The 54,935-nt window shown below is 65.3% G+C and carries 56 protein-coding genes and 4 tRNA genes (2 of these 60 cut by a window edge); 36 read left to right on the forward strand and 24 right to left on the reverse strand.

From position 1 onward, the window contains the following. The 7 genes from oxc to oxlT form a co-directional block, all read left to right on the forward strand. Positions 1–1,390, forward strand: the 3' portion of a protein-coding gene (gene oxc, locus A3CW_RS0118190) for an oxalyl-CoA decarboxylase (RefSeq protein WP_028204842.1). It extends 359 nt beyond the left edge of the window; the window shows 1,390 of its 1,749 coding nt (coding positions 360–1,749); its start codon lies beyond the left edge, outside the window; its stop codon occupies positions 1,388–1,390. A gap of 36 nt (positions 1,391–1,426) precedes the next feature. Then, the gene (gene frc, locus A3CW_RS0118195; RefSeq protein WP_028204843.1) at positions 1,427–2,677 is read left to right on the forward strand and encodes a formyl-CoA transferase; all 1,251 of its coding nucleotides are present in this window, start codon (positions 1,427–1,429) and stop codon (positions 2,675–2,677) included. Positions 2,678–2,848: 171 nt separating this feature from the next. After that, positions 2,849–3,283, forward strand: a complete 435-nt coding sequence (locus A3CW_RS0118200) for a PAS domain-containing protein (protein WP_028204844.1) — start codon at positions 2,849–2,851, stop codon at positions 3,281–3,283. An 18-nt stretch (positions 3,284–3,301) separates the two neighbouring features. Further along, positions 3,302–3,559: a hypothetical protein gene (locus A3CW_RS0118205; protein WP_028204845.1), complete on the forward strand. Its 258-nt coding sequence runs from the start codon at positions 3,302–3,304 to the stop codon at positions 3,557–3,559. Positions 3,560–3,760: 201 nt separating this feature from the next. Next, positions 3,761–5,329, forward strand: coding sequence for a Re/Si-specific NAD(P)(+) transhydrogenase subunit alpha (locus tag A3CW_RS0118210; RefSeq protein ID WP_028204846.1), 1,569 nt, complete (start codon positions 3,761–3,763; stop codon positions 5,327–5,329). Between the two features lie 9 nt (positions 5,330–5,338). Continuing rightward, a complete protein-coding gene (locus A3CW_RS0118215; protein ID WP_028204847.1) occupies positions 5,339–6,733 on the forward strand; it encodes an NAD(P)(+) transhydrogenase (Re/Si-specific) subunit beta in 1,395 nt (464 codons plus the stop codon). A 115-nt stretch (positions 6,734–6,848) separates the two neighbouring features. Next, complete coding sequence (gene oxlT / locus A3CW_RS0118220; RefSeq protein ID WP_154677974.1) at positions 6,849–8,189, forward strand: oxalate/formate MFS antiporter; 1,341 nt, start codon at positions 6,849–6,851, stop codon at positions 8,187–8,189. 28 nt (positions 8,190–8,217) lie between these two features. Here the strand turns inward: oxlT and A3CW_RS0118225 are convergent, their stop codons facing one another. From A3CW_RS0118225 to A3CW_RS0118235, 3 genes are all read right to left on the reverse strand, one after another. Next, positions 8,218–8,523 carry a hypothetical protein gene (locus A3CW_RS0118225; RefSeq protein WP_028204849.1) on the reverse strand — a complete coding sequence of 102 codons (306 nt, stop codon included), beginning with the start codon at positions 8,521–8,523 and terminating at the stop codon, positions 8,218–8,220. 254 nt (positions 8,524–8,777) lie between these two features. After that, positions 8,778–8,864, reverse strand: a tRNA-Leu gene (locus A3CW_RS0118230). A 176-nt stretch (positions 8,865–9,040) separates the two neighbouring features. Next, positions 9,041–9,127, reverse strand: a tRNA-Leu gene (locus tag A3CW_RS0118235). A gap of 394 nt (positions 9,128–9,521) precedes the next feature. On the opposite strand from A3CW_RS0118235, the gene rnr reads away from it, so the two are divergent. From rnr to A3CW_RS0118260, 5 genes are all read left to right on the forward strand, one after another. Then, entirely contained in the window at positions 9,522–11,984 is a 2,463-nt protein-coding gene (rnr, locus tag A3CW_RS0118240; protein ID WP_028204850.1) for a ribonuclease R, read from the forward strand. 217 nt (positions 11,985–12,201) lie between these two features. Next, complete coding sequence (gene rlmB, locus A3CW_RS0118245) at positions 12,202–12,945, forward strand: 23S rRNA (guanosine(2251)-2'-O)-methyltransferase RlmB (RefSeq protein WP_028204851.1); 744 nt, start codon at positions 12,202–12,204, stop codon at positions 12,943–12,945. Positions 12,946–13,068: 123 nt separating this feature from the next. Further along, positions 13,069–13,764, forward strand: coding sequence for a ribose-5-phosphate isomerase RpiA (rpiA, locus tag A3CW_RS0118250; RefSeq protein WP_028204852.1), 696 nt, complete (start codon positions 13,069–13,071; stop codon positions 13,762–13,764). A gap of 811 nt (positions 13,765–14,575) precedes the next feature. Then, complete coding sequence (locus tag A3CW_RS0118255; RefSeq protein WP_028204853.1) at positions 14,576–15,169, forward strand: hypothetical protein; 594 nt, start codon at positions 14,576–14,578, stop codon at positions 15,167–15,169. Positions 15,170–15,241: 72 nt separating this feature from the next. Continuing rightward, complete coding sequence (locus A3CW_RS0118260; protein ID WP_028204854.1) at positions 15,242–15,853, forward strand: hypothetical protein; 612 nt, start codon at positions 15,242–15,244, stop codon at positions 15,851–15,853. Between the two features lie 238 nt (positions 15,854–16,091). Here A3CW_RS0118260 and A3CW_RS0118265 read toward each other — a convergent pair whose 3' ends face one another. After that, the gene (locus tag A3CW_RS0118265; RefSeq protein WP_028204855.1) at positions 16,092–16,826 is read right to left on the reverse strand and encodes a Crp/Fnr family transcriptional regulator; all 735 of its coding nucleotides are present in this window, start codon (positions 16,824–16,826) and stop codon (positions 16,092–16,094) included. Between the two features lie 784 nt (positions 16,827–17,610). On the opposite strand from A3CW_RS0118265, the gene A3CW_RS0118270 reads away from it, so the two are divergent. The 3 genes from A3CW_RS0118270 to A3CW_RS0118280 all read left to right on the forward strand — a co-directional run bounded on the left by A3CW_RS0118270 (position 17,611) and on the right by A3CW_RS0118280 (position 21,418). After that, positions 17,611–19,170 carry a mannose-1-phosphate guanylyltransferase/mannose-6-phosphate isomerase gene (locus A3CW_RS0118270; RefSeq protein ID WP_028204856.1) on the forward strand — a complete coding sequence of 520 codons (1,560 nt, stop codon included), beginning with the start codon at positions 17,611–17,613 and terminating at the stop codon, positions 19,168–19,170. A 372-nt stretch (positions 19,171–19,542) separates the two neighbouring features. Continuing rightward, entirely contained in the window at positions 19,543–20,262 is a 720-nt protein-coding gene (locus A3CW_RS0118275) for a FadR/GntR family transcriptional regulator (RefSeq protein ID WP_028204857.1), read from the forward strand. 178 nt (positions 20,263–20,440) lie between these two features. Continuing rightward, the gene (locus A3CW_RS0118280; RefSeq protein WP_028204858.1) at positions 20,441–21,418 is read left to right on the forward strand and encodes a Gfo/Idh/MocA family protein; all 978 of its coding nucleotides are present in this window, start codon (positions 20,441–20,443) and stop codon (positions 21,416–21,418) included. A gap of 83 nt (positions 21,419–21,501) precedes the next feature. Here A3CW_RS0118280 and A3CW_RS0118285 read toward each other — a convergent pair whose 3' ends face one another. The 7 genes from A3CW_RS0118285 to A3CW_RS0118315 form a co-directional block, all read right to left on the reverse strand. Next, positions 21,502–22,161, reverse strand: coding sequence for an amino acid ABC transporter permease (locus A3CW_RS0118285; RefSeq protein ID WP_028204859.1), 660 nt, complete (start codon positions 22,159–22,161; stop codon positions 21,502–21,504). 122 nt (positions 22,162–22,283) lie between these two features. Further along, positions 22,284–23,081 (reverse strand): cystine ABC transporter substrate-binding protein, encoded by a 798-nt coding sequence (locus A3CW_RS0118290; protein WP_028204860.1) that lies wholly within the window; start codon positions 23,079–23,081, stop codon positions 22,284–22,286. An 82-nt stretch (positions 23,082–23,163) separates the two neighbouring features. Continuing rightward, positions 23,164–24,198 carry a quinone-dependent dihydroorotate dehydrogenase gene (locus tag A3CW_RS0118295; RefSeq protein WP_028204861.1) on the reverse strand — a complete coding sequence of 345 codons (1,035 nt, stop codon included), beginning with the start codon at positions 24,196–24,198 and terminating at the stop codon, positions 23,164–23,166. Positions 24,199–24,277: 79 nt separating this feature from the next. Beyond that, on the reverse strand, positions 24,278–25,042 hold the full coding sequence (locus A3CW_RS46745) for an arginyltransferase (protein ID WP_035513255.1): 765 nt from the start codon (positions 25,040–25,042) through the stop codon (positions 24,278–24,280). 254 nt (positions 25,043–25,296) lie between these two features. Next, positions 25,297–26,061, reverse strand: coding sequence for a leucyl/phenylalanyl-tRNA--protein transferase (aat, locus tag A3CW_RS0118305; protein WP_028204862.1), 765 nt, complete (start codon positions 26,059–26,061; stop codon positions 25,297–25,299). 26 nt (positions 26,062–26,087) lie between these two features. Next, the gene (locus tag A3CW_RS0118310; RefSeq protein ID WP_028204863.1) at positions 26,088–26,633 is read right to left on the reverse strand and encodes an NUDIX hydrolase; all 546 of its coding nucleotides are present in this window, start codon (positions 26,631–26,633) and stop codon (positions 26,088–26,090) included. Between the two features lie 175 nt (positions 26,634–26,808). Next, positions 26,809–26,885: transfer RNA gene (locus A3CW_RS0118315), tRNA-Met, on the reverse strand. Between the two features lie 219 nt (positions 26,886–27,104). Between A3CW_RS0118315 and A3CW_RS0118320 the strand changes: the two genes are divergently transcribed. From A3CW_RS0118320 to A3CW_RS0118340, 5 genes are all read left to right on the forward strand, one after another. Further along, positions 27,105–27,602 (forward strand): heme-degrading domain-containing protein, encoded by a 498-nt coding sequence (locus tag A3CW_RS0118320; protein WP_028204864.1) that lies wholly within the window; start codon positions 27,105–27,107, stop codon positions 27,600–27,602. A gap of 4 nt (positions 27,603–27,606) precedes the next feature. Next, positions 27,607–27,954, forward strand: a complete 348-nt coding sequence (locus tag A3CW_RS0118325; RefSeq protein WP_028204865.1) for a DMT family transporter — start codon at positions 27,607–27,609, stop codon at positions 27,952–27,954. Positions 27,955–28,120: 166 nt separating this feature from the next. Then, positions 28,121–28,405, forward strand: coding sequence for a DUF1488 family protein (locus A3CW_RS0118330; protein WP_028204866.1), 285 nt, complete (start codon positions 28,121–28,123; stop codon positions 28,403–28,405). Between the two features lie 75 nt (positions 28,406–28,480). After that, positions 28,481–29,200, forward strand: a complete 720-nt coding sequence (locus tag A3CW_RS46750; RefSeq protein ID WP_051481557.1) for a TetR/AcrR family transcriptional regulator — start codon at positions 28,481–28,483, stop codon at positions 29,198–29,200. 72 nt (positions 29,201–29,272) lie between these two features. Then, entirely contained in the window at positions 29,273–30,430 is a 1,158-nt protein-coding gene (locus tag A3CW_RS0118340; protein ID WP_028204867.1) for an enoyl-CoA hydratase/isomerase family protein, read from the forward strand. Positions 30,431–30,534: 104 nt separating this feature from the next. Here the strand turns inward: A3CW_RS0118340 and A3CW_RS0118345 are convergent, their stop codons facing one another. After that, a complete protein-coding gene (locus A3CW_RS0118345; protein ID WP_028204868.1) occupies positions 30,535–30,960 on the reverse strand; it encodes a hypothetical protein in 426 nt (141 codons plus the stop codon). Positions 30,961–31,373: 413 nt separating this feature from the next. Between A3CW_RS0118345 and ssuD the strand changes: the two genes are divergently transcribed. From ssuD to A3CW_RS0118375, 5 genes are all read left to right on the forward strand, one after another. After that, on the forward strand, positions 31,374–32,531 hold the full coding sequence (gene ssuD, locus A3CW_RS0118355; RefSeq protein WP_028204869.1) for an FMNH2-dependent alkanesulfonate monooxygenase: 1,158 nt from the start codon (positions 31,374–31,376) through the stop codon (positions 32,529–32,531). A gap of 38 nt (positions 32,532–32,569) precedes the next feature. After that, positions 32,570–33,427, forward strand: coding sequence for an aliphatic sulfonate ABC transporter permease SsuC (gene ssuC / locus A3CW_RS0118360; protein ID WP_028204870.1), 858 nt, complete (start codon positions 32,570–32,572; stop codon positions 33,425–33,427). Beyond that, positions 33,424–34,305 carry an ATP-binding cassette domain-containing protein gene (locus A3CW_RS46755; RefSeq protein ID WP_051481558.1) on the forward strand — a complete coding sequence of 294 codons (882 nt, stop codon included), beginning with the start codon at positions 33,424–33,426 and terminating at the stop codon, positions 34,303–34,305. Before ssuC ends, A3CW_RS46755 begins: the two co-directional genes overlap by 4 nt. Before the next feature lie 52 nt (positions 34,306–34,357). After that, positions 34,358–34,573 (forward strand): TOBE domain-containing protein, encoded by a 216-nt coding sequence (locus tag A3CW_RS0118370; protein ID WP_028204871.1) that lies wholly within the window; start codon positions 34,358–34,360, stop codon positions 34,571–34,573. Between the two features lie 100 nt (positions 34,574–34,673). Beyond that, positions 34,674–34,922 carry a DUF6566 family protein gene (locus A3CW_RS0118375; RefSeq protein WP_028204872.1) on the forward strand — a complete coding sequence of 83 codons (249 nt, stop codon included), beginning with the start codon at positions 34,674–34,676 and terminating at the stop codon, positions 34,920–34,922. Here A3CW_RS0118375 and A3CW_RS0118380 read toward each other — a convergent pair. From A3CW_RS0118380 to dusA, 3 genes are all read right to left on the reverse strand, one after another. After that, a complete protein-coding gene (locus tag A3CW_RS0118380) occupies positions 34,919–35,845 on the reverse strand; it encodes a DnaJ C-terminal domain-containing protein (protein WP_028204873.1) in 927 nt (308 codons plus the stop codon). The genes A3CW_RS0118375 and A3CW_RS0118380 overlap by 4 nt on opposite strands. A gap of 82 nt (positions 35,846–35,927) precedes the next feature. Continuing rightward, positions 35,928–36,003 (reverse strand) — tRNA-His (locus A3CW_RS0118385). Positions 36,004–36,092: 89 nt separating this feature from the next. Then, positions 36,093–37,094 (reverse strand): tRNA dihydrouridine(20/20a) synthase DusA, encoded by a 1,002-nt coding sequence (dusA, locus tag A3CW_RS0118390; protein ID WP_028204874.1) that lies wholly within the window; start codon positions 37,092–37,094, stop codon positions 36,093–36,095. Positions 37,095–37,510: 416 nt separating this feature from the next. Here dusA and A3CW_RS0118395 point away from each other — a divergent pair, with 416 nt between their 5' ends. Continuing rightward, positions 37,511–37,783, forward strand: coding sequence for a hypothetical protein (locus A3CW_RS0118395; protein ID WP_028204875.1), 273 nt, complete (start codon positions 37,511–37,513; stop codon positions 37,781–37,783). A gap of 126 nt (positions 37,784–37,909) precedes the next feature. Here A3CW_RS0118395 and A3CW_RS0118400 read toward each other — a convergent pair whose 3' ends face one another. Beyond that, entirely contained in the window at positions 37,910–38,152 is a 243-nt protein-coding gene (locus A3CW_RS0118400) for a hypothetical protein (RefSeq protein ID WP_028204876.1), read from the reverse strand. A gap of 184 nt (positions 38,153–38,336) precedes the next feature. On the opposite strand from A3CW_RS0118400, the gene A3CW_RS0118405 reads away from it, so the two are divergent. The 3 genes from A3CW_RS0118405 to A3CW_RS0118415 all read left to right on the forward strand — a co-directional run bounded on the left by A3CW_RS0118405 (position 38,337) and on the right by A3CW_RS0118415 (position 41,168). Then, positions 38,337–39,389, forward strand: a complete 1,053-nt coding sequence (locus A3CW_RS0118405) for an NADP(H)-dependent aldo-keto reductase (protein WP_028204877.1) — start codon at positions 38,337–38,339, stop codon at positions 39,387–39,389. A 190-nt stretch (positions 39,390–39,579) separates the two neighbouring features. Further along, entirely contained in the window at positions 39,580–40,641 is a 1,062-nt protein-coding gene (locus A3CW_RS0118410; RefSeq protein ID WP_028204878.1) for a permease, read from the forward strand. A 104-nt stretch (positions 40,642–40,745) separates the two neighbouring features. Then, positions 40,746–41,168, forward strand: a complete 423-nt coding sequence (locus A3CW_RS0118415; RefSeq protein ID WP_028204879.1) for a hypothetical protein — start codon at positions 40,746–40,748, stop codon at positions 41,166–41,168. A gap of 18 nt (positions 41,169–41,186) precedes the next feature. Here A3CW_RS0118415 and A3CW_RS0118420 read toward each other — a convergent pair whose 3' ends face one another. Then, entirely contained in the window at positions 41,187–42,023 is an 837-nt protein-coding gene (locus A3CW_RS0118420) for an ABC transporter permease (protein WP_028204880.1), read from the reverse strand. Between the two features lie 73 nt (positions 42,024–42,096). After that, positions 42,097–43,011: a nodulation factor ABC transporter ATP-binding protein NodI gene (nodI, locus tag A3CW_RS0118425; RefSeq protein WP_028204881.1), complete on the reverse strand. Its 915-nt coding sequence runs from the start codon at positions 43,009–43,011 to the stop codon at positions 42,097–42,099. Positions 43,012–43,331: 320 nt separating this feature from the next. On the opposite strand from nodI, the gene A3CW_RS0118430 reads away from it, so the two are divergent. Then, positions 43,332–43,802: a universal stress protein gene (locus A3CW_RS0118430; RefSeq protein WP_028204882.1), complete on the forward strand. Its 471-nt coding sequence runs from the start codon at positions 43,332–43,334 to the stop codon at positions 43,800–43,802. 61 nt (positions 43,803–43,863) lie between these two features. Here the strand turns inward: A3CW_RS0118430 and A3CW_RS0118435 are convergent, their stop codons facing one another. The 3 genes from A3CW_RS0118435 to lexA form a co-directional block, all read right to left on the reverse strand. Further along, positions 43,864–44,544 (reverse strand): DUF2939 domain-containing protein, encoded by a 681-nt coding sequence (locus tag A3CW_RS0118435; protein ID WP_245623681.1) that lies wholly within the window; start codon positions 44,542–44,544, stop codon positions 43,864–43,866. 90 nt (positions 44,545–44,634) lie between these two features. Beyond that, a complete protein-coding gene (locus A3CW_RS0118440) occupies positions 44,635–45,012 on the reverse strand; it encodes a hypothetical protein (RefSeq protein WP_028204884.1) in 378 nt (125 codons plus the stop codon). Positions 45,013–45,077: 65 nt separating this feature from the next. Further along, positions 45,078–45,728, reverse strand: a complete 651-nt coding sequence (lexA, locus tag A3CW_RS0118445; protein ID WP_028204885.1) for a transcriptional repressor LexA — start codon at positions 45,726–45,728, stop codon at positions 45,078–45,080. A 292-nt stretch (positions 45,729–46,020) separates the two neighbouring features. Here lexA and A3CW_RS0118450 point away from each other — a divergent pair, with 292 nt between their 5' ends. From A3CW_RS0118450 to A3CW_RS0118475, 6 genes are all read left to right on the forward strand, one after another. Then, the gene (locus A3CW_RS0118450; protein ID WP_028204886.1) at positions 46,021–47,079 is read left to right on the forward strand and encodes a sulfate ABC transporter substrate-binding protein; all 1,059 of its coding nucleotides are present in this window, start codon (positions 46,021–46,023) and stop codon (positions 47,077–47,079) included. Between the two features lie 125 nt (positions 47,080–47,204). Next, entirely contained in the window at positions 47,205–48,104 is a 900-nt protein-coding gene (gene cysT, locus A3CW_RS0118455) for a sulfate ABC transporter permease subunit CysT (RefSeq protein WP_028204887.1), read from the forward strand. Then, on the forward strand, positions 48,101–49,069 hold the full coding sequence (gene cysW / locus A3CW_RS46760) for a sulfate ABC transporter permease subunit CysW (protein ID WP_051481559.1): 969 nt from the start codon (positions 48,101–48,103) through the stop codon (positions 49,067–49,069). The genes cysT and cysW overlap by 4 nt, the downstream gene beginning before the upstream one ends. A gap of 2 nt (positions 49,070–49,071) precedes the next feature. Continuing rightward, on the forward strand, positions 49,072–50,130 hold the full coding sequence (locus A3CW_RS0118465; RefSeq protein WP_028204888.1) for a sulfate/molybdate ABC transporter ATP-binding protein: 1,059 nt from the start codon (positions 49,072–49,074) through the stop codon (positions 50,128–50,130). Positions 50,131–50,191: 61 nt separating this feature from the next. Beyond that, positions 50,192–51,118: a CysB family HTH-type transcriptional regulator gene (locus A3CW_RS0118470; RefSeq protein ID WP_028204889.1), complete on the forward strand. Its 927-nt coding sequence runs from the start codon at positions 50,192–50,194 to the stop codon at positions 51,116–51,118. A 50-nt stretch (positions 51,119–51,168) separates the two neighbouring features. After that, positions 51,169–52,197: an asparaginase gene (locus A3CW_RS0118475; RefSeq protein ID WP_028204890.1), complete on the forward strand. Its 1,029-nt coding sequence runs from the start codon at positions 51,169–51,171 to the stop codon at positions 52,195–52,197. Positions 52,198–52,284: 87 nt separating this feature from the next. On the opposite strand, the gene lysM is transcribed toward A3CW_RS0118475, so the two are convergent. From lysM to hyi, 3 genes are all read right to left on the reverse strand, one after another. Beyond that, entirely contained in the window at positions 52,285–52,794 is a 510-nt protein-coding gene (gene lysM / locus A3CW_RS0118480; RefSeq protein ID WP_028204891.1) for a peptidoglycan-binding protein LysM, read from the reverse strand. A gap of 441 nt (positions 52,795–53,235) precedes the next feature. Continuing rightward, positions 53,236–54,141, reverse strand: a complete 906-nt coding sequence (locus tag A3CW_RS0118485; RefSeq protein ID WP_028204892.1) for a 2-hydroxy-3-oxopropionate reductase — start codon at positions 54,139–54,141, stop codon at positions 53,236–53,238. 43 nt (positions 54,142–54,184) lie between these two features. Further along, a protein-coding gene (hyi, locus tag A3CW_RS0118490; RefSeq protein WP_028204893.1) for a hydroxypyruvate isomerase crosses the window boundary here: on the reverse strand, positions 54,185–54,935 show its 3' portion. It continues 47 nt past the right edge of the window; 751 of the gene's 798 nt are visible here — the last part of the coding sequence; the start codon falls outside the window, past its right edge; it ends in the stop codon at positions 54,185–54,187.

The following is a 54,935-nucleotide window of genomic DNA, read 5'->3' on the forward strand; positions in this document are numbered from 1 at the left end:
ACGCGAGATCGTCGACCTGCAGCAGGGCGACTATGAAGAGATGGACCAGCTCAACGCGGCGAAGCCTTATGCCAAGGCGGCGTATCGCGTGCTGCACGCCGAGGACATCGGCGTCGGCGTGGCGCGCGCGATTCGCGCGGCCGTTTCGGGCCGTCCCGGCGGCGTGTATCTCGACCTGCCGGCCAAGCTGCTTGCCCAGACCATCGACGCGGTGAAGGGCCAGCAGTCGCTCATCAAGGTCGTCGACGCGGCGCCGCGCCAGATTCCCGCACCGGATGCGGTGCAGCGCGCTATCGACGTGCTCAGGAATGCGAAGCGTCCGCTGATCCTGCTCGGCAAGGGCGCCGCCTACGCCCAGGCCGACGCGCAGATCCGCGAACTGGTCGAGAAGAGCGGCATTCCGTATCTGCCGATGTCGATGGCCAAGGGTCTCTTGCCCGACACGCACGAGCAGTCGGCATCGGCCGCGCGCTCGTTCGTGCTGGCCGAGTCGGACGCTGTGGTGCTGATCGGCGCGCGTCTGAACTGGCTGCTCTCGCATGGCAAGGGCAAGACCTGGGGCGCGGGCGCCGGACCGAAGCAGTTCGTGCAGATCGACATTGCGCCGACCGAAATCGACAGCAACGTCGCCATCGAAGCGCCGGTGATCGGCGACGTCGGTTCCTGCGTGGAAGCGCTCGTTGCCGGCCTCGGCAATGACTTCCCGAAGCCGCCGGCAGAGTGGCTCGATGCCGTGGCCGAACGCAAGAACAAGAACCTGGAAAAGATGGCCGCGACGCTCGCGAAGAACCCGTCGCCGATGAACTTCCACAGCGCGCTGCGCGCCATCCGCGACGTGCTCAAGACGCGTCCCGACATCAACGTGGTCAACGAAGGCGCGAACACGCTCGACTACGCGCGCAGCATCATCGACATGTACCAGCCGCGCAAGCGCTTCGACTCGGGCACGTGGGGGATCATGGGCATCGGCATGGGCTTCGCGGTCGGCGCAGCCGTGACGAGCGGCACCCAGGTCGTGGCGATCGAGGGTGACAGCGCGTTCGGCTTCTCGGGCATGGAGCTGGAGACGATCTGCCGCTACAACCTGCCGGTCTGCACCATCGTGTTCAACAACAACGGCGTGTATCGCGGCACGGACGTCAACCCGAGCGGCGGCTGCGACGTCGCGCCGACGGTGTTCGTGAAGAACGCGCGCTACGACAAGATGATCGAGGCCTTCGGCGGCATCGGCCATCAGGCGACCACGCCCGAAGAACTCACGAGCGCACTGCTCGAAGCGATCGCGTCGGGCAAGCCCACGTTGATCAACGCAGTCATCGACGAATCGGCCGGGACCGAAAGCGGCCGCCTCACGAATCTGAATCCGCAAAGCGCGGCCATGAAGAAATAAGACCCCATAGATCAGGTAGATCAGGAGATACGAGAAATGAGCAAACCCCTCGACGGTATCAAGATCATCGACTTCACGCACGTACAGGCCGGTCCCGCCTGCACGCAGATGCTCGCGTGGTTCGGTGCGGACGTGATCAAGGTGGAGCGCCCGGGCGCCGGCGACGTGACGCGCTCGCAGTTGCGCGACATTCCCGAAGTCGATGCGCTGTACTTCACCATGCTCAACAGCAACAAGCGCTCGCTCACGCTCGACACGAAGAAGCCCGAAGGCAAGGAAGTGCTGGAAAAGCTGATTCGCGAATCGGACGTGATGGTCGAAAACTTCGGCCCCGGCGCGCTGGATCGCATGGGCTTCACGTGGGAGCGCATCAAGGAACTCAACCCGAAGATGATCGTCGCTTCGGTGAAGGGGTTCAGCGAAGGCCACCACTACGACGACCTCAAGGTCTATGAGAACGTCGCACAGTGCGCGGGCGGCGCGGCCTCGACCACGGGCTTCTGGGACGGTCCGCCCACGGTGAGCGCTGCTGCGCTCGGCGACAGCAACACGGGCATGCACCTCGCCATCGGTATTCTCACGGCGCTGATCGGCCGCGACAAGACCGGCAAGGGGCAGAAGGTGGCCGTGTCGATGCAGGACAGCGTGGTCAACCTGTGCCGCGTGAAGCTGCGCGACCAGCAGCGCCTGGACCGCCAGGGTTTCCTCGAGGAATACCCGCAATATCCGCACGGCACGTTCAGCGACGTCGTGCCGCGCGGCGGCAACGCGGGCGGCGGCGGGCAGCCGGGCTGGGTGCTCAAATGCAAGGGCTGGGAGACGGACCCGAACGCGTACATCTACTTCACGGTGCAGGGCCACGCGTGGGAGCCGATCTGCCACGCTCTGGGCAAACCCGAATGGATCAACGACCCGAACTACGCTACGGCGCAGGCGCGTCAGCCGCATATCTTCGACATCTTCGCGACGATCGAAGCGTGGCTCGCCGACAAGACCAAGTTCGAAGCGGTCGACATCCTGCGCAAGTTCGACATTCCGTGCGCACCGGTGCTCAGCATGAAGGAAATTGCTAATGACCCGTCGCTGCGCGCTAGCGGTACTATCGTCGAAGTGCCGCACAAGGAGCGCGGCTCGTACCTCACGGTGGGCAGCCCGATCAAGTTCTCGGAGCTGAAGCCGGAGATCACGGGCTCGCCGCTGCTCGGCGAGCACACCGACCAGGTGCTGGCCGACCTCGGCTACACGGCGCAGCAGATCGCGGCGCTGCACGAGGTGCGCGCGGTTTGAGTTCCGCATCGAGTTCCATCAGCTGAACGCAGCACGCAGAAAGCGGGCGCGGCCAACGCTGCGCCCGCGCAGCACCGCAATACCAGACTGGCAGGCAGGACGCCGCGCGGCATGTGCAATGCGTGCCGCGCGACGACGATAAACGATCACTCACCCCACATAGTCATCGCCATGCAATCCGCCATCGATTTCGAGCAGCTCGCAAACGCCATCGGGGACGCCATCGTCATCTCGGACGCAGCCGGCGACATCACGTTCTGGAATCCGGCGGCCACGCGCATGTTCGGCTATACGCCGGAAGAAGCGCTCGGCAAGACGCTCGACCTGATCATTCCCGAGCGGCTGCGCGGCCGTCACTGGGAGGGCTATCACAAGACGATGGCGACCGGCCAGACGCGCTATGGCAACGACGTGCTGCGCGTGCCGGCCGTGGACAAGGCGGGCAAGGCGCTTTCCATTGCCTTCACCGTGGCGCTTCTGCACTCGCCGCAGGGCGAACTCGACGGCATCGTCGCCGTGATCCGCGACGAAACGGTGCGCTTCCAGGAGGAGCGCGCGCTCAAGAAACGCATCACCGAACTCGAAGCACAGGCCCAGCAATCCTGAAACCTCGGGAGCTCTTCGATGCATACCGAAAGACTCGGACATTTCGAGGTCGAACTCTCGGCCCGGCAAATGATTCACAACGGCGGCTGGGCCGCGTTCGCCGCAATCCACGCGGTCGAGCCTGCTGCCGACACACTGGCGGCCCCCGTATTGCCCCGTCAATGGGTGGTCGACGAAACCGTATTCGAAAGCGAGGCGGCCGCCATTGCCGGTGCGCGCGAGGCGGCGCTCGCTTTTCTCAAGAGCGGCAATTCGCCGAGCCTGAGCGTGTCATAGGGCAAAGCCCTCATCGAGCTGCGGCATATAAAGCATTCCAACATGGGGCCGGAGTAAGGCGCTGAAGCGCCAACTCCGCCGACACAGGAGACGTTTCATGAAGTCGTGGCTACGCTTTCGGCGCGCCAGATGCACTGGCGCGCCGCCGATTCCGTTTGTTCCCGCCGCAGCGCGCTCTGATGCGAAGCTCGGAGGCGCATCATGGCGTTGACGATCGCGGTCCCCCGAGAGACATACGAAGGCGAACGGCGCGTCGCGGCGACGCCGGAAAGCGTGGCACAACTAATTAAACTCGGTTACGCCGTCGAAGTGGAAGCGACGGCGGGCGCGAGGGCTTCCTACCCGGACGACGCCTTCCGCGCGGCAGGCGCGCGCGTCGTGAACGACGCGCATGCGCTCCTGAGCGGCGCGGATATCGTCGTCAAGGTGCGTCCGCCTTCGAGCCAGGAAGTGCAGCGCCTGAAACCCGGCGCGACGCTGATCGGCTTCATCTGGCCTGCGCAAAACGCTGCGCTGCTCGAACAACTCGCGGCGCGCGAGGTAACGGTGCTCGCGATGGACTGCGTGCCGCGCATCTCGCGCGCGCAGAAGCTCGACGCGCTGAGTTCGATGGCGAACATGGCCGGCTATCGCGCGGTCGTCGAGGCGGCCCAGCATTTCGGGCGCGTTTTCACGGGGCAGATCACGGCGGCCGGCAAGATGCCGCCCGCCAAGGTGCTCGTGATCGGCGCGGGCGTGGCGGGGCTCGCGGCGATCGGCGCCGCGCGCGGTCTTGGCGCCATCGTGCGCGCGTTCGATACGCGCCCTGAAGTCGGCCAGCAGGTCGAAAGCATGGGCGCGGAGTTCCTGAGCATCGACATCGAGGAGGAGGGCGGCGGCGCGGGCGGGTACGCCAAACAGATGAGCGCGAAGTTCATCGAAGCGGAGATGGCGCTTTTCGAGGCCCAGGCGCGCGAGGTCGACATCATCATCACGACGGCGCTGATTCCCGGCAAACCGGCGCCGCGCCTCATCGACGCGAAGACGGCGGCGTGCATGCGCGCGGGCAGCGTGATCGTCGACATGGCGGCCGAGCAGGGCGGCAACTGCGAACTCACTCGCCCGGGTGAAGTCGTGAATGCGAACAGCGTGACCGTGATCGGTTACACGGATCTGCCAAGCCGCATGGCGAACCAGTCGAGCCAGCTCTACGCGACCAACATCCGCCATCTGCTGACCGATCTCACGCCTGCGAAAGACGGCGCGTTGAAGCTCGACATGGACGACGTCGTGCAGCGCGGCACCACCGTCATGCAGCACGGCCGGGTGTGCTGGCCGGCGCCGCCGGTGCAGGTCTCGGCAGCGCCGCAAACGGCTGCGCAGGCGAAGCCCGTTGCCGTCGCTAATGGCGACGCGAAAGAAGCCACCGCGCAGTCCGTGCGCCGCAACGGCGTCTGGTCGCTGGCGGCGCTCGTCATTGCCGCGTTGCTGCTGCTTGCGCTCGGCGCCGTCGCGCCGCCCGCATTCGTCGCGCACTTTACGGTGTTCGTGCTGGCCGTGTTCGTCGGCTATCAGGTGGTCTGGAACGTCACGCCCTCGTTGCATACGCCGCTCATGAGCGTGACGAATGCGATCAGCGGGATCATCGTGATCGGCGCGTTGCTGCATCCGGGCAACGCCAGCACGATCGTGACCGTGCTGGCGGGCATTGCGCTCGTCGTCGCGACCATCAACATCGCGGGCGGCTTTCTCGTCACCCAGCGCATGCTGAAGATGTTCCAACGGACCTGAGGAGACGTCATGCTCAACGGAATCGGCAACATGGCGTGGCTCGGCGCGGCGACGCTCTTCATCCTCAGCCTGCGCGGGCTGAGTCATCCCGCAAGTGCGCGGCGCGGCAACCTGTATGGCGTGACCGGCATGGTGATCGCCGTGCTCGCCACGCTGCTCGTCACCGGCGGTGCGGGCCTGCAAATCGCGCTCATCGCCGCGCTGGTGGGGGGCGGGCTCGGCGCGATGCTCGCGCGCCGCGTGGAGATGACGCAGATGCCGCAGCTCGTCGCGGTGCTGCACAGCTTCGTCGGTCTGGCGGCCACGCTCATCGCCTTTGCGAACTTTCTCTCGCCGCAGACCTCGATGAGCGGCGTCGAGCGAGCGATTCACGACACCGAGATCTATGTCGGTGCTTTCATCGGCACGGTCACGTTCAGCGGTTCGATCGTCGCGTTCCTGAAGCTGCAGGGCACGGTGAGCGGCAAGCCGCTCGTGCTGCCCGCGCGACATCTGCTCAACGCGGTCGTGCTGGGTGCGTGCATCGCGCTCGGCTATCGCTTCGTCAGTTCTCCTGATGGTGGCGACGTACTCTACGCGCTCATCGTGATGTGCGTGCTGGCGGCGGCGCTCGGCGTGCACCTCGTGATGGCGATCGGCGGCGCGGACATGCCCGTGGTGGTCTCGATGCTCAACAGCTACTCGGGCTGGGCCGCAGCGGCAACGGGCTTCATGCTCGACAACGATCTGCTCGTCACGACGGGGGCGCTGGTTGGGTCGAGCGGCGCGATTCTCAGCTACATCATGTGCCGCGCGATGAACCGCAGCTTCGTTTCGGTGATCCTGGGCGGCTTCGGTACGGTGAGTTCCACGGCAAGCGAGGCACCGCAAGGGGAAGTCGTGGCGACCAGCGTTGACGAAGTGGGCTCGCTGCTGCGCGACGCGCAGGAGGTCGTGATCGTGCCGGGCTATGGCATGGCCGTCGCGCAGGCACAAGGCACCGTCAGCGAGATCACGCGGCGGCTGCGCGCGTTGGGCATTCGCGTGCGTTTCGGCATCCACCCCGTTGCGGGGCGCTTGCCTGGCCACATGAACGTGCTGCTCGCGGAAGCGAAGGTGCCCTACGACATCGTGCTCGAGATGGACGAAATCAACGAGGACTTCACGAGCACCGACGTCGTGCTCGTGATCGGCGCGAACGATATCGTCAATCCGGGTGCGCAGGAGGATGCGGGCAGCCCGATCGCCGGCATGCCGGTGCTCGAAGTGTGGAAGGCGCGCACCGTGGTGGTCTCCAAGCGCAGCATGGCGACGGGCTATGCGGGCGTGGACAATCCGCTCTTCTATAAGGACAACACACGAATGCTGTTTGGCGACGCGAAGGGAAGCGTCGACGCGCTGCTGCGGCAACTCGAAGCGGCTTGACGTTCGAAGCAAGGCGCGGCAGAACTCACCTCTGCCGCGCTGGCGGTAACGCGGAAATTGGCGCACGTACCGGCGTCGAGGCGATGCGAAACAAGCCCGCGCGCAATCACAACGGATGGAGACAGACAACGTGGCATATACCGATCGTATCGATGGCGGCTACACGGCCCGGCGGCACAACCGCTGGGTGCAGCTCGTCGCCGGCATTCTCTGCATGGGGCTCGTGGCGAACCTGCAGTACGCATGGACACTCTTCGTCGTGCCGATGGACGCACGGCATCACTGGGGGCAGGCTGCGATCCAGCTCGCCTTCACCATTTTTATCGTGACGGAAACCTGGCTCGTGCCCGTGGAGGGCTGGCTGGTCGACCGCTTCGGCCCGCGCCCCGTGGTCATGGGCGGAGCGTGCTGCGTGGCGCTCGGCTGGGTGCTCGACGCGTGGGCGCCCGCGCTGCCGGTGCTCTACGTCGCGGCAGTGATTTCGGGCATCGGCGCGGGGTGCGTGTACGGCACGTGCGTCGGCACCGCGCTCAAATGGTTTCCCGACCGGCGCGGTCTCGCCGCCGGCATGACGGCGGCCGGCTTCGGAGCGGGCGCGGCGCTCACGGTCATCCCGATCTCGAACATGATCCAGCAATCGGGCTACGAGCGCGCGTTTGTGTTCTTCGGACTCCTGCAGGGTGCCTGCATCATGGCGCTCGCGCTGGTGATGGTGCGGCCGAAGCCTCCCGCACACGTGGCGGGCATGAAGCGCATCGTGGCGACTAAGACCGACTATACGACGAAGCAGATGGTTCGCGCGCCCGTCTTCTGGGTGATGTACGCGATGTTCGTCTGCGTGGCGGCGGGCGGCATCATCGCGACGGCGCAGATCGGCCCGATCGCGAAGAGCTACGGTTTCGCCTCGATGCCGGTCACGCTCGTAGCGGCGACGCTGCCGCTGCTCACCATGACGCTCTCGATCAACAATCTCTGCAACGGCTTCACGCGGCCGTTGTGCGGGCTCATTTCAGATCGCATCGGCCGCGAGAATACGATGTTCATCACGTTTCTCGGCGAGGGACTCGCGCTGCTGGGCTTGCGCGCGTTCGGCCACGACCCGTATCTCTTCATGCTGTTCTCGGGGCTCGTGTTCCTGTTCTACGGCGATATCTTTTCGAACTTTCCGGCAACCTGCGCCGATACGTTCGGCGCGAAATACGCGGCCGGCAACGCGGGCACGCTCTATACCGCGAAGGGCACCGCGGCGATGCTCGTGCCTGTCGCTACGCTGCTGGCGCTCAACGGTGGCTGGAACATGGTGTTCGACATGGTCGCCTGCGTGGCGATGATGGCTGGCGTGAGCGCAAAGGTGATCTTGCAGCCCATGCGCCGGCGCTGGATCTTTCAGTCGGGTGAGGAGGCGAGAATTGCCGATTCGGCGTTCGTACCGTCGCCGCTGGGGTCGCATGAGTGAGCGCGTTTTTGATGGGCGCCCCCAAGCGCTACGGGCGGGCAGTGCGGTCGTGATCGCGGCTAGCGGATGCGGGGCGGAATGCCCGCATCATCCGCGCGGCGCCTTGTATTCTTGCGCGCACGCGTGAGCGCCGTACGCGCCGCGTATCGATGCGGGCCTGCTCGCGACGCAGGTCCGCTTCGGCGGCGCGCTCGTTTTCCAGCCCGAGATGAGCATAACGGCCCTCGCCGGCGCTTTTCTCGAGCCAGCGCTCGGGCAGCCGGGTTGCGAGCAGCCAGGTCGCGGCAGCGCCAAAGCTGACGGCGACGATCGCTGCGACGACAACGAATTCCATTCGGCCTTCCTCAATCGACTTGTCATGGGTTCGCACGCATGCGCCGTGCCGTGCGGCAATGTATACCATGAAACATAACGGGTGCGTGGCCGCATCGTTCGCTGCGATAGCCGTGCGATTCCAGCATTGGCGTGTGTGCAAGGAGAGTGGAGGCGGGGAGCGACAAGCGGATACCGGCCGCAAAACGAAAAAGCCCGCAGATTGCGGGCTTTTTCGATGAATCCTGTGTGCTGCTAGTTCTGCTTGATGAGACGTGGTGCCCAAGAGAGGACTCGAACCTCCACAGTGTTGCCACCGCCAGGACCTGAACCTGGTGCGTCTACCAATTTCGCCACCTGGGCACGTCTTCAAGCTAGACGAAAATTATCACGCGATTTCGCGCGCCTGTCAATAGTTTCTTTCAAAAAATCTTCATCCCGGGAACGCGGTTGCTGCGTTTTGCGCGATAGCAGGGCAGTTGTACTCGTTGCCACTGCCGGAAATGAAAAAGGCCGGCATGAAGCCGGCCTTTCGAATCTGGTGCCCAAGAGAGGACTCGAACCTCCACAGTGTTGCCACCGCCAGGACCTGAACCTGGTGCGTCTACCAATTCCGCCACCTGGGCAAGGTGTCGTTTGCTGTTCAACGTGTTGTGCAGCAAAGACCGAGATTATAGCGGGCACAGAATGACTGTCAAGCGTTTTGTGGAGGGCGATAAAGCGCGGCTGCCGAAGCGTTGCAGACCGCGTCGAGCGGCCGTCTCGTCGCGCTGCGAGGCCGCTCCCGCGGCTCGTAGGGTGCGATGCGGGTGTTAGAATGCCTCGCAGAAGTTCCGCCGGCAAGAGTCCGTGATTCAGGTGCTGCGTGCAGCGTGGCGCACGCAGCGCGAGCGGTCAGGCAATCCACGGTACGGGCCGGCAGATTGCAGCACTCGAAGACCGGGCGCCGCCCGCATGTATCGCACATCAGGCCGCGCGAAATCCGACGTCCACGCAACGAGAACAACCATCGATAAGCCCTTGAGCAAATATCCGTATCCGATTCCCAGCCGCGAAGAGATTCTCGGCGTGCTGCGGACCAGCGACTCGCCGTGCACCGCGAACGATATCGCCGAGGCGCTCGCTATCAAGCGCCAGGAGCGTGAAGGGTTCTTCCGGCGGCTCGCCGCCATGGAGCGCGACGGGCAGATCCGGCTCGACCCGCGCGGCCACTACCAGCTCGCCCATCCTTCGAATTTCGTCGCGGGGCGCGTGCAGGGGCATCGCGACGGCTACGGCTTCCTCGTGCGCGACGACGGGCAGGACGATCTGTTCCTGCCGCAAGGCGAAATGCAGAAGGTCATGCACAACGACCGCGTGCTCGCGCGCATCGTCGGCTATGACCGGCGCGGGCGGCCGGAAGGGCATATCGTCGAAGTCACCGACCGTGCGAACCGCAGTGTCATCGGGCGCCTCCTCAACGAGAACGGCGCGCTGATCGTCGCGCCGGAAGACAAGCGCATCGGCCACGATATCCTCGTCACGCAGAATCCCAAGAAGGCCAAGGTCGGCCAGGTCGTGGTCGTCGAACTCACCGATTTCCCCAGCCGCCATTCGCAGCCGCTCGGCCGCGTGATGGAAGTGCTCGGCGACATCGACGATCCGGGCATGGAGATCGAGATCGCCGTGCGCAAGTACGGCGTGCCGCACGAGTTCAGCAAGCCCGCGCTCGATGAAGCCGCGAAGCTGCCCGACGGCGTGCGTCCCACGGACATTCGTTATCGCGTGGACTTGCGCGACGTGCCGCTCGTCACCATCGACGGCGAAGATGCGCGTGACTTCGACGACGCCGTGTATTGCGAGCCGATGCAGGTCGGCCGCGGCGAGGGCTTCCGTCTGATCGTCGCCATCGCCGACGTCTCGCATTACGTGCTGCCCGGCAGCGGGCTCGATGTGGACGCGATCGAGCGCAGCACCTCGGTGTACTTCCCCCGCCGCGTAATTCCGATGTTGCCCGAGAAGCTCTCGAACGGGCTCTGTTCGCTCAATCCGCACGTCGACCGCTGTGTGCTCGTGTGCGACATGGTGATCACTGCGCGCGGCGAGATCAAGGGGTACCAGTTCTATCCGGGCGTCATGCACTCGGCGGCGCGGCTCACGTATACCGAAGTCGCGGCGGTCCTCACCAACACCAAGGGCCCCGAGGCGACGCGCCGCGCGGCACTGTTGCCGCAACTGCAGAATCTCTATGGCGTGTACAAGTCGCTCTTCGCCGCGCGCCAGAAGCGCGGCGCGATCGATTTCGACACGACCGAGACGTATATCGTCTGCAATGCGCAAGGCAAGATCGAGCAGATCGTGCCGCGCCAGCGCAACGACGCGCACAAGCTGATCGAAGAGTGCATGCTCGCGGCCAACGTGTGCGCGGCGGACTTCATGAAGCGCCACAAGCACCCGGGCCTGTACCGCGTGCACGCGGGGCCGACCGCCGAAAAGCTCGAAAACCTGCGCACCTTCCTGCGCGGCATGGGCCTTTCGCTCGGCGGCGGCGACACGCCGCACGCGAGCGACTACGCCGCGCTGATGGCGCACATCCGCGACCGGCCCGACGCGCAGATGCTGCAGACCATGCTGCTGCGCTCGATGCAGCAGGCCGTGTACAGCCCGGACAATATCGGCCACTTCGGGCTTGCCTACGAGGCATACGCGCACTTCACGAGCCCGATTCGCCGCTATCCCGACCTGCTTACGCACCGCGCGATCTACGCGATCCTGCAGGGCAAGAAGTACCAGCCGCAGGCGCCCGAGGGCGTCGAGCTCAATACCGCGCTCTCGCCGCGCGCCCGCGCCATGCAGGCCGAGGACGAGGAAAAGCGCGGCAAGCGCGCCCGGGGCGCCAACACGGCGATCTGGGAAGAGCTGGGCCTGCACTGCTCGGCGAACGAGCGTCGCGCCGACGAAGCCTCGCGCGACGTCGAGGCCTGGCTCAAGTGCTACTTCATGCGCGACAAGCTCGGCGAAGAGTACGGCGGAATGGTGAGCGGCGTGACGTCGTTCGGTATTTTCGTGCAGCTCGACGCGCTCTTCATCGAAGGTCTCGTGCACGTGACGGAACTGGGCTCGGATTACTTCCAGTACGACGAGATCAAGAACGAACTGCGTGGCGAGCGCACTGGCATTCGCTATCGCCTCTCGGACCGCGTGCGCGTGCAGGTGAGCCGCGTGGATCTCGACGCGCGCAAGATCGACTTCCGCCTCGTGCGCGATACGCCCGTGAAGCCGGGCGGTAACCGGCCGATGCCGGTCGACAAGAGTGGCATGGACGGTGGCCCGCGTGTGCGCGCGCTGCCGGGCGGCGACATGGCGCGCCAGAAGAAGGCCGCGCCGGCGCCGAGCGTCGCGGTGAAGGAGGCGCGCGCGGCGCGCGGCGCCGCCAAGACCGCGAAGAAGCGCTCCGCCGTGAAGCCGACGCCCAAGAAGCAGGCGCCGCGCAAGAAACGCTGAGCGCCATGCATGCGGAGCGCCAAACGCGCTCCGCAGCCGTTTCCTATCCGGGCCGCGCCACTGTGCGCGTGCCCGGTTTTTTCACTTGCGTGCCGCGTCGGGTTTTGCCACATGGGCGCGGCTTGCATACGCCGGACCGCACGACGCGGCCGGCGACCATCGTTGTTGGCGGCGCTGTGTCTGCGCCGCAAAACGTTCATCAGGGGTTGTCTCAGTCATGTCACGTCTCAAGGTTCTTTACGGGTTTCATGCGGTGATCGCACGCTTGCGGCACGACGCGTCCACGGTCGAGGATGTCTACTACGATCCGACGCGCCGCGACCGCCGCATGCAGGACTTCCTGCACACCGCGAAGGAAGCCGGCGCGCGCGTGATCGCAGCCGACGAAACGCGCCTCTGGGGTCTCGCGCACACGGAGCGCCACCAGGGCGTGGTGGCCCGCGTGCACGATCTGGCGCTCGCGCAGAATCTCGCGGAGCTGCTCGACGGCATCCAGGGCTCGCCGCTCCTGCTCGTGCTCGACGGCGTGACCGATCCGCACAATCTCGGCGCGTGCCTGCGCGTGGCCGACGCGGCCGGCGCGCACGCGGTGATCGCCCCGCGCGACCGCGCCGTGGGTCTGAACGCCACGGCCGCAAAGGTGGCGAGCGGCGCGGCGGACACCGTGCCCTACATCACCGTGACGAATCTCGCGCGTGCGCTGCGCGAGCTCAAGGACGCGGGCGTGTGGGTGGTCGGCACCGCCGGCGACGCGAGCGCGAGTCTCTACCAGACGAAGCTCGACGGCCCCGTGGCGCTCGTGCTGGGCGCCGAGGGCGAGGGCATGCGCCGCCTCACGCGCGAAACCTGCGACGAAGTCATGCAGATTCCGATGGCGGGCACGGTCGAGAGCCTGAACGTTTCCGTGGCTTCGGGCGTGTGCCTGTTCGAAGCGGTGCGCCAGCGCTCGGCCGCGCGCTGATCGCCCGGCGATCGCCCGCCGGATAGCCTGTCGCGCGATCTTGCGAGATGCGGGCAGCCCGTGCCCGCATCTCCGGTAAACTATGCGGATTCCGCGTTTTTCTCCTCCTCGGGCTGTACTCCCATGACTCAAGACGAACTCAAGCAACTGGTCGGCCAGGCCGCCGCCGACTATGTCAACGCGAACGTGCCGGAAGGCGCCGTGATCGGCGTCGGCACGGGCTCCACCGCGAACTGCTTCATCGACGCGCTGGCGGCGAGCAAGGGCCGCTACCGCGGCGCCGTGTCGAGCTCGGTCGCGACCACCGGGCGCCTCGAAGCGCACGGTTTCAAGATTTTCGACCTCAACGAGATCGAATCGCTGCCCGTGTACGTGGACGGCGCCGATGAAATCGACGGTGCCGGCGCCATGATCAAGGGCGGCGGCGGCGCGCTCACGCGCGAGAAGATCGTCGCTTCGGTGTCGGACGTGTTCGTCTGCATCGCCGATGCGAGCAAGCGCGTCGACGTGCTCGGCCAGTTCCCGCTGCCCATCGAAGTCGTGCCGATGGCGCGCACGGCCATTGGCCGCCGTGTGACTGCGCTCGGCGGCGTGCCGGTGCTGCGCGTGCAAAAGGACGGCTCGCCCTTTATCACCGACAACGGCAACGAGATCCTCGACGTCAAGGGTCTGCGCATCAGCGACCCGCACACGCTCGAGGCGCATGTCAATGCATGGCCGGGCGTGGTGACGGTGGGTCTGTTCGCCGCCCGCGGCGCGGACTTCTGCCTGCTCGGCGGCGAAACCGGCGTCGAACGCATCGAATACCGCAAGGCCTGAGCGGCCTCGCGCGAGCGGCACGTGCAACAGGCTTCTGCCTGATTTTGCCTGTGCGCTGCCGCTCTTTATTCCGGCAGGCCTGCGTGGCCTGCCGAACCGAACGTCGCGATTAATTATTAAAAGAACGCGATTTCCGATATCTGGTTGTCTGCGCATCTATCCGAAACTTCAATTCGCCTTTCGATTATTTTTGAAAGGAAATCTCCGAATTCAAGGTCTTCGCAATTCGCTACGTTGAGAACCGCACACAAAAATGCGAATGACGTAGCAATAGTCTGACTGTCTGAGATATAAATTCACCGTCCGGCGACGTTATGCAAACGGTTCGCTAAAAGAGACGTCGAAACGACCGGTCAGGGGAAGGGCGGCGCGCAAAAATGCGCAGCGGCTCGAGGGTTTCTGTCAGGCAGTGCGTGAGAGTTCGTGGCGTACGCCGTGCGGTACACGGGGAAATAATGACAACAGCGGGTGTTGGACGATTTGTATCGGACTACTATTCAACGGGGTCCGCCAAACGTACAGGGTTTCACGGGGCATTCCTTTCTGTTCTCCGGATTTTCAATTCTGCATGATCGCCTGATTTACGCAAATGCGTAAAGATTAAGGGTGCTCTGCGCGCGAGTTTTAATCTGGTCACTCCGTTAAACGGTCTTCCCGATATCGGGATGGTCCGCGGGGATATTCGCGCGTTTTAAATGCAGTGATTTTATCGGCATTGCAATTGAAGTCGTGTTAAATGCGCCCGCGCTATCAGGGGGAGTGCGCGCGCATTCATCCAACGTTCCCCTGTTTTATCAGGAAGACCACAATCATGAAGAAGATTCAGGCCATTTCGCTCGCCGTCATGCTCTCTTTCGGTTCGGCTGCCGCATTCGCAGGCGGCGCCGGTGGCATGGGCGCGCCGTCGTCTTCCACCACGTCGGCGGTGGGCGCAGCGGGCGTCGGCTTTGGCGCTACGGCACTCACGTCGAACTCGACCTCGTCGGTCAACGGCAGCTTCACGTCGGCGCTGACGGTGCCGGGCCATATCGACGCCACCGTGTCGCAAGGCAACCAGTCGTTCTCGAACGCGAGCCTCACGTTCGGTTCGAGCTACACGGCGCAAAACGGCAACTCGCAGACCTACGGCCAGACGGCTAACGGCTACGTCGGCCAGACCGGCACGACGACCACGAACCAGAATTCGTCGACGCTCGGCTTCACGAGCGCCACGCAGTCGGGTTCGCAGAACTTCAACTCGTCGGTGATCAACACGTCGTTCGACGGTTCGAGCGGCAGCTACGGCGGCTCGGGCTTCACGTCGAACGCAACCGCGAACGGCACCGGCACGGCCAATGCGGACGGCGGCGTCGGTATCGTCGCAGCGGGCGGTTCGGGTTCGCTCACGGGCGGCATGCACTGGTAATCCGAACGGGTCAGCCGTTCACTAGCGCGTCGGAAAGGGGGCGCTGCCCCCTTTCCGTTCACGGAGAGAAGAATGAGCAAGCTGAAACAAAAGATTGCCGTTGCCGGGGTGTTGCTGTTTGCAGGCGCCGCGTGGGCGCAAACCACGCCGACGATGACATCGGGGACCACGTCCGCGTCGAGCCAGACGAGCACCGTCTCCAATACCGTCGTATTGCCGAGCGGCGGTACGTCGGACGTCACGTATCACGGCGGCTACGATGTGCGCACGACGCCCACGGTCTACGCGCCGGCCTTGACGGCTTCGGTGACCGAGACCTGCTGGGGCAGCATTTCCGCCGCGGTGTCGGTGGTGGGCGTGGGCGCGACGGCCGCGGGCACCATCAAGGATATGGACTGCAACAAGCGCCTGAATGCGGCCGTGGCCTGGCGCATGGACCGCAAGGACATTGCGTTCAACATCATGTGTCAGGAAGACGACTTCCGCGAGGCTGCCGCGCTGACCGATCATCCATGCGGCGACAAGCGCAAGGTCGCGAACAACGATGGCGCGCCCGTGCAATTGCGCAATGCCGAGACGACCCCGGATCCGAAGCTTCAGGAGCCGACCGACCCGTTCGTGCGCGAACGCGAGCACTTGCCCGAGTTGCCGCTTGCACAGGCGCTCGTGCCTTCGGCCCATTGAGTCCCGCAAGGCTGAAGAGAAGAGGGCGCGCTCCTGTTCTCTCCAGCTGGCGCGGCAAGATACGATCGATTCGGTGTCCTGTATGTTCCGGTTGCCTTCGACCTTGCCTGACTGGGCGCGCGATCGCGCAGGCAAGGTGAGCAGGCGCGCAAAAGCGTGCCGCTGCGGGCACGCCTTGTCAGGGGACGACACGCGAATGAACTCGCGGCGCGCAACACACGCGCGCGCGATTACGCGCTCACGCGACCGTTTCCGCCTGGTGCAGGCGCGGCAGCAGCCGGTCGAATTCGCGGCGCACGAGCCCGTAGCACTCGCAGGCGCGGGCTTCGAGGCCTTCGCGATCGAGCACGCGGATATGGCCGCGGCTGTGATGGATCAGGCCTTCGTCGTGCAGCTTGCCGGCGGCTTCGGTAATGCCTTCGCGGCGCACGCCGAGCATGTCGGCGATCAGCTGCTGCGTGACGCTGAGATCGTTGGAAGCCACGCGGTCCACTTCGATCAGAAGCCAGCGGCACAGCTGCTTGCTGAGCGAGTGGTGACGATTGCACGCAGCGGTCTGTGCGACCTGCGTGAGCAGCGCGTGCATATAGAGCAGCATGAGGCGGCGCAGGAAGTCCGAGCGCGCGAATTGCTGCTTGAGGGCTTGCGCGCTCATGCGATAGGCGAAGCCCGCGCATTGCACCTGCACGCGGTTCGGCATCGTTTCGCCGCCCGTGAGAACGGGCACGCCTGTCATGCCTTCGCGGCCGACCGCCGCGATTTCGACCGAGCTGCCGTCTTCCATCGTCGAGAGCAGCGAGACGATCGCGGTAGTCGGAAAGTAGACGTGATGAATGCGCTGGCCGGAATCGCAGATCAACTGTTCGGTGCGCAGATGAACGAGTTCGAGGTGCGGGGCGAGAGCCTGCCATTCATGCGACGGGAGGGCGCCCAGCAAATGGTTGCCGTGAAGATCGGATTGAAGGGTTAACATGACTGGTCCTCGTGCGAGGCGGCGCGTGCCGCCTACTGTTTTTTGATTCCGTTCGCCGAACTCGTTGTTGTCTGCCGTTTCCCGTGCGGCTTTTGTGTTCGTCGTGCCGGCCCCATAGTCCCGCTTGTTCGTGCTCATTCCTGCTTGTTCTTGCCTGGTCCCACTCTTGCGCTTGCGTGCGCGGCATCGTTCGTCCGCGTCTGCGTTCGTGTGGCGATCTCTCTTTAGCAGGGTGTGTGCCAGTCGGTGCGAAACCACGCATTGAAGCGGCTGAGCGCGAACCGGCGATGCGGCAGCGCGGCGAAACGCCGCGTTTTTGTTTCAGTTTTGTACGGCGACTTTGCGGGCCGCTGCGCTGCGCATTACCCTTTTGAAAGTCGCAAGCCAATGATTTGATTGGATTATTTCCACTGGTGGCAGGGGGAATCAGAAATGGCTCCTCGTTGAAACATGGATCCGGGGCGATTCGGGCGGCGACCAGAAAAACAAGCGGTTTTGATTCAGTTCTGTTGCAACGCAGACGTAGCCGGCGAAAAAACGTTCGGCGCTGAAACATCGCGCGTGAGCGGCTTGGCGGGGCGCCCGCCGGTGCGCACGCGGTCAGTGTGGGTATGCGTACAGATTGGCATGCCGAGGTTTGCTCCAATGAGGTCCGTAAAAAGCCTCAAGGCTTTGTGAGGCTTGAGAGGTCCGGGAGGCGCGTGACGCTTCGCGCGAGCCCGCCGGCAGGCAGGCGCGGCGTTCGTCGACGCGACCCGACGTATTTCAACGGGGAGCTCACTGCATGAATCAGCTCGTGACGCCTGCCGGCTTGATCGCGGCAGCCAATGAACCCGAAGTCGCGCTCATCGTTCAGCCCGTGGTGCTGGCCGGGGGCTCGGGCACGCGGCTGTGGCCGCTCTCGCGCGAGCATTGCCCGAAACAGCTGATCGATCTGCTCAACGGCGAGTCGCTGCTCGAAGCCACGGTGCGGCGGCTCGACGGGGTGTATGCCCAGCCGGGCGTGGCGATCCGCAAGGCCGCGCCTGTCGTCGTGAGCAGCGAGGAACTGCGGCTCATGACCGTCGACCGGCTCGGCCGCAGCGGCACGCCCGCTCGCGTCGTGCTCGAACCGGTTGCGCGCAACACCGCACCGGCACTCACTGTCGCGGCGCTGGCGGCGCGCGCCGGCCACGAGGCGGCGCTCGCCCGCGACGGCGCGGGTGCGGTATGCGACAGCGATCCCGTGCTCATCGCCATGCCGGCGGACCATCTGATCGCGGATCGCGCAGCGTTTGCCGCCGCACTCGAAGAGGCGGTGGGGTACGCGGCGCGTGGCGCGATCGTCACGCTCGGCGTGCCGCCGCAGCGCGCGGAGACCGGCTACGGGTACATCGGCGCGGGGGCGGCGCTCGGCGCCAGTGGCGCGCGCGTGATCGAGCGTTTCGTGGAAAAGCCCGGCCCCGAACTCGCGGCAAGTTACGTGGCCTCGGGAGATTACCTCTGGAATAGCGGCATTTTCGTGGTGCGCGCATCGGTCTGGCTCGCCGCGATCGCGCATTGCCGGCCGGCTATCGCGGCGCAATGCACGGCGGCGTTCGAGGCGGCCGCAATCGACGCCGACGGCACCGTGCATCTCGATGCCGCGGCGCTCGCCGCGTGCCCGTCCGATTCGATCGACTACGCGGTGATGGAGTCGCTCGGCGCCAACGCGCGGCTCGCGGGCGTGGTCGTGCCGCTCGTGGCGGGCTGGTCCGACGTGGGCGCGTGGGATGCGGTGTGGCAGGTGTCGAACAAGGACGCAAGCGGCAACGTGGCCCGCGGGCGCGTGATGTTCGAAGACGTGACCGACACGTTCGCGCATTCGGACGGTCGGCTCGTGGCTTGCGTGGGCGTGCACGGCGTGGTGGTGGTCGAAACGGCCGACGCCGTCCTCGTCGCGGCGAGGGATCGCGTGCAGGACGTCAAGGCGATCGTGGGCAAGCTCAGGCAGGAGCGCAGCGCGGTCGCGCAGCATCACCGGCGCGTGGAGCGGCCGTGGGGCTGCTACGACTCGCTCGATCAGGGAGAACGCTTCCAGGTCAAGCGTATCGTCGTGAAGCCGGGCGGGCGGCTGTCGCTGCAGATGCATCATCACCGCGCGGAGCACTGGACCGTGGTGCGTGGCACGGCGTGCGTCACGCGCGGCGAGGAAGTTTTCCTGCTTTCGGAAAACGAGTCGACCTACATCCCGCTGGGCGTCAAGCACCGGCTGGAGAATCCGGGCAAGACGCCGCTCGAGATCATCGAGGTGCAGTCGGGCGGTTATCTGGGCGAAGACGACATCGTGCGCTTCGACGATGAGTACGGCCGGATACAACGTTGAATAAACGCAACGTCGAAAAACACAACGTTGGGCCGCGCGCGAAAAGCGTGCGCAGAAGAAACATGCACGCCGACGTCCCTGCATATGCACAGCCAGGGACTGCCGATTGATTTGAAGCCGATTGAAAGCGTGTCGATTGAAGTAAGTGGGCGATTCATACGATCGCCTTACAAAAAACAGCAGCGCAAGGGCCGACGTAACACGCGCAAATACGAACAAGATGCATGCCGCAAGCATCATGTCAGGAGATATCCTGGCTGGCGAATTATGCGAAGCGCATGCAACGTAATACCTAAGTTCGACGACGCACGAGGGCCCGCGCAGTATCCGGCAAACATGGGCGATAACGCCCACATCGGGGGGGGTAGGGTCATGGAACTGGGGAACAAGGAACGCTCGCTCGTCAGCAAGGTGATGGACGGGCTGATTGCAGGCATCGTCGAGGAGCGGTATGGCGCCGTGCTGCCACCGCAGGACATCCTCTCGAAGGAGTTCGACGTGAGCCGCACGGTGATGCGCGAGGCGCTCTCCATGCTGCTCGCACGTCACATGCTCGACGTGCGGCCGAAAATAGGCACGCGCATCCGGCCCATGCGCGACTGGCGCATGATCGACGAGGACGTCGTGAACTGGCGTTTCCGTTCGAAACCGGACAAGACGTTTTTGCGCGACGTGATCGAATTTCGCGGCCTGATCGAACCGGCGGCGTGCGCGCTCGCGGCCACGCGTGCGAGCGCGGCGGAGATTGCCGGTATTCGCGAGGCGTTCGAAGCGCTGCGCCAGACGAGCACCGACGATCCGAATTTCCAGACCGCCGACGCGCTTCTGCACACGCGTATCCTCGCGGCGAGCGGGAATCAGTTTTATCAGCAGATGGCGGCGATCATTCGCGGCGCGCTCTCGCTTGTGAATCCGATTCTCAGCACGCGTGACGGTGGCTGGAACAACGTCGTGGCGGCCCATGGGCGCATCGTCGAAGCGATCGAGCGGCGTGCGCCGAAAGAGGCCGAAGCGGCCGCGCTCGCGATGATCGAATACACCGCCGACGAACTCACTCGGGCGCTCGCGCCCGAGGCGCTGGAGCAGCGCTAAGCCCGTTCGCAGCGTTGCTTCGCTCGCGTCAGTGCGCTCGCTGCGCGCGGATTGAGGCGAGCGCATTGCGGCGCGCTGCGCGTGCCGGTATCGTGCGTGTCTTTGGGTGCGCCTCGTGTGACGTACGTGACATACGTCGTGCGGCGGCCCTTGACCTCACAGCCGGAGCACGCAGCACATGAGCGAAACACAAACGATACGTTGGGGCATCGTCGGCGCGGGCCGCATTGCGCATCGCTTCGCGCAGGGCGTCGCGCACGTCCCGCATGCACGCGTCGAAGCGGTCTGGTCGCGGCGCGCGGCGACTGCGCAGGCGCTTGCCGCTTCCTGCGGCGCGCAGGCGTGCGAAAGCGTGGATGCGCTCTTCGCGAGCGGCATCGACGCCGTCTATATTGCCACGATGCAGGACAGCCACGCCCAGTACGCCATTGCCGCGCTCGAGGCCGGCCTGCCCGTGCTGTGTGAAAAGCCCGCCACCGTAAACGGCGCGCAGCTCGAACGCGTGCTCGACGCGGCGCGCCGCGCGCAGCGCCTCTTCATGGAGGCGATGAAGCCGCCGTTTTATCCCCTCTATCGGAAGTTGCGCACGCAACTAGACGCCGATCCCATCGGGCCGGTCGGGCTCGTGCGCGCGGGTTGTTCGGTGGCAAGCGTCCCTGCCGACCATCCCTCGCTTTCGTTCGAGCAAGCGGGTGGTGCGCTGCTCGACATCGGCGTGTACGAAATGTTTCTGGCCGTCGACTGGCTCGGCGCGCCACGCGAGGTGCAGACTGTCGGGCGCCTCGGCTCGACTGGCGTGGATACGTTCGCGAGCCTGAACTGCCAGCACGAGCGCGGCATTGCGCAGTTGTTCTGCGGGCTCGATCTGCACGGCTATGGCGACGCGCTGCTGGCGGGGCCGCTCGGCAACGTGACGATACACGCGAACTGGTGGAATCCGGCGCGCGCGACAGTGCGCTATGTGGATGGCCGAGTCGTCGAACTCGACGAGCGGTTCGAGGGCGGCGGCCTGAACTACGAGACCGCGCACTTCTGCGAGCTGCTGCGCGCGGGCGCGCTGGAAAGCCCGGTGATGACGCATGACACCTCGCGCCGCATGCTCGCCATGGCCGACGCCGCGCGAGCGGCGCTCGGACTGCGTTTCCCCTGCGAGTGACAAGCGAATAGCGGCGCGAAAGCGACACGGCCCGCATGTGCGGGCCGTGTATGAAAAAACGCGTGTGAGGTCAGGGACGTAAATCAATGGCGCGCAGGCAGCGCGAGGCGCCTTTCATACCAGTGCTGCACCCATTCGAGCACCTGGCAAAGCACCCAGTACACGGCGGCGGCCGCGAGATAGAGCGGCAGCGGCTGATAGGTCGAAGCGATGATTTCCTGTGCGCTGCGCAGCAGCTCCGTCACGGTGATGACCGAAACGAGCGACGTGTCCTTGATGAGACTGATGAGGCTGTTCGAGAGACTCGGCACGGCGATGCGCAACGCCTGCGGCGCGATCACGTAGCGCAGCGTCTGCGTGCGCGAGAGGCCGAGGCTATAGGCCGCGAGCCACTGTCCACTATGAATGCCGAGAATCGCGCCGCGCATGCTCTCGGAGAGATACGCCGCCACGTTCGCGGAAAGCGCGATCACGCCTGCGGGCGTCGGGTCGAGCGAGATGCCGACGCTCGGCAATCCGTAGTAAATCACGAAGATCTGCACGAGCAGCGGCGTGCCGCGCATCAGGCTCACATACACACGCGCGATGAACACGAGCGTGCGGTTCGAGCTGATGCCCATGAGCGCGAGCACGGCACCGCCGATGAGCCCGAAGATCATCGAAAGCACGGCGAACTTGACCGTCAGCACCGCGCCCTGTGCGAGCACCGGCAGCGACTGGATGATGAGCGTATAGATGGGCATGGGCGTAGGTAACGAATGGAAGTGGCGCGGTTTGCAATGGATTCAGATGTGCGAAGGGCGGCATCGTGCGATGCCGCCCTTCGCGTCAGCCGGACTGTGCGGCGCTCTCGATCATTGCCGGATCATTGCGAGATCGGCTTCGTCACGTCGATGCCGAACCACTTGTCCGAGATCTTCGTGAAGGTGCCATCGGCTTCGAGCTGCGTCATCGCTTCGTCGATCGACTTGGCGAACTTCGGATTGCCCTTCTTGAACGGGATGGCCGACGGGTTGCCGGCGCCGACCGTCGCGCCCGTGCGCAGCGGCAGCTGCGAGTTCTTCATCAGGTAGGCGAGCATCAGGCGGTCGTTGAGCGCCGCGTCGAGGCGGCCCGCTGCGAGGTCGCGCAGATATTCGGGGGCGCCCGGATAGGTCTTCACGTCGATGCCCGGCACCGACTTGGCCATGTCCATGTAATTGGTGCCGAGACCGACGCCGAGCTTCTTGCCCTTGAGGTCGTCGAGCGTCTTGAACTGGCGCGTGTCGTCCTTGCGCTGGATGAGCTGCGCGGCCGAGTACGTGTACGCCGGCGAGAAGTCGAGCACGGCCTTGCGCTGGTCGGTCACGCCGACCTGATTCACGATCACATCGAACTTGCCTGCCTGCAGGCCGGCGATGATGCCGCTCCATTCGGTCGTGACGAATTCGGGCTTGAGGCCCATTTTCGCGGCCACGGCTTTGGCGATGTCGACGTCGTAGCCGACCAGCTCGCCGTTGGGCGCCTTCGAGTTGAACGGGGGGAACGTGCCTTCGAGACCGATGCGCAGCGTGCCGCGCGACTTGACCTGGTCGAGCAGGTCGTCGGCGTGGGCGCTGGCCGCGACGAACGATGCGCCGACGATTGCAAGTGCAAGGAGTTTTTTCAGCAAACCGGATTTCATGTTTTCCTCTTGTTCTGCTGCTGCGATTCTGGTGCCAGGCATAGCGCCTCCGATGCGCCATGACTAGCCTGCCACTATAGCTTTACGCGCGGCCCGAGGCCAGCGCCCGCGCACATTCGGCGACGAGCGCCGGGCCCCGGTAGATGAAGCCCGTGTAGACCTGCACGAGCGAGGCGCCGGCCGCGATCTTCGCGCGCGCATCGTCGCCCGAAAAAATGCCGCCCACGCCGATGATGGGCACGTCGCCGCCCAGCTCGGCGCGCAGCTTGCGGATCACGTTGTTCGAGGCGTCGAATACCGGGCGCCCCGAGAGGCCGCCCGTTTCGTTCGCATTCGGCATGCCTTCCACTGCCGCGCGCGAGAGCGTGGTGTTGGTCGCGATGACGCCTTCGATCTTGTGGCGCAGGAGCGTGTCGGCGATTTCCTTGATCTGCTCGTCGTCGAGATCGGGCGCGATCTTGAGCGCGAGCGGCACGAGCTTGCCGTGCATGTCGGCCAGACGCTGCTGCTTGTCCTTGAGCGCGGCGAGCAGGGCGTCGAGTTCGCCGCCGCCTTGCAGCTGGCGCAGATTCTTCGTGTTCGGCGACGAGATGTTGATCGTCACGTAGCTCGCAAACGGATAGACGCGCTCGAGGCAGAAGAGATAGTCGTCGGCGGCGCGCTCGATCGGCGTGTCGGCATTCTTGCCGATGTTCAGGCCGAGAATGCCGCGATAGCGCGCGGCCTGCACGTTCTTCACGAACTGCTCGACGCCGTGGTTGTTGAACCCCATGCGGTTGATGATGCCGCCCGCCTGCGGCAGCCGGAAAATGCGCGGGCGCGGATTGCCCGGCTGCGGGCGCGGCGTCACGGTGCCCACCTCGATGAAGCCGAAGCCGAGCGCGGCGAAACCGTCGATCGCGGCGCCTTCCTTGTCGAGGCCCGCGGCGAGCCCCACCGGGTTGCGGAAGGTGAGGCCCATGACGGTGCGCGGCGAATCGGGCACGCGCGGGGCGAGCAGGCCCGCCATGCCGGTGCGGCCGGCGGCGCCGATCATGCGCAGCGAGAGGTGATGGGCGTCTTCGGCGTCCATGCGAAAGAGCTGGTCGCGGACGAACGGATAAAGGGTGCTGAACACGGGAAGAAGGCGCGGGCGCCGGAAAATGGGAACCCGCTATTTTAGCGGCAACGCGGGCCCGGGACGATGCGCCGGGGGCTCAGGCGTCGGGCGTGAGTGCGGCCCATGCGCCGTCGAAGAGGCCTTCGAGCGGCTGGAAGTGCGCTTTGTAGGCCATTTTCGGGCTCTCGCGGATCCAGTAGCCGAGATAGACGTAAGGCAGCTGAAGGCTGCGGGCCTGCTCGATCTGCCAGAGGATGTTGTAGGTGCCGTAACTCGTGTGGACCGTGTCCGGGTCGAAGAACGTGTAGACCGAGGAGAGCCCGTCGCCGAGGATGTCGATCATGCTCACCATGCGCAACGCGCCGGGCTCGTCCGGATGCGCGGGGTCCGGCTCGCGGAATTCCACCAGCCGTGAGTTGATCCGGCTTTGCAGCAGGAACTGCTCGTACTGGTCGCGGCTGTCGCGATCCATGCCGCCGCCCGCGTGGCGGGCGGACTGATAGCGCATGTAGAGCGCGTAGTGCGCCTCGTCGTAGTGCAGCGGCGCGACCGTGGCGACGAGCGCGCCATGCCGCTTCCACGCGCGGCGCTGCGTGCGGCTCGGCGTGAAACGCTCGACCGGCACGCGCACCGGCACGCACGCGCGGCAGCCGTCGCAGTAGGGACGATAGGTGAACACGCCCGAGCGCCGGAAGCCGGCCTTCACGAGATCGGTATAGACGTCGGAGTTGATGAGATGACTGGGCGTCGCCACCTGCGAACGCGCGATACGCCCCTCCAGGTAACTGCAGGGGTAGGGCGCCGTTGCATAGAATTGCAGCGCAGAAAGCGGTGAAAGCGGCAGCTCGTTTGGATGCGTCACGTTGGCAGCTCTCGTAGCAGTTCGGATCGTCGCGTGGCGCGCGCGTCGCGCACCCAGCCTCGCGCGCAAGCCTTGCCAGACCACACGGCGCGCCGCACGTGGGGTGCCAGGGAAGGCCGGGCGGCGACAGGTTCGCTCTTGAGTCTAACATTGACGCCGAACATGTATCCATCGAATTGCGCGGGCTGTCGCAAGCGCGCACGCGAGCGCTCATGCGCCGTTCATGTGCCACTCATTTGCCGCTCGCCGGCCACTCACGCAGCAGGCAAGAACTCGTCGGGCGCGCCTGACCCGCCGAGCAGATCGGCGAGCACCGCTTTATCGAATTTCCAGGGAATGGGCGCGGCGTTCACGTGCGTGCGCACGTGGGCGATGAACGCCTTGCGCGAGATTTCGCGCCCGCCGAGCGAGGCGAGATGCGCGGTGTTCTGCTGGCAATCGATCAACTCGACGCCGTGGCGGCGCAGATGCGCGACGAGCGCCGCGAGCGCGATCTTCGAGGCGTCGGTCATGGAGGCGAACATCGACTCGCCGAAGAACATCGTGCCGAGCGCCACGCCGTAGAGTCCGCCCACACGTTCGCCGCCGAACCAGGCCTCGACGCTGTGCGCATCGCCCACGCGGTGCAGGGTGGAGTACGCGTCGATCACATCGCCGGTGATCCAGGTGCCGCGCTGGCCGTGCCGCGGCGCGTTCGCGCACGCGCGCATCACGGCGGCGAAATTGTTGTCGACGCGAATTTCCCACGCGTCCTCACGCAGCACGCGCTTGAGTGTTTTCCGGAACGAAGGCGAGACCTTGAATTCGTCGGGGCGCAGGATCATGCGCGGGTCGGGGCTCCACCAGAGCACCGGCTGGCCGTCGGAGTACCACGGGAAAATGCCGCGGCGGTAGGCGTCGATGAGGCGAGAGGGGAGCAGGTCCGCGCTGGCGGCGAGCAGGCCTGGCGCGCCGCTCGACGCGCCGAGTGCGCGCTCGACGGCGGGAAACGGTTCGTCGGGCGAAAGCCAGGGGACCATCGTCGCGGGCGCAGTCAGATAGACAATCAGCCGTCGCGCAGCGAGCGCAGGACGTCGCCGGTGTGCAGCCCGAAGCTGCCCGACTGGCGATCGGCGAAGAAACAGCGCAGGGTCTGCCCGACCGTTGGGAACGCAATGTCGTTCCAGGGAATCTCGTGCTCTTCAAAAAGCCGCACTTCGAGGCTTTCCTCGCCGGCTGCGATGTCGATGTCGAGCAGGCGCGCGAGATAGAACAGATGCACCTGATGCACGCGCGGCACGTTCAGGAGCGAAAAGAGGTTCTGCACCTCGACGCGCGCGCCGGCTTCCTCGAGCGTCTCGCGCGCCGCGGCTTCGGCGGTCGTCTCTCCCATCTCCATGAAGCCCGCGGGCAGCGTCCAATAGCCGTAGCGCGGCTCGATTGCGCGGCGGCACAACAGCACCTTGTCTTCCCAGACCGGAACCGTGCCGACCACGTTGCGCGGATTCTGATAGTGGATGGTGCCGCAGTGTGAGCAGACGTAGCGTTCGCGATTGTCGCCGGGCGGAATGAGCAGGCTGACCGCCTGACCGCAAGTCGAGCAGAATTTCATGGGCACGATAGGGGGATGGGTGATGCGAGTTTATCACCGCTCAGTGGCTTCGCTCACGTGCCCTCATGCGCCAGCAGGGAGCGACCGAAGAAGACGGCGAGGACGCCGCGCCTTGAAGAGGCGTAAACGGAAAAAGGGTTACAGGCCAATGACCTGTAACCCTTTCGAATTCTGCTGGTTGCGGGGGTAGGATTTGAACCTACGACCTTCGGGTTATGAGCCCGACGAGCTGCCAGACTGCTCCACCCCGCGTCCGTCGAAGAAAAGATTATAAGACAGTTCGCGCCGCGTTGCAACAACTAATGACGAGCGCCTTTCCATGCGTTTGCAAAATGTTTGCAGGACGCGTGCGCAAAGGCTTTTGAACCGTCAGGATAGAATCGGGGCTCGGTCGGCGCCATGCATGCTCTTCGCAACGTTCATGCTGCGCCTTTGCCTTCTACAGCGCACTGCGCTTCATTTGCCTCTTCCATGGACATTCCCCTCGATCTGCAATCGATAGCCGCTCAGGAGCACGCGCTGGTGTTTCCCCGTTTCGACGCCGATCGCGCCTGGCAGCTCGGCTCACATCTGCATGAACTCGCGCGCGCTCGCGCGCTGCCCGTCGCCATCGATGTGCGCACCTTCGGCCAGCAGCTCTTCTTCTGCGCGCTGGACGGCGCCACGCCCGACAACGCCGACTGGGTGCGCCGCAAGTCGCGCGTGGTCGAGCACTTCCGGCGCAGCTCCTATGCGATCGGCTTGCGCATGCAGCAAACCGGAACGACGCTTGCCGAAAAGCACGGCCTGCCCATCAGCGATTTCGCGCCGCACGGCGGTTCGTTTCCGCTCACGGTGGCGGGTGCGGGCGTGATCGGCTCGATCACCGTTTCGGGCCTGCCGCAGCGAGCCGATCACGAACTGGTGGTCGAAGCGCTCTGCGCGCAACTCGACGTCGACTACGCGCAGCTCGCGCTCGCGAAGGTCTGACACGATGCGTATTCCTCCGTTCTCGGCCTGGACCTGGCTCGTCATCGCGATCGTCGCGGAAGTCATCGCCACTTCTGCGCTGCGCGCTTCAGATGGCTTCACGCGGCTCGGACCTTCGGCGATCGTCGTGGTGGGGTATGGCATTGCGTTCTACGGGCTCTCGCTCACGTTGCGCAGTTTGCCGGTAGGCATCGTCTATGCGGTGTGGTCGGGCGTGGGCATCGTCCTCATCACGCTCGTGGCGATGGCGCTCTATCGGCAGGTGCCCGATCTGCCGGCCGTGCTCGGGCTCGGCCTCATCGTGGCCGGCGTGGTCGTGCTGAATCTGTTCTCGAAGATGCAGGCGCATTGAAAGACGGTGGCTGAACCGGCTTGATTTGCCGACTGCGGTGGCCACCGCATTGGCCACATTCGCGCCAGACATTGCGCCTCGCGCGTAACATGGCCGGTTACCGCCGTGCGCCGCGTCGTCCTCCGGCGGCAGTGCTTTCTGCTGATGTTCCCCACTGGGGCTGGATATGATCATTCGTTTTCCCGCCGACGCGCCGCTCTATCGCGACGCCAATCTGACCGTGGTGTTTCCCGCACTCGTCGACGGCACACGCGTACCCTGCGCGATTTCCGTCGAGGCGCTCGAGGACCATTTCGGCGCGCTGCCCGCTAACCTCGACGCGTGGATGCAGGCGTTCGACGCCGGCCGTCCGCGCATCGAGGCTGTGGCGCGCGCTCATCTCGAACTCAGCAACGGCACGCCGGTGCTGCTCAAGAGCGGTCACTTTCCGCCCGGACGGCTGGACTCGTAGGCTTGTACTCGTAGTCAGGCACGCCCGCTCGGGCGTCACGGGAATTTTCGATTGCCACAGCCGTCTGGCGTCACCATGGGCATTGTCGAACGCAAGGACCGCGAACTCCGCGCAAGGCACGCAGCGCGCGCGCACGACCAGCGCGAGCGCATCCTCGAGGCTGCGCGCCGCATCGTCATGCGCGAAGGCCTCGCGGCGCTCTCCATGCGCAAGATCGCCGACGCGATCGGTTATTCGCCTGCGTCCCTCTATCTTTATTTCGCCGGCCGTGACGAGATCGCCGAGGCGCTCGGCCGCGAAGGCTACGCGCAACTGCTCGCGCAGCTCGAACCGCTCGCGTTGATCGCCGACGCGCGCGAGCGGCTCCATGCGCTTGCGCACGCATACGTGGCGTACGGCTGCGACCATCCGCAGACTTACGAACTCATCTTCATGGCGCACAAGGCGCGCTCGGAGCACGTGGGGCCGGCCGCCCGCCGTCAGCGCGACGCGGCCGATGCGGCCGATGCGGCTGGCGCGCCTGAAGCGGACGCCGCGCTGGCCTGCGGCGCGCAGCTGTTTGCCGCCACGCTGTCCGCGCTGACGCCTGCGAGCGGGGCGCATATCGACGGCACCCTGCTTGCGCAGTCGCTTTGGGCCACGCTGCACGGCGTGGTGATGCTCACGCTCGCGCGCGCGGGCTTTCAGCACGCGGCGCCCGGTCCGTTGATCGACGCCACGCTCGATGCCTGGTTCGGCGAGCGCGCCGCTTCGCCTCCGTTGCCGGCCGTGCAAGCGCCCGGGGTGGCGTCGTGATAGCCTCGGAAAGCCTCTGATCGCGCTTCGCCCGATTCAGGCGCCGCTCATCGTTCTGCCTTGCCAATCGCCATGTCACACGAAGCCAACGCAAGCCCGACCGCAGCCGATGCCGACTCGCATGTGCTTACGCGCGTCGCGAACCGTATCGGCTTTATCGAACTCGAGCGCCCGCAGGCGCTCAATGCGCTCACCACCGCCATAGTCCGCACGATGCACGCGGCGCTCGATCGCTGGCGCGACGACCCGGGCGTGCTCGCTGTGATCGTGCGCACGCGCCATGCGCGAGCGTTCTGCGCGGGCGGCGACATTCGCTTTCTGTACGAGTCGTATCGCGCGGGCGAACAGGCGGCGCTCGACACGTTCTTCTCCGACGAATATCGCCTCAACCACGCCATCTTCACCTTTCCGAAGCCGTACATCGCGATGCTCAACGGCGTGGTCATGGGCGGTGGCATGGGTATCTCGCAGGGCGCGCATCGCACGGGCGGGCTGCGGCTCGTGGGTCCGACCACGCGCATGGCGATGCCGGAGACGCGCATCGGCCTCTTTCCCGATGTCGGCATGGGCTGGTTCCTTGCGCGCACGCCTGGCGCGATCGGCCGCTATCTCGCGGTGACAGGCGAGACGCTCGATCAGGCGAGCGCGGTCTATGCGGGCCTGGCCGATGCGTCGCTCGACGAGTCCGCGTGGCCGGCGCTGCTCGATGCGCTGGAGAGCGAGCCGTTTGCGAGCGGCGCGGAACTGGTCGCGCGCATCCGCCAGGCGGCGCTACCCGCGGCCGAGTTGAAGCGTCTCGCCGAAGGTTCGTCGCTGGCCACGGTTCGTGGCTGGATCGACCGGCATTTCTCGCCAGGCGATGTACCTGCCATGCTGGCTTCGCTCGAAGCCGCGCGCCGTGCAGACTCGGGCGAGCAAGCGCAATGGGCGGGGCAGATGGCGGACGTCATGCGCGAGCGTTCGCCGCTTTCCATGGCGGTGTCGCTCGAGGTGGTGTCGCGCGCCGAAGGCACAATGGCCGACTGCCTGCGCCGCGACCTCGACCTCACGCGCTCGAGCTTCGCGATTGGCGATGTGATGGAGGGCATACGCGCGCGCATCATCGACAAGGACAATCATCCGCACTGGCGCTTTGCGAATATCGAGGACGTGCGCCGCGAAGACGTCGAGCGGATGTTCGAGAGTCCCTGGAGCTCGATGGAGCACCCGCTGCGCGAACTCATCGGTTGAGCTGGCTGGCGCGAGGGAAGGGCGAGGGAAGGGCGGGAGAAGTGTGAGGGGAAAACGCGGTGGGGAAACGCGGGCCGCGCATCGCGCACGGCCCTCAGGCGGGGTCAGTCTTCGGCGGTTTCGCTCATGAACGCGCGCATGAAAACCAGCGCGCCCCAGCCCCACATCGCATTCGAAGCAAAGCCCGTGGCAAGCCGCGGCAGCATGTTGCCGGTCGGCCAGATGCCGCGCAGCGGATCGACGACGAACACCATCGCCGCGGTGAGCACGATGCCGCCGAACACAAAGGCCTGAATCCACGGCGCGGGACGCGAAGGCGACACGCGCAGCAGCCACGCCATCAGCACGGCCCAGATGGCGCTCCAGATCGCATTCACGAGGAACTCGGGCAGCCCGAGCGGCACGAACGGGTCCGTCGAAAATCCGGCCGCGTCGATGACCTGCGCGGCATGCAGGAGCGCGAGCGTCGCCTCGCGAAAGAAGAGCGAGGCCAGAAAGCCGGATACGAACGGCAGAATCAGTTTTTGCATGGAGTCTTGCGAGAGCTTGCTTGGCCTCGCTGCGCAATGCGCCTCATGGAGCGTCGTGCGCGCGGCGTGCCGGTGTTTTTGTGGGTGCGTGCGCCATTATATCGGCGCGCGGTGCGCGCGAGGCGCACCGTACGCTAAAGCGTCGGGTAAAGCACGAAAGTGGAAAACCTAAGCTCAAAAAAATCGTTCTAAAGGGTGCGAGCCGTCCCTAGACTGGTTCCCCATGAAGACGGCGCCGCCGTCGCCGGGCGCTCCCGCGAGGCGCACGGGGAACGCGCCGGCGCATGCCGTCTGCTGTCGAATCCTTTCAATTGAGCCACGAGCGGCGCGTTCGTTTGCGCGGCGTGCCCGCGCTCGCTCGCTGGCCGGCAGTCACCCGATTCGTGTTTCGAATTTCCAGGCAGGAGCAATGCATGAATGTGTTCTGGTTCATCCCGACCCACGGCGACAGCCGCTATCTGGGCACGACCCAGGGCGCGCGCGCGGCCGATCTCGCGTATTTCCAGCAGATCGCCGTCGCCGCCGATACGCTCGGCTACGAAGGCGTCCTGCTGCCCACGGGCCGCTCGTGCGAGGACGCGTGGGTCGTGGCGTCGAGCCTCATTGCCGCGACGCGGCGCCTGAAGTTTCTCGTGGCGATCCGCCCGGGCCTCTCGTCGCCGGCGCTCTCCGCGCGCATGGCTGCCACATTCGACCGGCTCTCCAATGGCCGCCTGCTCATCAACGTCGTGACGGGCGGCGATACGGCCGAACTGGAAGGCGACGGCCTTTTCGTCGATCACGACACGCGCTACGAGATCACCGACGAGTTCCTGCATATCTGGCGCAAGCTGCTCGCGGCATCGCACGCGAACGAGGCGATCGACTTCGAGGGGCGCCATCTGCGCTCGGTCGGCGGCAAGGTGCTGTATCCGCCCGCGCAGCATCCGCATCCGCCGTTGTGGTTCGGCGGCTCGTCGCCGGCCGCGCACGCCATGGCGGGCGCACATATCGACACCTATTTGACGTGGGGCGAGCCGCCCGAAGCCGTCGCGCGCAAGATCGCCGACATTCGCGCTCGTGCGGCCGAGCACGGACGCACGATCCGCTTCGGCATTCGCCTGCACGTGATCGTGCGCGAGACCGAAGACGAAGCGTGGGCCGCCGCCGACAAGCTCATCAGCCACCTCGATGACGAAACGGTTGCGCGCGCCCAAGCCGCGTTCGCGAAGATGGATTCGGAAGGCCAGCGCCGGATGGCCGCGCTGCACGGCGGCAAACGCGGCACGCGCAAGGATCTCGAGGTGTATCCGAATTTGTGGGCGGGCGTGGGCCTCGTGCGCGGCGGCGCGGGCACGGCGCTCGTCGGCAATCCTGAACAGGTGGCCGCGCTCATGAAGGAATATGCGCAGCTTGGCATCGAGACGTTCATTTTGTCCGGCTATCCCCATCTCGAAGAATCCTACCGGTTTGCGGAACTCGTGTTTCCGCTGCTGCCGGGGCGCGCGGCGAAGGGCGCCGGCGGCCCGCTCTCGGGGCCGTTCGGCGAAGTGGTCGGCAATCACTATCTGCCGAAAGTGAGCCAGAGCTGAGGCGCTGGAGAACGGCAGCAATCGTGGAGGACACAACGATGACGCAATCCGTAGTCACGGCCGCACCCGCGCGCGAACGCGCGAGCCCAGGCGGCGCGCTGCGCACTGCGCGGGCCTTCCTGCGGGCGAGCCGACGGCGGCTCGCACCCTGGCTCGTGCCGCTGGCGGTGCTTTTGATCTGGGAGCTCGCCGCAAGGAGCGGCGCGCTCTCGACGCGCGTGCTGCCCGAGCCGCTCGCCGTGGTGCGGGCGGCCCGGTCGCTGATCGAGTCGGGAGAAATGTGGGCGGACGTGCGCGTGAGTACGTGGCGAGCGCTTTCGGGGTTCGCGATCGGCGGCGGCATCGGGCTCGTGCTCGGGCTGGCTACCGGGCTTTTCAAGCCCGTTGAAACCGCGCTCGATTCGACCGTGCAGATGGTCCGCAATATTCCGGCGCTCGCCATGATTCCGCTCGTGATTCTCTGGTTCGGCATCGGCGAGGAGGCGAAAGTCTTTCTCGTGGCGCTGGGCGTGTTCTTTCCCGTGTACGTGAATACGTTTCACGGCATCCGCTCGGTCGACGCCCATCTCGTCGAGATGGCGCGCAGCTACGGGCTCAAGGGTTTCGCGCTCTATCGCGAGGTGATATTGCCGGGGGCGTTGCCTTCGATTCTCGTCGGCGTGCGCTTTGCGCTCGGTCTGATGTGGGTGACGCTGATCGTCGCCGAAACGATTTCCGCGCAGTCGGGCATTGGCTACATGACGATGAACGCGCGGGAATTCCTGCAAACCGATGTGGTGGTGGTCGGCATCCTGCTTTATGCGGCGCTTGGCAAGCTCGCCGACTGGCTTGCGAAGTCGCTCGAGCGCGTGGCGCTGCGCTGGCACCCCGCTTATCAACAGGAGAACGAAGCATGAGCGCGAGTCAACTGGCGCCGAACTACGGCGTGGGGCGGGATGGTTTCGAGCGTGTGCAGGCGCGCGAACGCAACGACAGGGCGCAAGCGGCGCGCGAGGGCGTGGCGCTGCGTACGCCTACACCCGACGTGGACGCCGCCGTTGCCCTTCGCGGTGTGGGAAAACGCTACGGCGAGCGCGCCGTGCTGGACGGCTTCGACCTCGCGATCGAGCGCGGCAGTTTTGTATCGATCGTCGGACGCAGCGGTTGCGGCAAGTCGACGTTGCTGCGCCTGATCGCCGGCCTCGAAACACCGGACGAGGGCGCGGTGGAGCGGCGCGGCGCAGGCGGCGCGCCGCTCGATACGCGCATCATGTTTCAGGACGCGCGCCTCTTGCCGTGGAAGACCGTCTTGCAGAACGTGATGCTAGGCCTCGGGCGCGGCGCGCGTGACGACGCCCGCGCGGTGCTCGACGAAGTGGGCCTGCTCGCGCGCGCCGACGAGTGGCCCGCGCGCCTCTCGGGCGGCCAGCGCCAGCGCGTGGCGCTCGCCCGCGCGCTCGTGCATCGTCCGAGCCTGTTGCTGCTCGACGAGCCGCTCGGTGCGCTCGACGCGCTGACGCGCCTCGAGATGCATGCGCTGATCGAGCGACTGTGGCGCGAGCATCGCTTCACCGCGCTGCTGGTGACGCACGACGTGCACGAAGCCGTCGCACTGGGCGACCGTATTTTGCTCGTCGAGGCCGGGCGCATCGCACTCGATCAGCGCGTGCCGCTCGAGCGCCCGCGGGCGCGCGTCGACTCCCGCTTCGCCGCGCTCGAGGAGCGCGTGCTGCAGCGCGTGCTCGGCCACGGTTCACAGCAAGCCGCCGGCCGGTCATCGGCCGCAGTGGCTTGAATCATTCATCAGGAATCCTCTCGTTTATACTCGAACTCACGGAGTCGAACTTATGAGCATTACCGCCATCAACGTGCGCAACCAGTTTCGCGGCAAGATCAAGGAAATCATTCGCGGGCCCGTCGTTTCGGAAGTCGATGTCGACACGGCATTCGGTATCGTCACATCGGTCATCACCACGCGCTCGATCGACGAACTCGAGCTGAAGGTGGGCTCGGAAGTGGTCGCGCTGGTGAAGTCGACGGAGGTGTCGATCGCGCGCCTGTGAAGCGTGCTTACGAAGCGTGCCCGCGCGTCGGCGCCGCCTTCGAGGCGCGGCGCCCGGAAGTGCTAGCATGAACCGTCAGCGGCAGACGAAAGAGGCGAGCATGGAGCCGAAGGGCATCGACATGGGCGACTACGAGGAGCGCTACAAGGACTACGACATCGAAGTCGCGGTCGAGCAGGTGCTCACGGGCGTGAAGGCGCACTATCGCGTGCGGAAGGGCGATACGGTCGTGGAGGACTGGCAACTCGTGCATATCACGCGCCTCTGGTCTACCGAGCACGCGGCCGCGGAAGCGGGCTTCGAAGCAGCGCGCGCGTGGATCGATGCGCGAGGCACGCAGGCGCGCTAGCGTTTGCCCTGGGAGCCCGCGCCAGGCGACTGGCTTGCCCGGCGCTCTGCATCGGCGAACATATCGCGTAGTTGCTGGCGCTCGGCGCCGGTCAAATGTGCGGCGGCGGCCGGCATCGTGAGGACCAGGTGCAGCGTAAGGTTGCCGCGTGCGCCGTTGCGGTCCGCGAGTCCAACACCGGGCAGACGGATTGGCGTGCGCGCATTCGCGTTCGCCGGAATTTTCACTTCGAACGTGCGGCCGAGGACCCTTGCCTGAACGCCGCCGCCCAATATGGCCGTCATGAAGTCGATTGGAAGCTCGCAAGCGAGATCGAGCCCGTTGCGCGTGAAGCCCGGGCCGCAAACGATGGAGACCGAGAAAGTCGCGTCTCCAGACGGGCCGCCGTTCACGCCGGGATGGCCGCCACCGGCTACGAGGAGACGCTGACCGTCCCACGCTCCGCAAGGAATTTCGACTACTTCCGATTTGCGCCACGTCTTTACGCCGGTGCCGTGGCATTGTTCGCAAAGCGCGCCGCGATCTTCCTGTTCGCACGCTGGGCACGGACCTTTGACAGGGTAGTGGGCCTGAACGCCGCCGCCATTGATCGCGACGTCGAGCGGCACGAATAGCTCGACGAGGCAATTGGCGCCGCGCATGGGCGGCGCCGCGCGGCGCTGGCGCGGTTGAGCTTCGTCGTTGCGCGTCTTGCTGGCCGAACCTGCGGCGCTAGTTGTTCTGGCCGTCGGCGCGATGCGCCTGCCGCTCAGAATCTCGAAGGCTTCCTGAATGAGCTTGAACACCGGCTCGACTGCCGCCTCGCGACCCTTGTTGCGGTCGGGATGGTACTTCGCACGCAGTTGACGGTAGGCGCGCTTGATCTCTGCCGGCGACGCAGTCTCCGGCAGTTGCAGCCGCCTGTAGTATTCCTCGAAGCTCAAAGGCGTTCCCGGGTGTCTCTCGTGCACAGACGCAAAAAAGCCCGCAACCAGTGCGGGCTCATTTGTTCACTGCAGAATTCTTTGGGGTGGCTGATGGGACTCGAACCCACGACAACAGGAATCACAATCCTGGACTCTACCAACTGAGCTACAGCCACCGCTGTTTTCCTCAACTAGCGCTGCTTCGAAAGCGGCGCCAATCAAGAAGGAAGATTATATACATACCAAAGCTAGCTTGCCTAGCCCTTTATTCAAGAATTTCGTCCGGAACGCGCAGATATTCGCGGGCCTCGTCGAAGATCGCGAGATCTGCCTTCGCGAGCTTGCGGCTGTCCGAGAGGATGCGGCGCCAACCTCGCGCGCCGGCCACGCCGCGATAAAGGCCCAGCGCATGACGCACGATCGCGCCCAGGTAAGTGCCGCGCGCGATTTCGCTCGCGCAGTACTCAATGAGCCTCGCTTCCACTTCCTCGCGCGTGAGCGCAGCATCGGTTGCGCCATAGAAGCGCGCATCGACGTCGGCGAGCACGTAGGGGTTGTGGTACGCCTCGCGGCCGAGCATCACGCCATCGACATGCTGCAGATGCTGCTCGACTTCGTCGAGCGTCTTGATGCCGCCGTTGATGATGATTTCGAGCTGCGGGAAGTCGCGTTTGAGCTGGTAAGCGTAGTCGTACTTGAGCGGCGGGATCTCGCGGTTTTCCTTCGGGCTCAAGCCCTTCAGGATCGCGTTGCGCGCGTGCACGATGAAAACCTCGCAGCCCGCTTCGGCAATCGTGCCGACAAAGTCGCGCACGTACGCATAGTCCTCGACCGTATCCACGCCAATGCGGTGCTTGACCGTCACGGGCACGGATACGACATCGCGCATCGCCTTCACGCAGTCCGCCACCAGTTGCCGTTCGTTCATCAGGCACGCGCCGAACGCGCCGCGCTGCACGCGCTCGGACGGGCAGCCGCAGTTCAGGTTGATCTCGTCGTAGCCCCACTGTTCGCCGAGCTTCGCGGCGCGCGCGAGGTCGTCGGGTTCGCTGCCGCCCAGCTGAAGCGCGACCGGCGCCTCGGCCGGCGTGAACGCGAGATGGCGCGGCACGTCGCCGTGGAGGAGGGCGCCCGTCGTCACCATCTCCGTATACAGCCACGTGTGCCGGGAAATGAAGCGATGCAGCGAACGGCAGTGGCGATCGGTCCAGTCCATCATCGGCGCGACGGAGACGCGGCGGGGGCTGGCTTGACGGTTGGCGGACATGGCGATGGAAACCGATGAGTAACGGCTGGCGTGGAACAACCTTGCATTTTAACGCATACCGGCCTCGCTCTTCGTACCCTTTGCGCACTGCGCCAATTTGCCGGATACCCCTGCAGGAAGCGCGCCCGAAGCCCATTTTCGGCCGAAAAACCCTACCGGCGTTATGTAATCCAAGTGGAATTTGCTGCGTTGCGCAAATTATTTTAAGGGCGCTTTTAGGGTCTGTTCGTCGCTCAGCCCCGTCAGAACTGCCTGACGGGATTGTTGTTGAACGGAGAATAGTAAATTCGGATTATCGCGATTATTTTCCGATAGTAGGTGTATACACTGAGTTTCGTTGACGCAGCTCGTGGGCACTGACCTCCCAGGCGCGGCGCCTTCCCGATCCGCAACTGAACCTGATATTGGAGTCCACCATGAAGACCAAACTCATCGCAGCGCTGCTGGTCGCAGCTACCGCTTCTGTTGCCGCTCCGGCGTTCGCCAGCGGCTACGGCCCGGCACCGTTCTATCGCCCGGACGTCGGCGCGCCCGCTTCGCAGCGTGGCCAGAGCGTCCAGACCGTGGCCGCCGAACGCGTCCAGGAACAAGGCGCCCAAACGGCTTACGGCGGTGTCGCCGGCTCGGCTTCGCAGTCGGGCAGCCACGCGAAGGCCACGGGCCCGCAATCGGTTTTCTTCGGCCAGTAACTCGCGCCGAAGTTTCCGCTTCGTGCCGGGCCGCCCGCGAGACGGGCGGCTCGAAAGCCGGATGTCGTTGCGACGTCCGGCTTTTTGCATTTCTGCGCCCGATCTAATTTGTCCCTCAGGCGAGGCTCAGGAAGCGGCGCGCACGCGCTTGTCGATCGCCTCGCGAATACGGTCGAAGGCCGCGTCGAAGGCGTTGTCCTGGGTCGGAAAGCGGCCGGCGGCGATGCCGTCGACCGGCACGCTGCCGCTTTCCGCGTCCGTGAGGCTCTGGATGATCTGCGTCGAGACGAAAAAGCCGGCTTCGTGGTCGCCGTCCACGCCGGCTGTCATGTCGAAACCCATGTATTCGTAGCTGCGTCGGTTTTCCATGCCGATTTCTCCTCGTAGGCGCCTGTGCGGATTCTGGCACGTCTCCCGCCGAACGGCGTCGCGACCGGCCGCGGCGCATGCGGCCGCTTGCGGAGGAATACGGCCGTATTCTGCAACTCCTGAAAAAATTCCCGCGCCGTGGTAGTTTCGGCGCTCCCCAACCGAACTGATGGACAACGTTTCCATGGAATACCGCACACTCGGCGATACCGACGTCAAGGTGAGCCTGATCGGGCTCGGCACGATGACGTGGGGCGAGCAGAACACGGAGCGCGAGGCGCACGAGCAGATCGACTACGCGCTCGACCAGGGCGTCACGCTGATCGATGCCGCTGAAATGTACCCCGTGCCGCCGCGCCCGGAGACGCAGGGACAGACCGAGCGCTTCATCGGGACGTGGCTCGCGCAGCATCGCGCGGCGCGCGAGCGCATCGTGCTCGCCACCAAAATTGCGGGCCCGGCTCGCCAGCCGCACAACCCGCAGCACATTCGCGGGCCGCAGAACCAGTTCGACCGCAAGAATCTGACCGAAGCGCTCGACGGCAGCCTCAAGCGCCTGCAGACCGATTACGTCGACCTGTATCAGCTACACTGGCCCGACCGCAGCACGATGACGTTCGGCCGCGGCATGTATCCGTATCTCGACGATGCCTACACGGTGCCGATCGAGGAAACGCTCAGCGTGCTCGCCGATTTCGTGAAGGCGGGAAAAATCCGCCATATCGGCGTGTCGAACGAAACGCCGTGGGGCGTCGCTCAGTTCCTGCGCGCCGCCGAAAAGCTCGGGTTGCCGCGCATCGTCAGCATCCAGAATCCGTACAGCCTGCTCAATCGCACGTTCGAAAGCGGACTGTCCGAATTCGCGCACCGTGAAGGCGTGGGCCTGCTCGCGTATTCGCCGCTCGCGTTCGGCTGGCTCTCGGGCAAGTACGAGGGCGGGGCGCGTCCGGAAGGCGCGCGCATCACGCGGTTCGAGCGCTTCAAGCGCTACAGCAAGCCGGAATCGGTGGCCGCGACGACGCGTTACGTGGAACTCGCCCGCGCTCATGGCTACACGCCCGCGCAGTTTGCGCTTGCGTTCGTCAACAGCCGGCCGTTCCTCACCAGCAATCTGATCGGCGCGACCTCGCTCGAGCAGTTGAAGGAAAATATCGCCAGCGCCGACGTCAAGCTCACCCCCGAACTGCTCGCGCAGATCGACGCGCTGCACGAGCAGCAACCTAACCCGGCCCCTTAAAGGGAAAGCGGGAAACCGCGCGGTCCCTTGCCGGGCTGCGCGGCGCCGCGCGAACGCCGACGCAGCAAAATCGTTGGCGATTCGCAAGGCATACACTACGATCCAGCATGCGCCGCCCGGGGCGCCATCACGCCTCCCGTGACGGCGCCCCGGCGGCCGTCCATACGCTCAATCCCGGAGAATTTTTACAATGACGAGCGCACGTCCAGCGCAATCGCCCCCGTCTTACGGCTGGCCCATTTTCATTTTGCTGGCGGTGGCCGGCCTCTTCTACGTGAAGTGGTTTCCGTACTATCACCGCGCATTCACCGCCGAGGAAACCCACTCCATCGGCAAATCGATCCTGATGGGCGGCGCGGCCACGGCCCCCGACCCCTCGTTCTCCGCCGCGCTCGATTACGCCTTCGCCTACGGCAAGGCGATCTGGCAGGCCATGGTGCTCGGCCTGCTGCTCGGCTCCGGCGTGCAGGCACTCCTGCCCGTGCAATGGGTCGCGCGCGTGCTCGGCCGGCGCGGCTTTGGCAGCGTGGCGGCGGGCGGCCTGCTCGCGGTGCCCGGGATGATGTGCACCTGCTGCGCCGCGCCCGTGGTCGTGGGCCTGCGCGCGCGCAATGCATCGGCCGGCGGCGCGATCGCGTTCTGGCTCGGCAACTCCGTGCTCAATCCCGCCACGCTCGTGTTCATGGGCTTCGTGCTCGGCTGGCAGTGGAGTGCGCTGCGTCTCACGCTGGGCCTGCTGATGGTGTTCGGCCTCGGCTGGGTCTGCAACCGGCTCGTGACGCCCGAGGAATCGCGTGCCGCCGACGACCGCCTCGCGCAACTCGCCCAGCAGCAGGCCGAAGGCGGCAACGTCTTCGTGCGCTGGGCGCGTATCTTTGCGCGCATGGCCGTGCGGCTGGTGCCGGAATACATCGTGCTGGTGCTTTTGCTCGGCGCTGCGCGAGCGTGGCTGTTTCCGCACATCGGCCCGGAGGTCACGAGCAGCCTTGGCTGGATCGTCACGTTCGCCGTGGTCGGCATGCTGTTCGTGATTCCCACGGCCGGCGAGGTCCCCATCATCCAGGCGATGCTCGCGCTCGGCATGGGCGTGGGTCCCGCGGGCGCGCTGCTGATGACGCTGCCGCCCGTGAGCGTGCCGTCGTTCGCGATGCTGGCAGGCTCGTTCCGGCCGCGCATGCTCGCCGTCGTGGGCACGACGGTGGTGTTCTTCGGCATCGCCGCCGGGCTAGCGGCGGTGGCCCTCGGCTTCTAGGGACGCCGGGACGAGGCAGGCGCCATGCGCTCAGCGTTGGCATTCTTGTAATACGCGGGCGGTTCGCCGTCCGCCACGGAGCGGGCCCCGGCCCGAAAACCAGCATGGCAAAGCAAAAAACCAATCCGAAACTCGAGCAGGCGCTCACGCGCGGCGATCTCGCCATTCGCCAGGCCAATTCGGCCCGCGCCACGGCGGTGCTGCGCGCGCTCGGCAAGATGATCGTCGAGGCTTCGGCCACCATCGGCGTCGAGGCGGACACCTCGATTCCCGACGGCGATCGCATCTACGACCCGGCCGACGGTCTCTGGCCGCAGTCGCTGCTGGTTTCGCTCGATGGCCCGGTGGAGGAGTCGGATCCCGAAGAGGTCCGCACGGTGCGTTTGCTCGCCCAGACCCAATCGACGATGTTCCGCGTGGAATGGCATCGCGCCGACGGCAAAGTCGGCCGCCAGGAAGGCGGCCCGTTCGCGACGGTCGCGTTCATTTCGGACGTCGATATTCCCTGGGGCGATGACGAGGACTGAACGCCGCGCGGTGCGCTTTCAGCGCATCATGCGCCGGCGGAACAGCACGGAAGCGATCGTGAACGGCACCACCACGTAGATCGCGAGCACTAGCAGGTGCAGGCCGGCCTGCTCGACAGGCCGGTCGAGCATGGCGGGGCGGATCAACGCAACGGCATGCGCGAGCGGTAGCATCAACGTGATGTGTTGCGCGGCTGCGGGCAGCTGCGCAATCGGAAAGAACACGCCGGAGAGCAGCAGCATTGGCGTGAGCACGAGCGTCTGATAAAACATGAAGAAGTCGTAGGACGGCGCGAGCGCGGTGACGATCATGGCGCAGCTCGCGAACGCGAGGCCCGCGAGTGCGATCACGGGCAGCGCGAGCAGCATGGAAGGAAAGCTCGCGTAGCCGAGCAGGCCCGCCACCACCATGATCGCCACGCCCGAGAGCATCGACTTGCTCGCGGCCCACATCACCTCGCCGAGCACGACGTCGCCGAGCGTGAGCGGCGTGTGCATGATCGCTTCCCACGTGCGCTGCACGTGCATGCGCGAAAAGCCCGAGTACATCGACTCGAAGCTCGCCGACATCATCACCGAAGACGACACCGTGCCCGCCGCGAGAAACGCGATGTACGAGACGCCGTCGACGTGCCCCACCATCAGCCCGAGCCCGAAGCCGAGACCGAACAGATAAATCATCGGATCGGCGAGATTGCCGAACATCGACGCGAGGGCGAGCTTGCGCCAGACCAGATAGTTGCGTCGCCACACGGCCATCCAGTGCGTGGCGTTCGAAGGCAGCGCGGCGCGCGGCTCGCGCACGCTCGCATGCTCGGGGCGCGAGGGCGTCGGGTTGTTGGTGCGTGTCTGCATGGTGTCCTTGGCGATTCGTCCGCCGCCGTTAATCCTGCCGCCGTTAATCTTGCCGCAGTTAATCCTGCCGCAGTCAATCCTGCATCTCGCGGCCCGTGAGCCGCAGGAACACGTCTTCGAGATTCGCGGGCCGGTGCAGGTAGCGCAAATCGGAGCGATGGCGCAGCTTCGCATGAACGGGCGCGGGGTCGTCGACATAGCAGAACAGCGTCTCGCCGCTGATCTCCGTGCGCTTCGCATCGGCCGCGAGTTCGTCGCGCAACGCGACCGGGTCCGGTCCGTACACCTCGATCACATCGCAGCCGATCTCCGATTCGATCAGTGCCTTGGGTGCGCCCTCGGCGATCTTGCGGCCTTCCTCGATCACGCAGACGCGATTGCAAAGCCGTTCGGCCTCCTCCATGAAATGCGTGGTGAGCAGAATCGTCTTGCCGCGTGCGAGCAGCGAGCGCAGCCGTTCCCAGATCAGATGCCGCGCCTGCGGATCGAGGCCCGTGGTGGGCTCGTCCATCACGAGCACGTCGGGGTCGTTCACGAGCGCGCGCGCGAGCGTGAGACGACGGCGCATGCCGCCGGAGAGTTCGCCCACGCGCGCGTCGGCCTTGCTTTCGAGGCGCGCGAATTCGAGCAGCGGCGCGACGAGATCGCGCGTTTCGCGCGCGGACAAGCCGAAGTAGCGGCCGAACACGAGCAGATTCTCGCGCACGGTGAAGTCGGGGTCGAGGTTGTCGAACTGCGGCACCACCCCAACGCGCTGGCGGGCGTGGCGCGCGCGCGCCGGCACCGGCTCGCCGCACAGGCTGATGCGCCCGGCATCGGGCGAAACGATGCCGAGCAGCATGCGCAGTGTCGTGGTTTTTCCCGCGCCGTTCGGACCGAGCAGTCCGAAGCACTCGCCGGGAAGAACGTCGAACGACAGGCCGTTGACGACCGCCCTGTCTCCGTAATGTTTGATGACCTGCTCGAATTCGATGGCGGGTGCGGGCATGGACCGGTTGAACGTGAGTCGAACGGGCATCGCGCGAGTCGCTCGAAGCATCGAACGGAAAATCGCACGAAACAAGGCGGCCCATTTTAGTGCATTGCTGCGTGGCGGGTCGGGCCTCGCTTCGAAGCGGTTTGACGATGCGCGGGCAAATGCATGTCGCGGCAAGCATTCACCAGTGCGCAAGATGCGTGCGCCGTTCGGGGCGCATCTTGCGTTTTTCGATGCACACCTGGCGTTTTCCAGCCCTTGCGCGTGGAATTGCGGCGCACCATCATGAGAATCGCACAGCCTGCAAATCTCGCGGGCGGGGAGAAGCGACCATGGCGAGCTATAAAAAAATTCTGCTCTGTTACGACGGCTCGCGCGAAGGCCGCAAGGCACTGCGCTGCGGCGCCGACCTTGCGCTCGATCTGCAGGCCGAGACGCACCTGCTCTCGGTCGTCGACATGCGTTCGACGATCGCCCAGAGCGCCGGCCTGCTGACCGATGTGGCCTGCGGCCGCTTCGAGGAAACGGCGCGTGAGATTCTTCAGGAAGGCGTGGACTGGCTAACCGAGCGTGGCGTGCGCGCCCAGGGGCACTTCGCGTTCGGTCATCCGATCGATGAAATCGCGAATCTGGCCAACGAGCTGAATGCCGACCTCGTGGTGGTGGGCCACCGTTGCCGCACGGGGCTCTCGCGCTGGTGGATGGGCGCGGGCAACACGCCGCTGCTCGACCGCGTATCGTGCAGCATTCTCGTGGCGTGCTCGTCGGCGGCTGAGGATAAGAAGCAGCAAGCCGCCGCGTAAGGGATCAACCAGGCCGGTTCGCACAGAACTGGCCTGGCTCCGCTGTCACTTCGGAACTGTCTTAGTTCGAGACGTTTCCTTCGTTTAGCTCGACTGCCGAGAGCTTCCACGAGAAGAGCCCGTGACGCTGCAGGATGGCGGCGTAGTGCTCGCCCGTACTGCCGCGGTCCCACGTGAGCGCGAACTCATTGAGGCCGCGATAGCCGGCCGTGGTCACCGGCCGAGCCTCGGGCGCGGGGTTGCCGGATGCCGCCGGAGCAGGTGGCGCGGCGGGCGCGGGTGCCGATTGCGCCGGTTCTGTCGATGGCGCGCCGGATTCCGCTGGCGGCGGCGCGTGCGGCCGGTCGCCGGGCTTGCCCGTCGGCGGCATGCCATCGAGCAGGGCGGCCACGCCTTCCGGTGTGGCGTAAGCATCCACGAGCGGACTAATCAGCGCCGCGCCAATCACAGCGCCGAGGATCAGCAACGGATTGCTGCTGTGCTGCCCCTCGATACGCCGGTGCAGCATTTCACCAACCTGCTGCTTCAGGCTCAGGCGCAGCGCAGGGTAATCGACGTACTCGTTGAGCGCGACGGCGTCACGCGCGTCGGCGGCGGCTTTCATGTGTTTCACCGCGATATAGGGCGACGCATAGGCGTAGCCGATCGCGGCAACCACCATGGCGAGCGCAACCGTGATTGCGACCGGCTTTTTCCAGTTTTGGGTCTTACGCGGGGTCGAGAGAGATTCCGTCATCGGCATAGGGCAAATCGTTTAAACACGGTGTTGACCGCAAACCAGGCCAAACGATCCCGCCCGTAACCTCTTCTCACATTTGAGCAGCGTTGCGGCTTACTTCGCGAGTGCACCGGGCAGGTCGCTGTGCTGCTCGGCGATGCAGCGGTCGATCGCGCGGCAAACCGCGTCAACCGTGCCGACGAGGATCAGCCGCGACGGACCCTGATAGACGCGCACGGGCGCGCGGCGCATCGGCTGTTCGGTGTTGAGCGTGCTGTTGAGCGACACGCGCGCAAACGCTGGCTGGGCCGAGGGCAGCACCGGCAGGTCGGCCGTGCTGGCCGCCACCATCTCTGGCGAGTCTTCGAAGAGCGAGCCGCTCAGTGCGGTAGCCGAATCGCGGACTTCGCGGACCGCGCACGAGGCGATACCACGGAGATGGCGAAGACGGCCGAATTGGCGGAAGGGCAGCAAGCGGGCAAGACGTTCCATGACTCTCTCCAGGTAGTGCGCAGAGGGTGCGCAAACAATGTGCAAACTGCGCGCAGACGGATTGCTCAGAATTCGGTGGGGCGGATCAGCCCGACCGCGATGCCTTCGAGCGCGAATTCCGCGCTGCCGGCCTCGACAAAAATATTGTCGTAATCGGGGTTCTCGGCGATCAGCTCGAGCCCGTTTGGACGGCGCTTCAGGCGCTTCACGGTGACGTCGTCGCCAAGACGCGCCACGATGATCTGGCCGTCTTTCGCTTCGGCCTTCTTCTGCACGGCGAGCAGGTCGCCGTCGAGGATGCCGGCGTCGCGCATGGAAAGGCCGCGCACCTTCAAGAGGTAGTCGGGGCGGCTCGAGAAGAGCGCCGGGTCGCACATGTAGTTCTGCGAGATGTGCTCCTGCGCGAGGATCGGGCTGCCCGCTGCGACACGGCCAACGAGCGGCAGCGAGAGCTGCATGATGCTCGCGTGCGGAAGCGTGAACTGATGCGGCAGGTCGTCGGGCCCCGGCATGAGGCGGATGCCGCGCGAGGCGCCCGCAGCCAGTTCGATCACGCCCTTGCGCGCCAGCGCGCGCAGATGCTCCTCCGCGGAGTTCGCCGAGCTGAAGCCGAGTTCCGCCGCGATCTCGGCGCGCGTGGGCGGGAAGCCTGTGCGCTCGATGGCCCGGCGAACCAGATCGAAAACCTGCTGCTGTCGTGCGGTGAGTTTGGTCATGGCGCCACTGTATGTTTGAACAGGTAACTGTATTTTTATACAGTACTCGCCACTTTTCAAGTGTTACTTGAAGTTCGTCGACTGGGCGTTGCCATCAGGCCGCTTTCCCGTGTTTGCGCGGATGAAATCGCGCTCCAGCAGCGACTTCCTCTGTCCTTACCACTTTTGCGTATTAAAAAATGAAAAAACATCATTTTTAATAATGTAAGCAGATCGCTAGACTGGCCTCCATCGTTCGCTGCACTTCACTAATGGGCGCAAACGAGCACACACGAGAACGGAGAACAGAAAGATGGGCACGACACATACGGGGCGCGCGGGCTGGCTGAAAACACTGGCGGCAAAACTGGTTATCGGCGTTGCGCCGCTCGTCGGCGTCGCGACGATGGCGGCCATGGCGCCGGTGGCCGCTCACGCGGATACATCGCTGCTCAACGTCTCCTACGATCCGACGCGCGAGCTGTACCAGGACATCAACGAAGCCTTCATCAAGCAGTGGAAGGCGAAGACGGGCGAAACGCTCACCATCAAGCAGTCGCATGGCGGCTCGGGCGCACAGGCGCGCTCGGTGCTCGACGGCCTGCAAGCCGACGTCGTGACGCTCGCGCTGGCATGGGACATCGACGCGCTCGCCAACAAGGGCATCGTCGCGAAGGACTGGCAAAAGCGCCTGCCCGACAACGCGTCGCCGTACACGTCGACCATCGTGTTCCTCGTACGCAAGGGCAACCCCAAGCACATCAAGGACTGGGACGATCTGACCAAACCGGGCGTCTCGATCGTCACGCCGAATCCGAAGACCTCGGGCGGCGCGCGCTGGAACTATCTCGCGGCGTGGGCGTATGCGCTGCACCAGCCGGGCGGCAACGAGCAGAAGGCGAAGGACTTCGTCTCGAAGCTCTACAAGAACGCGGGCGTGCTCGACTCGGGCGCGCGAGGCGCCACGACGAGCTTCGTACAGCGCGGCATCGGCGATGTGCTGATTGCATGGGAGAACGAAGCATTTCTCTCGCTCAAGGAATTCGGCCCGGACAAGTTCGAGATCGTCGTGCCTTCGGTGAGCATTCTGGCTGAGCCGCCGGTGGCCGTGGTGGACAAGGTCGTCGACAAGAAGGGCACGCGCAAGGAGGCCGAGGCCTACCTGCAGTTCCTCTATAGCGAAGAGGGCCAGGAGATCGCCGCGAAGAACTTCTACCGTCCGCGTTCGGACAAGGTCCCCGCGGCGCTCACGGCGAAGTTTCCGAAGCTGAAGCTCTACACGGTCGACGACACGTTCGGCGGCTGGCCCAACGCGCAGAAGACGCATTTCGCGGATGGCGGCGTGTTCGATTCGATCTATCAGCCGCAGTAAAGCTGTCAAGTAGCAAGCGGTCCGCGTAGCGACGTGACCGCATAACAATGAAGCGCGCCTACGGGCGCGCTTTTCGGCGCCGCTTTGCATACAGGAAGCGCGCAACCCATGTCTGGATGATGAGCATGACCACGTTTAGATTCCGCAAGCCTAGTGCGCTGCCCGGATTCGGTTTGACGCTTGGCATCACCGTGGCTTACCTGAGCCTCGTGGTGCTCATTCCGCTCGCCGCCACCTTTCTCAAGACGGCGACACTCGACTGGAACCAGTTCGTGCGCGCAGTGTGGTCGCCGCGCGTGATCGCGTCGTACCGGCTCACGTTCACCGCCGCGCTCGGCGCGGCGGTGATCAATGCCGTATTCGGCTTCCTGCTCGCGTGGGTGCTGGTGCGCTATACGTTCCCGTTCAAACGGGTGATCGATGCGCTCGTCGATCTGCCGTTCGCGCTGCCGACTTCCGTGGCGGGCATTTCGCTCGCCGCCGTGTATGCGGGCAATGGCTGGATCGGCCAGTTCCTGCAGCCGCTCGGTCTCAAGATCGCCTTCACGCCGCTCGGCGTGCTCGTGGCGCTGACCTTCATCGGCTTGCCGTTCGTCGTGCGCACGGTGCAGCCCGTACTCGAGGACTTCGAGCGCGAACAGGAAGAGGCCGCCGCGTGCCTCGGCGCCTCGCGCTGGCTCACGTTCCGCCGTGTCGTGCTGCCCGCCGTGCTGCCGGCGCTCCTCACCGGCTTCGCACTCGCATTCGCGCGCGCGCTGGGCGAGTACGGCTCGGTCATCTTCATCGCCGGCAACGTGCCGATGAAGTCGGAGATCACGTCGCTGCTCATCATCACGAAGCTCGAACAATACGACTACGCGGGCGCAACGGCGCTCGCCGTGATGATGCTCTGCGTGTCGTTCGTCATGTTGCTCCTCATCAATTCGCTGCAGTGGTATTTGCAACGCCGCACGAGCCGGGGTGTCTCGGCAGGCAGCGCGCCGAATGCCGTGGTGGGCGCAACCGTCGCGGGAGGTGCGCAATGAGCACGCTGCCGCAACAACGAAGCACTCGCCGGCCGGACCCGGTCACCGAAGCAGCGTGGGTGCGCTGGCTCCTGACCGGCATCGCGCTCGCGTTTCTCGCGCTGTTTCTCGTGGTGCCGCTCGTCGCCGTGTTCTTGCAGGCGCTGTCGAAGGGCATTGGCTTCTACTTCACGTCGCTCGTCGATCCCGACGCGCTCGCCGCGATCAAGCTCACGCTCATCACCGCGGCGATCGCGGTGCCGTTGAATCTGGCCTTCGGCCTCGCGGCTTCATGGGCGATCGCGAAGTTCGAGTTTCGCGGCAAGGCGCTGCTCACCACGCTGATCGACCTGCCGTTTTCGGTTTCGCCCGTGATTTCGGGGCTCATCTACGTGCTGCTGTTCGGCGCGCAGGGCTGGCTCGGGCCGTGGCTCGAAGACCACAACGTGCAGATCATCTTCGCCGTGCCGGGCATCGTGCTTGCCACGATCTTCGTGACGTTCCCGTTCGTCGCACGCGAGCTGATTCCGCTGATGCAGGCGCAGGGCAACGACGAAGAAGAGGCCGCCCACGTGCTGGGCGCATCGGGCTGGCAGATGTTTCGCCGCGTGACGCTGCCCAATATCCGCTGGGGTTTGCTGTACGGCGTGATTCTCTGCAACGCGCGCGCCATGGGCGAGTTCGGCGCGGTTTCGGTGGTGTCGGGCCATATTCGCGGCCAGACCGACACGATGCCGCTGCACGTCGAGATCCTTTACAACGAGTACAACTTCGCGGCGGCGTTTGCCGTGGCATCGCTGCTCGCGTTGCTCGCGCTCGTCACGCTCGGCCTGAAGCTGCTCGCGGAGCGCCGCCTTTCGTCGGAACTGCGCGGCGCGGATGAGATTCCCGCCTATGCGGGCCCGCAGCCCGTGGCCGTGCAACATGTTTCACAACACGCAGCGCCTCGCGCCGTGCGCCAACCGATTCAAGTAGGGGAGCAGTAAACATGGGCATCACCGTCAGCAATCTGCACAAGCGCTTCGGCGACTTCACCGCCCTCGACAACGTCTCGCTCGACTTTCCGCCCGGCGAACTGGTTGCGCTGCTCGGACCTTCCGGTTGTGGCAAGACCACGCTGCTGCGCGTGATCGCGGGCCTAGAATACGCCGACGCGGGCCAGGTCGTGCTGCAAGGCCAGGACGTGGGTGAGGTGGGCGCGCGTGAGCGCCAGGTGGGCTTCGTGTTCCAGCATTACGCGTTGTTCCGCCACATGACGGTGTTCGAGAACGTGGCGTTCGGCCTGCGCGTGAAGCCGCGCAGCGAGCGGCCCTCGGAGGCCGTGATTCGCGAGAAGGTGCATGAGCTGCTCAAGCTCGTGCAGCTCGACTGGCTCGCGCAGCGCTATCCGTCCGAGCTTTCGGGCGGCCAGCGTCAGCGCATCGCGCTTGCGCGCGCGCTCGCCGTGGAGCCGAAGGTGCTGCTGCTCGACGAACCGTTCGGCGCGCTCGACGCCAAGGTGCGCAAGGAGCTGCGCTCGTGGCTGCGCCGCCTGCACGACGACCTCCACATCTCGACCATCTTCGTCACGCATGACCAGGAGGAGGCGCTCGAGGTAGCCGATCGCATCGTCGTGATGAATCATGGTCACGTGGAGCAGGTGGGCAGCCCGCAGGACGTCTATGATCATCCGCAGACGGCCTTCGTCTACGAATTCCTCGGCGCCGCGAACCGGCTGCGCGGCTGCGTGGATGCGCGTGGTTTCGTCGCTGAGGGCGCGGCGCAGCCGATCTCGGTGCACGCGAGCTTCGAAGGCCCGGCGCTCGCCTACGTGCGGCCGCACGACCTAGTGCTGCACCGCGAAGCGAGCGATCATCGCGACGGCATCGTGGTCGACGTGCGCCGCGTGGTGACGCTGGGCGGCTCGGTGCGCGTGGAGCTGGAAAGCCGCACGGGCGGCGCGCTCGAAGCCGAACTCGACCGCGGGTCGTGGCGCGCGCTGGGGCTCACGGTGGGCGAGGGCGTGACGGCGGTGCCGCGCGGGCTGCGCGTATTTCCGGCGCAATGAGCGTTACAGTGCTCACATCGAGAAAAACGAATAATCGGTCAGCAGTCCCGGAGAGAAGACCATGAATTTTCAGCAGTTGCGTTTCGTGCGCGAAGCCGTGCGGCAGAACATGAACCTGACCGAAGTGGCGAACGTGCTGTATACATCGCAGTCGGGCGTCTCCAAGCAGATCAAGGATCTCGAAGACGAACTGGGCGTGGATATTTTCATTCGCCGCGGCAAGCGCTTGACCGGCCTCACGGAGCCGGGCAAGGCCGTTCATCAGCTGATCGAGCGCATGCTGCTCGACGCCGAGAACCTGCGCCGCGTGGCGCGCCAGTTTGCCGACCAGGACAGCGGTCACCTCGTGGTCGCGACGACGCACACGCAGGCGCGTTACGCGCTGCCGAAGGTCGTGCACCAGTTTCGCGAAGTGTTTCCGAAAGTCCACCTCGCGCTGCGCCAGGGCAATCCGCAGCAGATCGCGCAGATGATCATCAACGGCGAGGCCGACCTCGGCATCTCGACCGAGGCGCTCGACCGCTTCCCCGATATCGTCACGTTTCCGTGCTACTCGTGGCATCACGTGGTGGTCGTGCCGAAGGCGCATCCGCTCGTGGGCCGCGAGAATCTCACGCTCGAAGATGTGGCCGAGTATCCGGTCATCACCTACGACCAGGACTTCACGGGCCGCTCGCATATCGACCAGGCGTTCGCGAAAGCGAGCGTGGTGCCCGACGTGGTGCTGACCGCCATCGACGCGGACGTGATCAAGACCTACGTCGAACTCGGCATGGGCGTGGGCATCGTCGCGGCGATGGCCTACGACCCGAAGCGCGACAGCGAACTCGTCGCGCTCGACACGGAGCATCTCTTCGATGCGAGCACGACGCGAGTGGGCCTGCGCAAGGGCGCGTTCCTGCGCCAGTACGCATACCGGCTCATCGAAATGTTCGCGCCGCAGCTCACCGAGCAGCAGATCGCGAGCCAGCTGCGCGAGGCAACCTGAAAGGCGGGCTGATTTTCCCGGCGGGCGGCGGATCGCTTAAAATCGGCGCCATGAATACTTCCACTTCCTCTTCAGCGGCAGCGCCCAGGGCGCTGCCGCGCATCGCCGTGCTCGCCACCGGCGGCACGATTGCGGGCTCCGCCGCAGACGCCGCCAACACCGCCGGCTACCAGGCCGGCGTGATCGGCGTCGCGCAGCTGCTCGCAGCCGTGCCGGGCCTCGACGCCATCGCGCAGATCCATGCCGAGCAGGTCGCGAGCATCGACAGCAAGGACATGTCGCTCGCGCTGTGGTCCACGCTCGCGCAGCGCGTGAACGAACTGCTGGCCAGCGACGAAGTCGACGGCGTGGTGATCACGCACGGCACGGATACGCTCGAAGAAACCGCATATCTCCTGCATCTCACGGTGAAGAGCACGAAGCCATGCATTTTGACGGCCGCCATGCGGCCCGCCACGGCGCTTTCCGCCGACGGCCCGCTCAATCTGCTCAATGCCGTCACGCTCGCGGCGAGCGAGGCGGCGGCCGGGCAGGGCGTGCTGGTGGCGTTCAATAACCGCATTCATTGCGCACGCGACGTCGCGAAGGTCAGCACCTACGCGGTGGATGCGTTCCAGTCGCCGGAAATCGGCGCGCTGGGCTGGGTGCAGGATGGCCGTGTGGAATTCCAGCGCCGCGCGCTGCGCCCGCATACCGTCGATGCGCCGTTCACGGCGTCGGCGCAATGGCCGCAGGTCGAGATTGTGACGAGCTACGCGGGCGTGTCGCGCGCGGCGGTCGAAGCGCTCGTTGCCGCTGGCGTGGATGGACTCGTCGTAGCCGGCACGGGCAACGGCTCGATTCACGGCGCGTTGCAGCAGTCGCTGGCCGAGGCGGCCGCCAAGGGCGTGGCCGTCGTGCGCGCCTCGCGCGTCGGCTCGGGTCACGTGATGCACAACGGCGCGGCCAAGGACGATACGCTCGGCTTCGTCTCGTCGGGCACGCTCAGCCCGTACAAGGCGCGTGTGCTGCTGCTGCTCGCGCTGGCAGCGGGCACGACCGACAAGGCGGGGCTGCAGGACGTGTTCGACACGTACTGAGGCGGGCCGCGCACAGGGAAGAACGGGCCTGGCGGATCGCTCCGCCAGGCCCGTTTCGTTTCTGGCCGTGTTTGCGTGTTGCCGCGCTTACTGGAGCGGCGGAATCACGAGCACCTGACCCGGATAGATCTTGTCCGGGCTCTTGAGCATCGGCGTGTTCGCCTGGAAGATCGCGTCGTTTTTCGCGCCGCTGCCGTAGTACTTCTCGGCAATTTTCCAGAGGTTGTCGCCAGAAACGACCGTGTGGTGCTGCGCTTCGGGCGCGGGGTTCGTCACCGTCACCTGGTCGTCGACCTTGTCGACGTTCTGCACGTTGCCGGCCGCGACGAGGATCTTCTCCTTCGTCGGCTGGTCGGCGGCGTTGCCGGTGACCGTCACCGTGTGCGAGACGCCGTCGTAGGTCACCCCGAGGTTGTCGGCGTCGAGGCCTTGCGAGCGGATATAGGCCGCGATCGCCTCGCCGGCCTTCTGGTTCAGTTCGGCGAGATTCGCAGCGGGGTCTGCCGGTGCGGCAGCGGGTTCCGCGGCGGCGGCGGGCGCTGCAGCCGTGCCGAAGAGTTTTTCGCCTGCTTCCTTGATGAAATTGATAATGCCCATCGATCACACTCCTCACGTGCTGGAAATGACTGGGTGGTCACGCGTCGTATCCACCTTGACCCGTCTGCGTGACAGCCGGATGAAAGCACAATTTTAGAAACGCGGCCGCGAAGGCGTCTATCGGGGCAGCGTCAAAGAGTGTGAAACCTGCGAGAAAGAAGAAGGCAAAGAAAAACGGGCATCCGACACGCGGACACCCGATGACGACGTCTGACCGACCAAGGCTTCCCCGCCGTCACCGGGCGCCGCTTTCGGACCCCACTGGCCGCCCTCAGCCCAGAGCGGCACCGATTTGCCTCGCGACGGTTGCCGCCGCCGCGAAGCGCCCCACGGGAGGCTCGTGCGCCTGAGTTGCTGCGCGCGAGCCGATGTGCGTGATCCGGTTCTGCGGGCGGTCCGCGCGTAGCGTCGCGCGAGCCGCCGTCCTGCAACCGCTAGTCCTCAAGCCACCTTCGCCTGCGCTTGCGGTTCGGCGATCTCGAAGTTCGCCATGATTTCCAGCGCGCGGATCATGGCCGAGTGGTCCCATGCCTTGCCGCCGTTCGCGGCGCACACGCTGAAGAGCTGCTGCGCGCTCGCGGTGTGCGGCAGGGCGATGCCCAGCTTGCGCGCGCCGTCGATCGCGAGGTTCAGGTCCTTCTGGTGCAGCTCGATGCGAAAGCCCGGATTGAACGTGCGCCTGGTCATGCGCTCGCCGTGCACTTCGAGAATGCGCGACGAAGCGAAGCCGCCCATGAGGGCCTTGCGCACGCGCTCGGGGTCCGCGCCCGAACGTGCTGCGAACAGCAGCGCTTCGGCCACGGCTTCGATATTCAGCGCGACGATGATCTGGTTCGCCACCTTGCAGGTCTGACCCGCGCCGTTGTCGCCGATGAGCGAAATGTTCTTGCCCATCAAGTCGAACAGTGGCTTGGCAAGATCGAACGACTTTTGCGGGCCGCCCACCATGATCGTGAGCGTGGCTTCGCGTGCGCCAACTTCGCCGCCCGAGACCGGCGCGTCGAGATAGTCGCAGCCGAGCGCGTTGATCTGCTTGGCGAACTGCTGCGTTTCGAGCGGCGAGATCGAGCTCATGTCGATCACGAGCTTGCCGGCGGAGAGACCCTTGGCGACGCCGTCGTCGGAGAACAGGACGTTGGCGACATCAGGCGTGTCCGGCACCATCACGATGACGATGTCCGAGACCTTCGCCACAGCCGTCGAATCGGCGACGACTTCGGTTTGCGTGCGCAGGTCGTCGGGCACCGGGTACTTGCCGTTCACGGCGAGCGTGTGGCCGCCCTTGATGAGGTTGCGCGCCATGTGCGCGCCCATGATGCCGAGTCCGATAAAGCCAATCTTTGCCATCTTGTGTCTCCGTGAAAGCGAATGCGTGAATGTGCGTAGGGGCTCAGGCGAGTTCGGCGGTGCGCAGCTTCGCGCTGCGCAGCCAGCCGAGGCCTTCGACGGTCGTCGTGCGCGGCTTGTACTCGCAGCCGATGTGGCCTTCGTAGCCGAGCGTGTCGAGCAGATCGAACAGGAACGGGTAGTTGATTTCGCCCGTGCCGGGTTCGTTGCGCCCAGGATTGTCGGCGAGCTGGATGTGAGCGATCTTCGCGAAGTGCTTCTTGATCGTCGCGGCGAGTTCGCCTTCCATACGCTGCATGTGATAGATGTCGTACTGCAGGAACAGGTTGTCCGAGCCGGTCTTTTCGATCACGTCGAGCGCTTCGGCCGAGCGGTTCAGCGCGAAGCCGGGAATGTCGTACGCGTTGCAAGGCTCGACCAGCAGGCGGATGCCTTCGCGTTTCAGAGCGTCTGCGGCGTAGCGCAGGTTCTCGACGATGGTGGCGAGCGCCGTGTCGCGATCGACGCCGGCCGTCGGAATGCCGACGAGGCAGTTGAGTTGCGGCACCTTCAGCGCCTTCGCATATTCGATCGCGCGGCCTACGCCTTCCTGGAATTCGCCGCGGCGCTCGGGCAGGCAGGCAATGCCGCGCTCGCCCGCTTCCCAGTTGCCGGCGGGCAGGTTGTGGAGGACGAGCTTCAGCCCGTTGAGCTCCAGACGCTCGGCCAGTTCGGCGGCCTTGTACGGATACGGGAACAGGAACTCCACGGCGTCGAAGCCCGCTTGTGCGGCCGCTGCGAAGCGGTCGAGGAAG

The sequence above is a fragment of the Paraburkholderia nodosa DSM 21604 genome (assembly GCF_000519185.1).
Classification (GTDB): Bacteria; Pseudomonadota; Gammaproteobacteria; order Burkholderiales; family Burkholderiaceae; genus Paraburkholderia; species Paraburkholderia nodosa.

Coding starts and splice junctions, on each gene's coding strand:
- frc (WP_028204843.1), top strand. CDS start 1,427: ATGAGCAAACCCCTCGACGGTATCAAGATCATCGACTTCACGCACGTA.
- A3CW_RS0118200 (WP_028204844.1), top strand. CDS start 2,849: ATGCAATCCGCCATCGATTTCGAGCAGCTCGCAAACGCCATCGGGGAC.
- A3CW_RS0118205 (WP_028204845.1), top strand. CDS start 3,302: ATGCATACCGAAAGACTCGGACATTTCGAGGTCGAACTCTCGGCCCGG.
- A3CW_RS0118210 (WP_028204846.1), top strand. CDS start 3,761: ATGGCGTTGACGATCGCGGTCCCCCGAGAGACATACGAAGGCGAACGG.
- A3CW_RS0118215 (WP_028204847.1), top strand. CDS start 5,339: ATGCTCAACGGAATCGGCAACATGGCGTGGCTCGGCGCGGCGACGCTC.
- oxlT (WP_154677974.1), top strand. CDS start 6,849: ATGGAGACAGACAACGTGGCATATACCGATCGTATCGATGGCGGCTAC.
- A3CW_RS0118225 (WP_028204849.1), bottom strand. CDS start 8,523: ATGGAATTCGTTGTCGTCGCAGCGATCGTCGCCGTCAGCTTTGGCGCT.
- rlmB (WP_028204851.1), top strand. CDS start 12,202: ATGTCACGTCTCAAGGTTCTTTACGGGTTTCATGCGGTGATCGCACGC.
- rpiA (WP_028204852.1), top strand. CDS start 13,069: ATGACTCAAGACGAACTCAAGCAACTGGTCGGCCAGGCCGCCGCCGAC.
- A3CW_RS0118255 (WP_028204853.1), top strand. CDS start 14,576: ATGAAGAAGATTCAGGCCATTTCGCTCGCCGTCATGCTCTCTTTCGGT.
- A3CW_RS0118260 (WP_028204854.1), top strand. CDS start 15,242: ATGAGCAAGCTGAAACAAAAGATTGCCGTTGCCGGGGTGTTGCTGTTT.
- A3CW_RS0118265 (WP_028204855.1), bottom strand. CDS start 16,826: ATGTTAACCCTTCAATCCGATCTTCACGGCAACCATTTGCTGGGCGCC.
- A3CW_RS0118270 (WP_028204856.1), top strand. CDS start 17,611: ATGAATCAGCTCGTGACGCCTGCCGGCTTGATCGCGGCAGCCAATGAA.
- A3CW_RS0118275 (WP_028204857.1), top strand. CDS start 19,543: ATGGAACTGGGGAACAAGGAACGCTCGCTCGTCAGCAAGGTGATGGAC.
- A3CW_RS0118280 (WP_028204858.1), top strand. CDS start 20,441: ATGAGCGAAACACAAACGATACGTTGGGGCATCGTCGGCGCGGGCCGC.
- A3CW_RS0118285 (WP_028204859.1), bottom strand. CDS start 22,161: ATGCCCATCTATACGCTCATCATCCAGTCGCTGCCGGTGCTCGCACAG.
- A3CW_RS0118290 (WP_028204860.1), bottom strand. CDS start 23,081: ATGAAATCCGGTTTGCTGAAAAAACTCCTTGCACTTGCAATCGTCGGC.
- aat (WP_028204862.1), bottom strand. CDS start 26,061: ATGGTCCCCTGGCTTTCGCCCGACGAACCGTTTCCCGCCGTCGAGCGC.
- A3CW_RS0118310 (WP_028204863.1), bottom strand. CDS start 26,633: ATGAAATTCTGCTCGACTTGCGGTCAGGCGGTCAGCCTGCTCATTCCG.
- A3CW_RS0118320 (WP_028204864.1), top strand. CDS start 27,105: ATGGACATTCCCCTCGATCTGCAATCGATAGCCGCTCAGGAGCACGCG.
- A3CW_RS0118325 (WP_028204865.1), top strand. CDS start 27,607: ATGCGTATTCCTCCGTTCTCGGCCTGGACCTGGCTCGTCATCGCGATC.
- A3CW_RS0118330 (WP_028204866.1), top strand. CDS start 28,121: ATGATCATTCGTTTTCCCGCCGACGCGCCGCTCTATCGCGACGCCAAT.
- A3CW_RS46750 (WP_051481557.1), top strand. CDS start 28,481: ATGGGCATTGTCGAACGCAAGGACCGCGAACTCCGCGCAAGGCACGCA.
- A3CW_RS0118340 (WP_028204867.1), top strand. CDS start 29,273: ATGTCACACGAAGCCAACGCAAGCCCGACCGCAGCCGATGCCGACTCG.
- A3CW_RS0118345 (WP_028204868.1), bottom strand. CDS start 30,960: ATGCAAAAACTGATTCTGCCGTTCGTATCCGGCTTTCTGGCCTCGCTC.
- ssuD (WP_028204869.1), top strand. CDS start 31,374: ATGAATGTGTTCTGGTTCATCCCGACCCACGGCGACAGCCGCTATCTG.
- ssuC (WP_028204870.1), top strand. CDS start 32,570: ATGACGCAATCCGTAGTCACGGCCGCACCCGCGCGCGAACGCGCGAGC.
- A3CW_RS46755 (WP_051481558.1), top strand. CDS start 33,424: ATGAGCGCGAGTCAACTGGCGCCGAACTACGGCGTGGGGCGGGATGGT.
- A3CW_RS0118370 (WP_028204871.1), top strand. CDS start 34,358: ATGAGCATTACCGCCATCAACGTGCGCAACCAGTTTCGCGGCAAGATC.
- A3CW_RS0118375 (WP_028204872.1), top strand. CDS start 34,674: ATGGAGCCGAAGGGCATCGACATGGGCGACTACGAGGAGCGCTACAAG.
- dusA (WP_028204874.1), bottom strand. CDS start 37,094: ATGTCCGCCAACCGTCAAGCCAGCCCCCGCCGCGTCTCCGTCGCGCCG.
- A3CW_RS0118395 (WP_028204875.1), top strand. CDS start 37,511: ATGAAGACCAAACTCATCGCAGCGCTGCTGGTCGCAGCTACCGCTTCT.
- A3CW_RS0118400 (WP_028204876.1), bottom strand. CDS start 38,152: ATGGAAAACCGACGCAGCTACGAATACATGGGTTTCGACATGACAGCC.
- A3CW_RS0118405 (WP_028204877.1), top strand. CDS start 38,337: ATGGAATACCGCACACTCGGCGATACCGACGTCAAGGTGAGCCTGATC.
- A3CW_RS0118410 (WP_028204878.1), top strand. CDS start 39,580: ATGACGAGCGCACGTCCAGCGCAATCGCCCCCGTCTTACGGCTGGCCC.
- A3CW_RS0118415 (WP_028204879.1), top strand. CDS start 40,746: ATGGCAAAGCAAAAAACCAATCCGAAACTCGAGCAGGCGCTCACGCGC.
- A3CW_RS0118420 (WP_028204880.1), bottom strand. CDS start 42,023: ATGCAGACACGCACCAACAACCCGACGCCCTCGCGCCCCGAGCATGCG.
- nodI (WP_028204881.1), bottom strand. CDS start 43,011: ATGCCCGCACCCGCCATCGAATTCGAGCAGGTCATCAAACATTACGGA.
- A3CW_RS0118430 (WP_028204882.1), top strand. CDS start 43,332: ATGGCGAGCTATAAAAAAATTCTGCTCTGTTACGACGGCTCGCGCGAA.
- A3CW_RS0118435 (WP_245623681.1), bottom strand. CDS start 44,544: ATGCCGATGACGGAATCTCTCTCGACCCCGCGTAAGACCCAAAACTGG.
- A3CW_RS0118440 (WP_028204884.1), bottom strand. CDS start 45,012: ATGGAACGTCTTGCCCGCTTGCTGCCCTTCCGCCAATTCGGCCGTCTT.
- lexA (WP_028204885.1), bottom strand. CDS start 45,728: ATGACCAAACTCACCGCACGACAGCAGCAGGTTTTCGATCTGGTTCGC.
- A3CW_RS0118450 (WP_028204886.1), top strand. CDS start 46,021: ATGGGCACGACACATACGGGGCGCGCGGGCTGGCTGAAAACACTGGCG.
- cysT (WP_028204887.1), top strand. CDS start 47,205: ATGACCACGTTTAGATTCCGCAAGCCTAGTGCGCTGCCCGGATTCGGT.
- cysW (WP_051481559.1), top strand. CDS start 48,101: ATGAGCACGCTGCCGCAACAACGAAGCACTCGCCGGCCGGACCCGGTC.
- A3CW_RS0118465 (WP_028204888.1), top strand. CDS start 49,072: ATGGGCATCACCGTCAGCAATCTGCACAAGCGCTTCGGCGACTTCACC.
- A3CW_RS0118470 (WP_028204889.1), top strand. CDS start 50,192: ATGAATTTTCAGCAGTTGCGTTTCGTGCGCGAAGCCGTGCGGCAGAAC.
- A3CW_RS0118475 (WP_028204890.1), top strand. CDS start 51,169: ATGAATACTTCCACTTCCTCTTCAGCGGCAGCGCCCAGGGCGCTGCCG.
- lysM (WP_028204891.1), bottom strand. CDS start 52,794: ATGGGCATTATCAATTTCATCAAGGAAGCAGGCGAAAAACTCTTCGGC.
- A3CW_RS0118485 (WP_028204892.1), bottom strand. CDS start 54,141: ATGGCAAAGATTGGCTTTATCGGACTCGGCATCATGGGCGCGCACATG.